This is a genomic window from Variovorax sp. GW821-FHT09B01, assembly GCF_059418345.1.
In genome coordinates this window covers 1-57,671 of the sequence record NZ_JBWKPQ010000032.1, presented here as the reverse complement: position 1 = coordinate 57,671, position 57,671 = coordinate 1, and the positions used below count along the sequence as shown (strand labels likewise).

Here is a 57,671-nt window from a genome sequence, read left to right as displayed (position 1 = left end):
TGGTGGACTACAACCGCAAGCGCACGGTGTTGAGCATCGGCCTGAGCCTGGTCGACTTCTGATGTCCGCGAACCCACGGAGACCTTGTCCATGAGCACCGAACTGTCCCCCGTCGACGCCACCCAGCGCGAGATCATCGCGGCGCTGTCCGTCGCGCCCGTGTTCGACGCCGCCGCCGAGCTCGAGCGCCGCGTCGAGTTCCTCGCCGCCTACCTGCGCCGCACCGGCCTGTCGACCTACGTGCTGGGCATCAGCGGCGGCGTGGATTCGCTGACCGCCGGCTGCCTCGCGCAGCGTGCGGTCGAGCGGCTGCGCGCCGAGGGCCGCGAGGCCACCTTCATCGCGATGCGGCTGCCCTACGGCGTGCAGAAGGACGAGGCCGAGGCGCAGGCCTCGCTGGCCGTGATCCGGCCCGACCGCCTGCTGACGGTGGACGTGCGGCCCGCGGCCGACGCGATGCTCGCGGCGCTCAAGGCCGGCGACCTGGCCTTCCGCGACGCGGCGCACGAGGACTTCGTGCTCGGCAACATCAAGGCGCGCCAGCGCATGATCGCGCAGTTCGCGGTGGCGGGCGCGCACAACGGCATCGTGATCGGCACCGACCACGCGGCCGAGGCGCTGATGGGCTTCTTCACCAAGTTCGGCGACGGCGCGGCCGACATCACGCCGCTGACCGGCCTCAACAAACGCCGCGTGCGCGCGGTGGCGCAGCTGCTCGGCGCGCCCGATGCGCTGGTCTACAAGGTGCCCACGGCCGACCTCGAGTCGCTGGTGCCGGGCAAGCCCGACGAGGATGCGTTCGGCGTGACCTACGAGCAGATCGACGACTTCCTCGAGGGCAAGCCGGTGTCGGCCGCGGCGCGCGAGGTCATCCTGTCGACGCACCGCAAGAGCGCGCACAAGCGCGCGCTGCCGGTCGAGCCGCCGGCGGCCTGAGCTACGGCCCGGGCCGCGCCGGCGACTGCGCGCGGAACTCGCGCGGCGTCAGGCCCATGTGCTGCCGGAAGCGCCGGCTGAAATAGACCGCGTCGGCGAAGCCGCATTGCCGCGCGATGTCGGCGATGCGGCCGTCCGAGCCCAGCAGCAGTTCGCGCGCGCGTTCCAGCCGCCTTTCGGTCACGAGCTCGGTGAAGGTGCGCTGGGTCTGCTTCTTCAGCAGGTGCGCGAGGTAGTTCGGCGACAGCATCGCGGCCGCGGCCGCGTCGTTGAGCGACATCTCCTCGCCCAGGTGCTCGCGCACGTAGTGCAGCACGCGCTGCAGCGCATCGCGCCGCGAGCTGTGGCCGCGGTGGCGCGCCGCCTGCTCGTGCAGCGCCGCCTCGTGCCTTCGGCAGGCCAGCGCGACCAGCTGCAGCAGGATGCCGCGGATCGCGCCGCCGGCCGCGAAGCGCCGCTCGCGGTTGAGCGCCGACAGCTCCTCGAGCCAGCCGAGGATGCGCGCGAAGTCCGCGGCCTCGAAATGGAAGTCCACGTACTCCTGGAACAGGAAGGGCGCGAGCTCGGGATGGCGTGCGATCGGCACCTCCTCGAGATCGAGCGGCTCGACCGCCAGCTCGGGCCAGAGGAAGGACTGGTCGAAGTTGACGATGGCGTAGCGCGCGCCCGGCGGATGCGGCACCACGTGCAGCCGGTACGGCAGCACGAAGCTCAGGCAGCCCGCGCCGAAGGGCCGCGCGGCGCCGCCGATCAATTGCTGCGACTCGCCCTCGATGCCGACCTGGATCTGGAAGTACTCGTGGCGGTGCGGGCGCGCGAGCACGTCGCGCGCGCCCTCGAAGCGGATGTCGAAATCGAGGTGGTCGGCGCGCTCCTGCATGCCGTAGAGGCGATGGCTCGTGGTCGAAGCGGGCGGCATCGCGCGATGGTACGCCCGGGCCCCGGGTGTTGCCTGCGTCCTGCTTTTGCGTAGATGCGTGCGCAAGCGCGCGCACCCGGGCTCCCAGAATCGTCCGGCTACCACCGAAGGAGACCGACATGAGCAATTCCTCCCGCCGCGGCCTGCTGGCCGGCGCCGCCATGGCCACCGGCGCCATCGCCGGCTGCGCGCTGCCCGCGGGCGCCGCGCGCAATGCGAAGACGCCGTTCGACGTGCCCGCCGCGACCATCCCGATCGCCGGCAGCGACCAGGTGTTCCCGGTGCGCCGCATCTACTGCATCGGCCGCAACTACGCCGCGCATGCGCGCGAGATGGGCTCCGACCCGACGCGCGAACCGCCGTTCTTCTTCCAGAAGCCGGCCGACGCGGTGCAGGTGGTGCTGCCCGGCACCGTGGCCGACCATCCCTATCCCACGCTGACGAAGAACTACCACTACGAGGCCGAGCTCGTGGTGGCGCTCGGCAAGGGCGGGCGCGACGTGCCGATCGACGATGCGCTGGGCCTGGTCTACGGCTACTCGCTGGGCCTGGACATGACGCGGCGCGACCTGCAGCGCGGCATGGGCGACCAGAAGAAGCCCTGGGAGATCGGCAAGAGCTTCGACCATTCGGCGCCCGTGGGCCCGATCCATCCGGTGTCGCAGGTCGGCCATTTCAGCGACGGCGCGATCTGGCTCAAGGTCAATGGCGAGACGAAGCAGAGCGCCACGCTCAAGCACATGATCTGGTCGGTGGCCGAGCAGATCAGCCGGCTGTCGCAGGCCTTCGAGCTGCAGCCCGGCGACATCATCTACGCCGGCACGCCCGAGAACGTGGGCCCGGTGGTGCGCGGCGACCTGATCGAGATCCACATCGACGGGCTGCCGAACCTGTCGGTGAAGGTGGTCTGAAGCCATGAGGAACACGACACACACGACACGCCTCCTCGGCGCGGCCCTGCTGGCCGGCCTCGCGCTCGGTGCCCAGGCCGCGGGCATGAAGGTCACCTCGAGCGCCTTCGCCGACGGCGCGACCATGCCGAAGATCCATGCGGGCGATGCGCCGGGCTGCGGCGGCCAGGGCGTGTCGCCGCCCGTGGCCTGGAGCGACCTGCCCGCGGGCACGCGCTCGGTCGCGGTGCTGATGAGCGATCCCGATGGCGGCAAGGGCCTCGGCGTCTCGCACTGGGTGGCCTACAACATCCCGGCCGCCAGGGGCCAGCTGCGGCAGGGCGAGGGCCAGGCCGCGAACGCCGGCTTCAGCGTCGGCAAGAACGTGGCCGGCGCCATCGCCTACCGCGGCATGTGCCCGCCGGCCGGCGACCTGCCGCACCACTACGTGCTGACGGTGATCGCCACCGAGGCCGAGCCGGGCTCGCTGCCCGAGGGCCTGACGCGCGACGAACTGCTGGCGGCGCTCAAGGGCCGCGCGCTGATGGGCCAGAGCGTTGTGGGCCTCTACGGGCAGTGAACGAAGCGGCGCGGCGGCTCAGCTGCTCTGCCGCACCACCAGTTCGAAGCCCAGGTCCACGGTGCGATGCGCTTCCGCCACGGGCTCGTCGCGCATCAGCGCGAGCAACATGCCGGCCGCGCGCTCGCCGATCTCGCGGCGCGGCGTGCGCACGGTGGTCAGCGGCGGCAGCATCTGGTCGCTGCCGCCGAGGTCGTTGAAGCCCGCGATCGCCACGCGCTGCGGCACCGGCACGCCGGTGCGCAGCGCGGCCAGCAGCCCGCCCTGGGCCAGGTCGTCGTTGCAATAGAAGATCGCGTCGAGGTCGGGATGACGCGCGCGCAGTTCCTCGAACTGGCGCCCGCCGAGCGCGAGCGAGGTGGGCCCGGGCGTCAGCAGCTCGAGCGCCGGGTCGTGGCAGCCGGCCGCGCGCAGCGCCTCGCGGTAGCCCGCCAGGCGCTGCAGCACGCGCGGATCGAGCTGGCCCGCGGCATAGGCGATGCGGCGGCGGCCGCGCGCGAGCAGGTGCTCGACGATGGCGCGGCCCGCGTCCTGCTGCGAGAAGCCCACGCTGTGGATGCCGGGCGCGTCCGAGGTCTCCATCAGGTGCACGCAGGGCGCGTCGCTGGCCTCGAGCAGGCGCGTGGCGCCCGCGCTGCGGTCGAAGCCGGTCAGCAAGAGGCCCGCGGGTCGCTGCGAGAGATAGCTGCGCAGCAGCGCCTCCTCCTGCGCGGGGTCGTAGTGGGTCACGCCGATCAGCGACTGGAAGCCGTGCGGCGCCAGCGTGTCCTGCACCGCCTCGAGCAGCTCCACGAACAGCTGGTTGGTCAGCGACGGGATCAGCACCGCCACGTGCGAACTGCGCGCCGAGGCCAGCGCGCGCGCCGCCACGTTGGGCACGTAGCCGAGCTCGTCGACCGCGGCCTGCACGCGCGCCCTCAGGTCGGGCGCCACGTTGCGCGCGCCGCGCAGCGCGCGCGAGACGGTGATCGGGCTCACGCCCGAGACGCGCGCCACGTCGTCGAGGGTCACGCGGCTGGAAGAACGGGAGCGCGGGCGCTCGGGAACATCGGCCATGGCGAAATCTAGGGTTACTACCGATCCAGGATTGGACAGCGCTGTCCTAGGATAGCGCTGTCCCGGCCCTTGCCGCCTCGGAAAAACCCGAGGATGCTTCAGAGGCTGGTTTTTTTGGGTTGTGCAGGATAGCGCTATCCCAACCCCGCCGGCCGCCCTTGCAGCGCCCGGCTTCAGGAGACAGACATGTTCGGAATGAGCAAAGAGGTGTTCCTGCTCGTCGACGCCCTGGTGGCGATCCTCGGGCTCATCCTTCTGATCACGCGCTGGCGCGTGCACCCCTTCATCGCGCTGACCCTGGCCGCGGGCTTCCTCGGCCTGACCTCGGGCATGCCGGTGGACCTGGTGATGAAGTCCTTCCAGGACGGCTTCGGCGGCGTGCTGGGCTTCGTGGGCATCGTGCTCGGCCTGGGCACCATGCTCGGCAAGATGATGGCCGAGTCGGGCGGCGCCGACCGCATCGCGCGCACGCTGATCGACGCCTTCGGCAAGGAGCGCGTGCACTGGGCGATGATGTTCGCGGCCTTCCTGGTCGGCATCCCGCTTTTCTTCGAGATCGGCTTCGTGCTGCTGATCCCGCTGGTGTTCATCGTGGCGCGGCGCACCGGCGTGTCGCTGATCCGCATCGGCATTCCGCTCTTGGCGGGCCTGTCGGTGGTGCACGGCCTGGTGCCGCCGCATCCGGGGCCGCTGCTGGCCATCGGCGTGTTCGGCGCCGACATCGGAAAGACCATCTTCTACGGCCTGCTCGTCGGCCTGCCCACCGCGATGATCGCGGGCCCGATCTTCGGCAAGTTCATCTCGAAGTACGTGCCCGGCGAGGCCTCGCCCGAGCTGCTCGAGCAGTTGGCGCGCGAGCCCGAGGCGCGCGAGCTGCCGGGCTTCGGCATCACGCTGCTGACGGTGCTGCTGCCCGTGGGCCTGATGCTGCTGAAGACCTTCGCCGACGTGGCGCTCGACGAGAAGAACATCGTGCGCCAGTGGATGGACTTCATCGGCCATCCGATCACCGCGCTGCTGGCGGCGCTCCTGCTGTCGCTCTACACCTTCGGCTTCGCGCGCGGCTTCACCAGCAAGCAGATCATGAAGTTCGTCGACGACAGCCTGGCGCCCACGGCGGCCATCGTGCTGATCATCGGCGCGGGCGGCGGCTTCAAGCAGATGCTGGTGGCCAGCGGCGTGGGCAACGCGATCGGCCACATGGCGCTGAACGCGCAGGTCTCGCCGATCCTGCTGGCCTGGCTGGTCGCGGGCCTGATCCGCATCGCCACCGGCTCGGCCACGGTCGCCACCATCACGGGCGCGGGCATCGTCGCGCCGCTGGCCACCATGGTGCCGGGCGTGAACCGCGAGCTGCTGGTGCTGGCCACGGGCGCGGGTTCGCTGATCCTGTCGCACGTCAACGACGCGGGCTTCTGGCTGGTCAAGCAGTACTTCAACATGACGGTGGCCGAGACCTTCAAGACCTGGACCGTGATGGAAACGCTGATCTCGGTCGTGGCCATCGTCTTCATCATGCTGCTGAGCATGGTGGTCTGAGGAGGGAGCACCCATGGGCCGCACCGTCATCGGCGTCGACATCGGAACCACCAGCACCAAGGCCGTGGCCTTCACGCCCGCGGGGCGCGTGCTGGCCCATCACGCGGTCGGCTACCCGCTGCTGCAGCCCGAGGCCGGCGCCGCCGAGCAGGATCCCGAACAGATCTTCCAGGCCGTGCTCGCGGCCATCGCGGGCTGCGTGCAGGAGAGCAAGGCCGCGCCCGGCGACGTGCTCGCCGTGTCCTTCAGCGCGGCCATGCACAGCCTGATCCTGGTCGACGGCGCGGGCGCGCCGCTCACGCCCAGCATCACCTGGGCCGACCAGCGCGCCGCGCCCTGGGCCGAGCGCATCCGCGACGAATGGGACGGCCTGGCGATCTACCGCCGCACCGGCACGCCGATCCATCCGATGTCGCCGCTGGCCAAGCTGGTGTGGCTGCGCCACGAGCGCGCCGAGCTGTTCGCGCGCGCCGAGCGCTTCGTCGGCATCAAGGAGTACGTGTTCTTCCGGCTGTTCGGCCAGTGGCAGGTCGACCACTCGATCGCCTCGGCCACGGGTCTCTTCAACATCGAGCGGCTGGCCTGGGACGAAGGCGCGCTCGCGCTGGCCGGCGTGCGCGCCGAGCAGCTCTCGCGCCCGGTGCCCACCACCTGGCACATCGAGGGCCTGGCGGCCGACGTGGCGGCCAAGCTCGGCCTGGCCGAGCACACGCCCTTCGTGATCGGCGCCAACGACGGCGTGCTGTCGAACCTCGGCGTCAACGCGGTCTCGCCCGGCGAGGTGGCCGTGACCATCGGCACCAGCGGCGCGATGCGCACCGTGGTTGACCATCCGATGACCGACCCCGAGGGCCGCACCTTCTGCTATGCGCTGGCCGAGCGGCGCTGGGTGGTGGGCGGCCCGGTGAACAACGGCGGCATCATCCTGCGCTGGGTGCGCGACGAGTTCGCCGCGGCCGAGGCCGAGACCGCCAAGCGCCTGGGCATCGACACCTACGAGGTGCTCACGCGCATCGCCGAGCGCGTGTCGGCCGGCAGCGAGGGGCTGGTGTTCCATCCCTTCCTCACCGGCGAGCGCGCGCCCTACTGGAACGCCAACCTGCGCGGCTCCTTCTTCGGCCTGGGCATCCACCACCGCAAGGAGCACATGATCCGCGCGGTGCTCGAGGGCGTGATCTTCAACCTGCACAGCATCCTGCCGGCGGTCGAGGCGATCGCGGGCCGCAGCGCCCACATCAAGGCCACGGGCGGCTTCGCGCGCTCGGGCATGTGGCGCCAGATGATGGCCGACGTGTTCGACCGCGAGGTGGTCGTGCCCGAGAGCTTCGAGAGCTCCTGCCTCGGCGCCGCGGTGCTGGGCCTGTATGCGCTGGGCCATGTCGATTCGCTCGACGTGGTGGCGGGCATGGTGGGCGCCACGCACCGCCACACGCCCAATGCGAAGAACGCCGCGCTCTACCGGCAACTGCTGCCGGTGTACCTCTCGCTGCCGCGCAAGCTCGGCGAGGAATACCGGCTGCTGGCCGCGTTCCAGCAGCAGACGGCCGCGCCGCCGCCGCCGCGCCGCGGTTGACGCGGCCCCACCCTCGAACGTCCGTTGGAGATTCGGTCTTGCTGAACACGATCCCCCCGGCCTCCGCCTCCCGCGCCCACACGCCCAGCGCGCCGCGCCCCAAGCTGCCGCTGCCCGCGGTGGCACCGCGCCCGCGCGGCGGCGCGCGCGCCCGCGCACTCGATGCGCGGCGCAACGCCGCCGCCGCCGCGCCCGAGCCGGCCGACACGCGCGTCACCCTCCACTGCGAGAGCTCGCCCACCTCGTCGGCCCGCAGCCAGGAAACGAACTGCCTGCACGAGCACGAGCTGCACCTGATCGGCGCCGCGCCCGCGCGCCTGCGCGTGGGCCAGGGCCTCGACGAGGAAACCCATCGCTTCGCGCCCGGCAGCCTGGTGCTGCTGGGACCGCGGCTGCCGCACAGCCTCGCGTTCGAGCACCACCCGCTGCACGGCGGCGGCAATGCCGGCGGCCTGGTGCTGCGCTTCGGCGACGAGCCGCTGCGCCGCGGCATGGAGCTGTTTCCCGAACTGCGCGACGCCGCGCCGCTGCTGGCGCGCGCGCGGCAGGGCGTGCATTTCGTGGGCCTGGGCGAAGGCATCGTCTCGCGGCTGCGGCGCATCGAGATGCTGCAGGGCCTGGCGCGCTTCGCCGAGTTCACGGTGCTGCTCAACGAGCTCTCGCAGTGGTCCGAGTACCGGCTGCTGGCCGACGCCGCCTTCACCGACGATTCGCTCGGCGAGCACGGCGCCGCGCTGCGCATCCACAAGGCGCTCGACCACATCCGCGACAACTATGCCGAGGGGCTGTCGCTGGCCGAGGTGGGCGCCATCGTCGGCATGCGCGAGAACGCCTTCTCGCGCAGCTTCCGCCGCGCCACCGGCCAGACCTTCACCGACTTCGTGATCGGCCTGCGCGTGGCGCGCGCCTGCCGCCTGCTGGCCTCCACGCGCCAGCACGTGAGCAGCATCTGCTACGAGGTGGGCTTCAACAACATCTCGAACTTCAACCGGCATTTCCGGCGCATCAAGGGCATGACGCCCGGCGAGTTCCGCGCCGCGGCGCGCAGCTGAGGAAGATTCGTCGCCCACGGCCTACAGACAGGGCCCGCCGATCGGATCAAGGTCGGGCCATGACACATCCGATCGAACTCATCGTGGACGAGCCGGCACCCGGATCCTTTGTCTGGCGCCTGCTCGAGACCGACGACAGCGGGGGTCATCCCCGCGTGCTGCGCAGCGCCTTCGACCCTGCCGACAGCTACGAAGTGGCGCTCGCGACCGGCGAGCGCGCGCTGCACAGCGAAATACGCCAGCGCGCGGCCGCCGCGGCCTGAGCGCGCTGCGTCTTCTCTCTTCCTGGATCGGCGGGCTCGCGCGGCCCGCGGCGCAGGGCTGCGCCGCACCGGCTCGCGATCGCACCCCGCCCGCTGTCGGCATCGGATGACATGGCCGTGCGCCGTGTGACCGCGCGACAGCCCGGGCTCCCACCGTACGGTGGTCCCCAGACATCGGCACTTCGCCGGTCGATCCCCCCGCTTTTTTATTCCACCCCTGAAGGAGACCCCATGACCGCCACCACCACCGACCAAAGCAAGCTCTGGGACCTGATCAAGGACACGCGCTACGGCATGCTCACGCACCGCCACAGCGACGGCCAGCTGCACAGCCATCCGCTGACCACGCAGAACAAGGACGGCGACGAGGCCGGCACGCTCTACTTCTTCGTGCCGAAGAACGGCGACATCGCGCGCCACGTCGCGAGCGACCCGGTCGTGAACATCGCCTATGCCAACACCGACAGCGACAGCTACGTGTCGATCTCGGGCCGCGCCGAGGTGCGCGAGGACGCCGCCAAGAAGCGCGCGCTGTTCAGCAAGATGGTCGAGGCCTGGTTCCCGAAGGGCGTGGACGATCCCAACCTCGGCCTGCTGGCCGTGAGCGTGGTCGAGGCCGAGTACTGGGACGTGGACGACAGCAAGATGGTCCAGCTCTACAAGATGGCCAAGGCCGCCCTCACCGGCGAACCGCCGAAGAACCTCGGCGAGCACAAGAAGGTCGCGGTCTGAGGGCAGCCGGAGCGATGACAGAGGCAACGACCGCACAAGCCGCCGGTACGCCCGGCGCCACGGCCCCCTCGCCGGCACCGCACCGCTGGCAGTTCATGCGCGCCGGCGGCGTCGACCAGGTGGTGTTCCGCAGCGGCGAGGACATCGCGCGCATCGCCGAGCTCGACCAGAAGCTCTGGGTCGCGCTGGCCTGCCCCACGCGCGGCATCGACTTCGATCCGCGCACGCTGGATTTGATCGACACCGACCATGATGGCCGCGTGCGCCCGCCCGAAGTGATCGCGGCCTGCCAGTGGGCCTGCGAGCGGCTGCGCAGCGCCGACGTGCTGCTCTCGGGCGGCGGCACGCTGTCGCTCGACGACCTCGACGGCGCGAAGGCGCCCGGCGCCGAACTCGCGAAGGAGGGCCGGCGCATCCTCGACCTGCTCGGCCGGGAAGACACGAACACGCTCACGCTGGCCGACATCTCCGACCGCGGCGAATGGCTGGCCGCGATGCGCTTCAACGGTGACGGCGTGGTGACGTCCGAGACCGCCGAGGACGAGGCGCTGCGCGCGACCATCGCCGAGGCGATGCGCAGCCACGGCAGCACGCCCGACCGCCACAAGCAGACCGCCGGCATCGACCGCGCGCGCGCCGAAGCCTTCATGGCCGACGCGGCCGCGATGCGCGACTGGTACGCCAAGGGCGCCGATGCCGCGCTGCTGGCGCTCGGCGACCGCACGCTGGCCGCGGCCGAGGCGATGCGCAAGGTGGCGGCCAAGATCGACGATTTCTTCGCGCGCTGCCGCGTGGCCGCCTACGACGTGCAGGCCGTGACGGCGCTCAACCCTTCCGCCGAGGCCTACGACGCGCTCGCGGGCCACACGCTCGATGCCAACGCGCATCCGATCGCCGAGCTGCCGCTGGCGCCGATCACGCCGCACCGTTCGCTGCCGCTGCGCGGCACCAGCCTCAACCCCGCCTGGGCCGAGGCCATCGCGGTCTTCGCGCGCGACGCGGTGACGCCGCTGCTCGGCGCGCGCGACACGCTCGAGGACGACGAATGGCAGGCACTGCGCCAGCAGCTCGGCGCCTGCGATGACTGGATCGCGTCGCGGCCGGCCAATGCGCTCGCGGGCCTGTCGCACGAACGCATCGAGGCGCTGCTCGCCACGCGCGAAGCCCTGCTCGCGCTGATCGCCGAGGACGAGGCGGCCGAGAGCCACAACAAGCTGCTGGTCGATCTCGAGAAGCTGCTGCGGCTGCAGCGCGACCTCAAGCTGCTGCTCGACAACTTCGTCTCGTTCAAGGCCTTCTACCGGCGCGAGGGCGCGATCTTCCAGGCCGGCACGCTCTACCTCGACGGGCGCAGCTGCGAGCTCACGGTGCAGGTGCAGGACACGGCCAAGCACGCGGTGCTCGCGGGCCTGGCGAAGACCTGCCTGGCCTATTGCGACTGCACGCGGCAGGGGCAGAAGATGAGCATCGTCGCGGCCTTCACCGCGGGCGACGTGGACTTCCTGTTCGTCGGCCGCAACGGCGTGTTCTACGACCGCCAGGGCCGCGACTGGGACGCCACCATCACCAAGCTGATCGAGAACCCGACCAGCGTGGCGCAGGCCTTCTTCGCGCCCTACAAGAAGTTCGTCCGCATGATCGAGGAACAGGTGGCCAAGCGCGCGGCCGCGAGCGAGGCCGGTTCGCAGACGGCGCTGCAGTCGCTGGCCGGCAAGGTCGCGACCGCCGACCAGGCCGCGGGCGCCGATCCCGCGAAGGCGCCGGCCAAGCCGCCGCTGCCCGCCACCAGCCGCGTCGACGTCGGCACGGTGGCCGCGATCGGCGTGGCGCTCGGCAGCATCAGCGCGGTGCTGGTCGGCATCTTCGGCAAGTTCATCGACCTGGGGCAATGGATCCCGGTGGCGCTGATCGGCATCGTGATCGCGATCTCGGGCCCGAGCATGCTGATCGCCTGGCTCAAGCTGCGCCAGCGCAGCCTGGGGCCGATCCTCGATGCCAGCGGCTGGGCCATCAACGGCCGCATGAAGGTCAACGTGCGGCTCGGCGGCATGCTGTCCCAGACCGCGCACGTGCCGCCGGGCGCGCGGCGGATCGCGCCCGATCCCTACCGCGAGCGGCACGGGCTCACGGGCGCGGTGGCGGCCGTCTGCATCGTCGGCGCGGTGGCGGTGCTGGCCTGGCGCATGGACTGGCTCGACGAGCGGCTGCCGCCGCAACTGCAGCACGACCCGGCCGCGGCGAGCGCGCCGGGCGCCTGAGCGCGCCAATAATCGGGCCATGACCCGGCCCGATGCCGCCCCGCCCTGCTGGCACTACGCGCCGGCGCCGCACGACGGCGTCGAGCTCGCCCACTGGCAGGGCACGCAGGTGCCGCTGCTGCAGCCGCATTTCCATCGCCAGACGCAACTGAGCTTCGTGCTGCGCGGCAGCCGCGTCGTCGAGGCCGGCGGCCAGCGCTTCGAACTGCGGGCCGGCGACTGCCTCGCGATCCCGGCGGGCGTGGCGCACCGCGGCCTCGCGCACACGCACGCGGGCACGGTCTGCCTCAACGTCTACGCGCCGGCCGAACGCACGGGCGCGGCCTGCGTGCTCGATGGCCAGGCGCTCGATGCGCTCGAATGGCACGAACCGGTGTCGAGGATCGCGCGGCGGCTCGGCCTGGGCCGCGAGGCCTTCACGCGCCGCTTCGCCGCGCAGACCGGGCTGCCGCCGCATGCCTGGCGACTGGTCGACCGGCTCAACGTCGCGCGCGAACGGCTGCGCGGCGATGCCGAGCTGGCGGATCTCGCGCTCGAGCTGGGCTTCACCGACCAGAGCCACCTGGGTCGCCACTTCCGCCGCGTGTTCGGCGTGTCGCCCGGCCGCTACCGGCGCGGCATGCGGCCTCCCTCACAAACGTCCTAGATCGAAGCCGCGCGCGTTCCTAGCATCCCGTCTTTTGCACGGGAGATGGGCGATGGAACCGATGGTCATGGCGCTGCTGTTCGCGGCCGGCGTGGTGGGCGGGGTGGTCAATGCGATCGCGGGCGGCGCCACGCTGATCACCTTCCCGGCCATGCTCGCGGCCGGCCTGCCGCCGGTGGTGGCCAATGCATCGAACGCGGTCGCGATCTCGCCGGGCCATCTGCTCGCCGCAGTGGCCGATCGCGAGAAGCTGCCCGCGGCCGACCGCCGGCTCGCGCTCTCGCTGGCCGCCGCCACGCTGGGCGGCATCGCGGGCGCGCTGCTGCTGCTCGCACTGCCCGAGGCCGCGTTCCTGCAGCCGGTGCCGCTGCTGATCGGCCTCGCGACCGCGCTGTTCGCGTTCGCGCCGCGGATCCAGGCCTGGGCCGCGCGGCGGCGCGAGGGCGCAGCGCCGAACGCGCTCGCGGGCACGGCCGCGCTCACGGCCGTCTCGGTCTATGGCGGCTTCTTCGGTGCGGGACTCGGCGTGATGCTCAGCGCGCTGCTGGCGATCGAGGACCCCGACGACATCCGACGCGTGAAGGTGCTGAAGAACCTGCTGGCCACGGCCGTCAGCCTGGCGGCGATCGTGATCTTCATCGCGCGCGGCACCGTGCACTGGCAGGCCACGCTCGCGATGCTCGCGGGCGCGCTGCCCGGCGGCTGGGCCGGCGGTCAGCTGGTGCGGGTGCTGCCCGCGCAGGCGGTGCGGCGCGTGGTGATCGCGGCCGGCCTCTTCATGAGCGCGTACTACGCGGCGCGCATCTGGTTCTGAAGCCGCGGCTTCAGTCGATCAGCTGCGCCTTCATCGCGTAGTAGGTCAGGTCGCTGTTGGTGTTGAGGTGCAGCTTCTCGAGCAGCCGGGTGCGGTAGGTGCTCACGGTCTTGACCGACAGCGACAGCGCATCGCCGATGCTGCCCACCGATTCGCCCTTGGCGAGCTTGAGGAACACCTGGAACTCGCGCTCCGACAGGTGCTTGTGCGGCGGCGCGTCGTCCTTGCGGTCGAGCTGGTTGGCGAGGATCTCGGCCACCGAGGGCGTGATGTAGCGCCGGCCCAGCGCCACGGTGCGGATCGCGTTGGCGATCTCCTCGGGCTCGCAGTCCTTGTTGAGGTAGCCCGAGGCACCCTGGCGGATCAGGTTCACCGCGTAGTGCTCCTCGGGGTAGGCGCTCAGCACGAGGATGCCGAGGTCGGGGGCTTTCGCGCGGATCATGCCGAGCGCGTCGATGCCGCTCTGGCCGGGCATCGAGAGGTCCATCAGCAGCACGTCGAGCTCGGTGGTGCGCACGAGGTCGATCGCCTCGCGGCCCGACGAGGCCTCGCCGGCGACGCGGAATTCCACGAAACCCGAGAACAGCGCCTTGAGGCCCTCGCGAACCACGGCATGGTCATCCACTATTCCGATCTTGATCATGATGCGTTTCTCCTGGTCCATTCACATGAGGCGCCCGGAATTCGGGCAGGGCGCAACGATGCCATAGCGAAGGCCCGTGCGGCAGGCCTCGCACCCAACACGGGCCCTTGTCCTGCACGGGAATGGAACGGCGTCTTGCGCGATCGCCGGACTGCGCCGACACGGCGCTGCCTCCGGGTGCGAAAAGGGTAGGAAGCGAGGAATTCCTTGGCGTTCGCCGCGGCCTCGCGCCCGGGCCCGGCCTTCGAGTGCGCGGCGCATTCCCCGCGCCCGCACGCGGTGCCGTCCGACAGACGCATCCTCTTACGCTGGTTAGCTTGGAATGCAATCCCTTCATCCACCACACACATTCATTCGGCATCGCCCTGCCGCCTGTCGCGTCGACGTCTTGCGCCGAAGCCCCGGGTGCACGGCATTTCCGTCATCCCGACATGAACGCCACCGCCAGCACGCCCTCCGCACCTTCGGCACCCTCCGCGAACGCACCGAGCTTCGTCGACCGCCCTTCCTCCTTGTCCTCCGATTCACCACCGTCCGCCGACCCGAACCGATTGCGCATCCTCGTGGTCGAGGACGACGCGGACGCGATGGCCACCTCGCTCGAGGCCCTGCGCGCGATCGGGCACTGGGCCACCGGCGTGCGCAGCGCCGAGTCGGCGATCACGCGCTACATGCGCGGCGCCTTCGACCTGCTGATGCTCGACGTGGGCCTGCCGGGCCTGTCGGGCAAGGACCTCGCGGCCAAGCTGATGGCGATCGAACGCATCCCGGTGATCTTCGCCTCGGGCGAACCCGAGCCCGCGCAGCCGCCGGCCGGCAGCGTGTGGCTGCGCAAGGCCTACGCGCTCGAGGATCTGAACCGCGCACTCACGCGCGCCTGCTCGGGCCCGGTGCGCGACGCGGCCTGATCGATTGAAAGGGGCCGCGCGGCCCCTTCTTTTTTTCTCTCTTCCCGCTCGCCAGCCCGCGCGAGCGCACCGTCCTTCGCATCGCCCGCGCGTTGCATCGGTGTTCCATTTTTCCGGACGGCTTCTTCTCCGACAGATCGAAGCGGTGAACGCTTCGACGCAAGCACGCGCGCTTCGGGGGAAATGGATTTCTCCCCGCCTTACCGGTCTTCGGCGATGGACCCGCGAAGAGGTCCGCGCCCGGGACACCGTTCCAAGGAATCACCGTGCTTGCTGTCCACCCCCCCGCTGTCTTCGATGACACCGACGCCTATCTTTTTCGCGAAGGAACCCACGCGCGCCTGTTCGACAAGCTCGGCTGCCATCCGCACGAGGACGGCGGCGCCGACTTCGCCGTGTGGGCGCCCAATGCCGAGTCGGTCTCGGTGGTGGGCGACTGGAACGGCTGGAACGGCGACGCCGATCCGCTGAGCCCCGTGCCCGGCGACAGCGGCGTGTGGCGCGGCCATGTCGACGAAGTGCGGCCGGGCCAGACCTACAAGTACCGCATCCGCTCGCGCCAGCGCGGCCACGTCGAGGACAAGGCCGATCCCTTCGCCTTCTCGTCGGAACTCGCGCCGGCCACCGCCTCGCGCGTGCACCGCCTCGGCGAAGGCCACGACTGGGCGGACGGCGACTGGATGGCCACGCGCCATGCGCGCAACGCGCTCGATGCGCCGATGGCGATGTACGAGGTGCACCTGGGCTCGTGGCGGCGCGAGGACGGCCAGTTCATGGGCTACCGCGCGCTGGCCCATGCGCTGGCCGACTACGTGAACGACATGGGCTTCACGCACGTGGAGCTGATGCCCGTGACCGAGCATCCGTTCTACGGTTCCTGGGGCTACCAGACCACGGGCTACTTCGCGCCGACCGCGCGCTACGGCACGCCCGAGGACTTCATGTACTTCGTCGACCACCTGCACCAGCGCGGCATCGGCGTGCTGCTGGACTGGGTGCCCTCGCACTTCCCGACCGACGCGCACGGCCTCGCCTTCTTCGACGGCACGCACCTGTTCGAGCATGCCGATCCGCGCCAGGGCTTCCATCCCGAATGGAACTCGGCGATCTTCAACTACGGCCGGCCCGAGGTGCGCAGCTTCCTGGTGTCGTCGGCGCTGTTCTGGCTCGACAAGTACCACATCGACGGCCTGCGCGTGGACGCGGTGGCCTCGATGCTCTACCTCGACTACGCGCGCGGCCCGGGCGGCTGGGTGCCCAACCGCCATGGCGGGCGCGAGAACCTCGAGGCCATCGAGTTCCTGCAGACACTCAACCGCGCGGTCTACCGCGACCATCCCGACACCTTCACCGTGGCCGAGGAATCGACCGCCTGGCCGCGCGTGTCGCGCCCGATCGAAATGGACGGGCTGGGCTTCGGCCTCAAGTGGAACATGGGCTGGATGCACGACACGCTGGACTACATGCGCCACGACCCGGTGCATCGCCGCCACCACCACCATGCGCTGACCTTCTCGCTGGTCTATGCGTTTCACGAGAACTTCGTGCTGCCGCTCTCGCACGACGAGGTGGTGCACGGCAAGGGCTCGCTGATCAACAAGATGCCGGGCGACGACTGGCAGCAGTTCGCCAACCTGCGCGCGCTGCTGGCCTTCATGTGGGCGCATCCGGGCAAGAAGCTGCTGTTCATGGGCGCCGAGTTCGGCCAGCGCCGCGAATGGACGCACGACGGCGAGCTCGAATGGTGGCTCTGCGGCCTGCCGGCCCATGCCGGGCTGCAGCGCATGGTGCGCCAGCTCAACCGCGTCTACCGCGAGCAGCCGGCGCTGCACAGCCAGGACTTCACGCCCGCGGGCTTCGAATGGATCGAGGCCGACGATGCCGAGCGCAGCGTGTTCGTGTTCCTGCGCAAGCCCGCGCACGACGGTCCGCCGGTGCTGGTAGCCGTGAACATGACGCCGGTGCCGCGCACCGACCTGCTGGTCGGCGTGCCGTGCGGCGGCATCTGGCGCGAGGTGCTCAACACCGACGCCACCGAGTTCGGCGGCGCGGGCTGGGGCAACTTCGGCGAGGTCGAGGCATCGCCCGTGCGCGCGCACGGCCGGCGCCACTCGCTGAGCCTCACGCTGCCGCCGCTGTCCACCGTGATCCTGCTATCCGAGGGCCAACGATGAAGCGTGAAACCACCCCGATCGGCGCCAAGGCGCCCAAGGGCAAGACCCAGACCCAGACCGCGAGCGAAAGCACCCCCATCCCCCGCACCGAGACCAAGGCCCCCGCGCGCAAGCGTTCACTGCCGCCGCCAGAGCCGCCGCTGAGCTTCGCGCCGGCAACCGTCGCGCCCGATGCACCCGCCCCCGCCGATGGATCCGACGGCCGCATCCGCGCGGTGATCGGCGCGGTGCTGCCCTCGGTCGACGAGGGCCGCTTCCCGGTCAAGGCCATCGTGGGCCAGCGCACGACGATCACGGCGCACTGCTTCACCGACGGCCACGACGTGCTGCGCGTGATGCTGCGCTGGCGCCCCGAAGCGAGCAACGGGGCACGCGACGCGGTGCGCGAACTGCCAATGCGCGCACTCGGCAACGATGTCTGGGAGGCTGCGTTCGCGCCGCCCGCGATCGGGCGCTACCTCTACAGCGTGAGCGCCTGGGTCGATTCCTTCGAGTCGTGGCGCCACGAGATGGCGCGCCGCGTGGGCGAGGACATCCGCATCGCGGCGCTGGCCGCGGCCAAGGACATCGTGGCGGCCGCGGGCCGCGCCGACGGCGCCGACCGCGAAGCGCTCGCGCGCTGGGGCGAGGAACTCGCGCGCGCCGCGGCCGATGGCGCGACCGAACTCCGCGCGGTGCAGGCACTCGCGCTCGACGCCACGCTGGCCGAGGTGGCACGCCGCCATCCCGACCGCAGCCTCGCCGTGACCTCGGCCGAGCTGCCGCTGTGGGCGCAGCGCACGCGCGCGGGCTTCAGCACCTGGTACGAGCTCTTTCCGCGCTCGGCCTCGCCCGAGCCCGGCCGCCACGGCACCTTCCGCGACGTCGAGACACGGCTGTCAGCGATCGCCGCGATGGGCTTCGACGTGCTCTACATGCCGCCGATCCATCCGATCGGCCGCGAGCAGCGCAAGGGCCCGAACAACACGCTGGTGGCCGGTCCCGACGACGTCGGCAGCCCCTGGGCCATCGGCGCCAAGGAAGGCGGGCACAAGGCCATCCTGCCCGCGCTCGGCACGCCCGAGGACTTCCGCCACCTGGTGCAGGCCGCGAACGCGCAGGGCATCGAGATCGCGCTCGACATCGCCTTCCAGTGCGCGCCCGACCATCCCTACGTGAAGGAACACCCCGAGTGGTTCCGCCGCCGGCCCGACGGCAGCGTGCAGTACGCGGAGAACCCGCCGAAGAAGTACCAGGACATCTATCCCTTCCACTTCGAGAGCGAGGACTGGCGCGCGCTGTGGGCCGAGCTCAAGAGCGTGCTCGACCACTGGATCGGCGAGGGCGTGCGCATCTTCCGCGTCGACAACCCGCACACCAAGTCCTTCGCGTTCTGGCAGTGGGCGATCGGCGAAGTGAATCGCGAGCATCCCGAGGTGATCTTCCTGGCCGAGGCCTTCACGCGGCCGAAGGTGATGCACCGGCTCGCGAAGCTGGGCTTCACCCAGTCCTACACCTACTTCACCTGGCGCACCGGCAAGGCCGAGCTGGTCGAGTACTTCACCGAGCTGTCGAGCGGCCCGGGCGCCGACTACTTCCGCCCCAACGCCTGGCCCAACACGCCCGACATCCTGCACGAGCAGCTGCAGGCCGGCGACGCTCCGACCTACATGGCGCGGCTGGTGCTCGCGGCCACGCTCGCGGGCAGCTACGGCATCTACGGGCCGGCCTACGAGCTGCGCGAGCACCGCCCGCGCGAGCACGGCAGCGAGGAGTACCTCGACTCCGAGAAGTACCAGCTGCGGCACTGGAACCACGACGATCCCGAGAGCCTCGCGCCCTTCATCGCGCGCGTGAACCGCATCCGCCACGACAACCCCGCGCTGCAGACGCACCGCGGCGTGCGCTTCCTGCCGGTCGAGAACGACATGCTGCTGGCCTATGCGCGCGAGTCCGTGCCCGACAACGACGAAGCCGAGGCCAACGTGGTGATCGTCGCGGTCAACCTCGATCCGCACCAGGTGCAGTCGGGCTGGATCCACCTCGACCCGGCCAGCATCGGCGTCGACCCCGACGAGGAGTTCCAGGTGCACGACCTGCTGACGAACCAGCGCTACACCTGGCGCGGCCACCACCACTACGTGAAGCTCGATCCGCACAGCGTGCCCGCCCACATCCTCGTGGTGCGCCGGCGCGTGCGCAGCGAGCGCGATTTCGATTACTTCCTCTGAGGGAGAGAGCTATGAATGCACCCGTCTCGCGCATCGCGCTGGAAACCGTCGAGATCGACAACAGCGACGATCCGCTGTGGTACCGCGATGCGGTGATCTACCAGCTCAACGTCAAGGCCTTCTTCGACACCAACAACGACGGCGTCGGCGACTTCAAGGGCGTGACCGCGAAGCTCGACTACGTGAAGGAGCTGGGCGTCAACACGATCTGGCTGATGCCCTTCTATCCCTCGCCGCTGCGCGACGACGGCTACGACATCTCGGCCTACGAGGACGTGAACCCGCAGTTCGGCACGCTCGATGACTTCCGCGAGATGCTCGACGAGGCGCACAAGCGCGGGCTGCGCGTGATCACCGAGCTGGTCATCAACCACACCTCGAGCGAGCACCCATGGTTCCAGGCCGCGCGCAAGGCGCCGCCGGGCTCGCCCGAGCGCGACTTCTACGTCTGGAGCGACACCGACCAGCTCTACCAGGGCACGCGGATCATCTTCACCGACACCGAAACCTCGAACTGGTCGTGGGACCCGGTGGCCAAGGCCTACTACTGGCATCGCTTCTTCAGCCACCAGCCGGACCTGAACTTCGACAACCCGGCGGTGCTGGAGGCGGTGCTCAAGGTCATGCGCTTCTGGCTCGACATGGGCGTGGACGGCTTCCGGCTCGACGCCATCCCCTACCTGGTGGAGCGCGACGGCACCAGCAACGAGAACCTGCCCGAGACGCACGCGGTGATCAAGAAGCTGCGCGCGGCGATCGACGCCGAGTACAAGAACCGCTTCCTGCTGGCCGAGGCCAACATGTGGCCCGAGGACGTGCGCGAGTACTTCGGCGATGGCGATGAATGCCACATGGCCTACCACTTCCCGCTGATGCCGCGCATGTACATGGCGATCGCGCAGGAGGACCGGCACCCGGTGGTCGAGATCCTGCAGCAGACGCCCGACATCCCCGAGGGCTGCCAGTGGGCGATCTTCCTGCGCAACCACGACGAGCTCACGCTCGAGATGGTGACCAGCAAGGAGCGCGACTACATGTACAACATGTACGCGGCCGATCAGCGCGCGCGCATCAACCTCGGCATCCGCCGGCGGCTGGCGCCGCTGATGGAGAACGACCTCGACCGCGTGAAGCTCATGAACGGCATGCTGCTGTCGATGCCGGGCTCGCCGATCATCTACTACGGCGACGAGATCGGCATGGGCGACAACGTGTTCGTCGGCGACCGCAACGGCGTGCGCACGCCGATGCAGTGGAGCCCCGACCGCAACGCCGGCTTCTCGCGCGCCGATCCGCAGCGCCTGTACCTGCAGCCGATCATGGACGCCATGTTCGGCTACGAGGCGCTCAACGTGGAGGCGCAGGCGCGCGACGCGAGCTCGCTGCTGAACTGGACCCGCCGCATGCTCGCGGTGCGCAAGACCAGCCATGCCTTCGGGCGCGGCCGGCGCCGCTTCCTCAAGCCCGGCAACCGCAAGATCCTGGCCTACGTCAGCGAGTACGACGACGACATCATCCTGACGGTGTTCAACCTGTCGCGCGCGGCGCAGCCGGTCGAGCTCGACCTCGCGGCCTTCAAGGGCCGCGTGCCGGTGGAGATGCTCGGGCGCGCGCCGTTCCCGCCGATCGGCGAGCTGCCCTACCTGCTCACGCTGGCCTCGTACGGCTTCTACTGGTTCAAGCTCACGCTCGATGCCGAGATGCCGGTGTGGCACCAGGAGGGCGTGGCGCTGCAGGAGCAGCCGACGCTGGTGCTGTTCGACGGCTGGGACAGCTTCTTCCGCGAGCGCGTGATGCCGTGGCGCATCGGCATGGCCGAGCGCATGCGCACGCAGTTCGAGACCGACACGCTGCCGCGCCACATCGAGATCCAGCGCTGGTATGCCTCCAAGGGCGAGACCATCGAGCGCGCGCGGCTGGCCGACCACGCGGTGTGGGAGGACGGCACCGACCGCTACCTGCTGCCGCTGTTCGACCTCGAGGGCCCGCGCGAGAGCGCCACCTACTTCATGCCGCTGACCCTGGCCTGGGAGGAACGCGAGGAAGAACGCATGAACCGCCTGGCGCAGGCCGGCCTCGCGAAGGTACGCCAGCAGGCCCAGGTGGGACTGATGGGCGACGCCTTCTACGACGAGCCCTTCTGCCGCGCGCTGGTGCGCACCATCGCGCAGGGACTGGAGCTGCCGACGGCCGCGGGCCGGCTGCACTTCCGTCCCACGGCGGCGTTCGCGAAGCTCGGGCTGGACATCGATGCGCTGCCGGTGGGCCGGCCGAGCGCGCAGAGCAGCAACACGGTGGTGACGCTCAACGACACGCTGTTCCTCAAGGGCTACCGCCGGGTGCGCTGGGGCATCAACCCCGAGCTCGAGATGGGCCGCTTCCTGACCGACGTGGTGCAGTACGCCAACTGCGTGCCGGTGCTCGGCGCGCTCGAGTACGTGGGCAACGACGGCCGGGTGATGGCGCTCGCGATGGTGCAGTCGTACATGGCGAACCAGGGCGACGGCTGGACCTTCACGCGCGACTACGTCGAGCGCTACCTCGAGGAGCTGCGCACCGCGCCGGCCGACGCGCTGGCGCCGGCCGATGCGCACGGCGGCTTCGTGGCGCTGGCCGCGACGCTGGGCCAGCGCACCGCCGAGCTGCACCTCGCGCTGGCGCGCCGCACCGGCGACCCGGCCTTCGATCCCGAGCCCACCAGCGCGGCCGATGCCACGGCGCTGCAGACGCATGCGCAGGCCGAGGTCGACACCACGCTGGCGCTGCTTCAGCAGCGGCTGGGCCAGTTGAGCGACCCGGTGCGCGAGCAGGCGCAGCAGCTGCTGGGCCTGCGCGAGGCGCTGCACGCGGCGGTGGCCGCCAGCGTGCCCGCGCAGGGCGGCGGCCTCAAGACCCGCTACCACGGCGACTACCACCTGGGCCAGGTGCTGGTGAGCGGCAACGACTTCGTGATCATCGATTTCGAGGGCGAGCCCGCGCGCGACTTCGAGGAGCGCCGCGCCAAGGCCTCGCCGCTGCGCGACGTGGCGGGCATGCTGCGCTCGTTCAACTACGCGCGCTGGACCGCGCTGCGGCGCGTGGCGCAGAACGCCGAGGAGGCGGCGCGCCTCGATGCCGCGGTGCGCGACTGGGAGCGCGTGACGCGCGACGCTTTTCTCTCGGCCTACACCGGCACGCTGGCCGGCGCGGCCGAGGCGGTGCCGGCCGATGCCGGGCTGCTGCGCCTGTTCGAGATCGAGAAGGCGCTCTACGAGCTGCGCTACGAGCTCAACAACCGCAACGACTGGGTCGAGGTGCCGCTGCACGGCCTGCTCGCCCTGGTCTCGCCCAACCATCGGGCCGCGCGCTGACGCGGACCACAGAAGGAGGAACTCATCATGGACAACTTCGGTTTCCACCTGGAACCCCTGCGCGCGATCCTCTACCAGATCGGCGCCTACCTGCCGCGGCTGCTGGTCGCGCTGGTGGTCGTGTTCGCGGGCTGGCTGATCGCCAAGGTGGTGCGCTTCGCGGTCATCAAGGCGCTGCGCGCGTTCAACTTCAACGTGCTGACCGAGCGCTCGGGGCTGGACAACTTCTGGCGCCAGGGCGGGCTCACGAGCGACACCTCGGCCATCATCGGCGTGCTGTTCTACTGGCTCGTGATCCTGGCCGCGCTGCTGATCGCCTTCAACGGGCTGGGGCTGAGCTACATCGCCGACCTGCTGGGGCGCGCAGTCTGGTTCGTGCCCAACATCTTCATCGCGCTGCTGGTGCTGGCCTTCGGCGCCTACTTCGCGCGCTTCGTCGGCGGCGCCGTGCAGACCTACTGCCGCAATGCCGGCATGCAGGACGGCCAGCTGCTGGGCAAGGCCGCGCAGTATGCGGTGATGGTGTTCGTGGTGCTGATCGCGCTCGACCAGGTGAAGGTGGGCGGCGACATCGTGCGCGAGACCTTCCTCGTGATGCTCGCCGGCATCGTTCTTGCTCTTGCACTGGCCTTCGGCCTCGCGGGCAAGGACTGGGCGGCCGAGCGCATCGAGCACTGGTGGCCGCGCGAACGCCCGCGCGCACCCGGGGTGCCGGCGCGCACACCGGTGACGCCGACCACGCCGGTCACGCCCGTCACACCGACAACGCCTGCCGCCACCGGCACCGAAAGCGCACCGGCACCCGCCGTGCGCCAGCCCGTGGCACCGCGCAGCGACCACGCGCCGGGCCCGTACGACAGCGGCGAGCGCTGGCCGCCACCGCGCTGAACGCGGCCATCGGCACTTCGACCTTTTTCGTGTTTCCCGACCCCGACCGATTCCTCGCATTGACCCATTCATGAAGAAGGCCACCTACAGCCCCATTTCCGCCGTCTGGCCCGGCGAGCCCTATCCGCGCGGCGCAACCTGGGACGGCCAGGGCGTGAACTTCGCGCTGTTCACGCAGCATGCGCACAAGGTCGAGCTGTGCCTGTTCGACGAGAGCGGCCGGCGCGAGCTGCAGCGCATCGAGCTGCGCGACCGCACCGACGACGTGTGGCACTGCTACCTGCCCGAGGCGCGCCCCGGCCTGGCCTACGGCTACCGCGTGCACGGCCCCTACAAGCCCGAGGAGGGCCACCGCTTCAACCCGAACAAGCTGCTGGTCGACCCCTATGCGAAGGACCTCGTGGGTTCGCTGCGCTGGGGCGACGCGCTCTACGGCTACACCGTGGGCGGCCGGCGCGAGGACCTGTCCTTCGACCGCCGCGACAGCGCGCCGCTGATGCCCAAGAGCCGCGTGCTCGAGACCGCCTTCACCTGGGGCGAGGACCGCCGGCCGTCGATCCCCTGGCAGGACATGGTGATCTACGAGCTGCACGTGCGCGGCTTCACGATGCAGCATCCCGAGGTGCCGCCGCAGCTGCGCGGCACCTACGCGGGCCTGGGCTGCGCGCCGGTGATCGACCACCTGCGGCGCCTGGGCGTGACCACGGTCGAGCTGCTGCCGGTGCACGGCTTCCTCAACGACCGCCACCTGGCCGAGCGCGGCCTGCAGAACTACTGGGGCTACAACACGCTGACCTACTTCGCGCCCGAGATGCGCTACAGCGCCTCGGGCAAGGTCAAGGAATTCAAGACCCTGGTGAAGACGCTGCACTCGGCCGGCATCGAGGTGATCCTCGACGTGGTCTACAACCACAGCTGCGAGGGCAACCAGCTCGGGCCCACGCTGTCGATGCGCGGCGTGGACAACGCCTCCTACTACATCCTCAACGGCGACCAGCGCCGCTACTACGACGACTTCACGGGCTGCGGCAACACCGTCAACCTCGAGCATCCGCGCGCGCTGCAGCTGGTGATGGACTCGCTGCGCTACTGGGTCGAGGAGATGCATGTCGACGGCTTCCGCTTCGACCTGGCCTCGGCGCTGGCGCGCGAGTCGGGCCGGGTCGAGAACCTCGGCGGCTTCTTCGACGCGATCCGGCAGGACCCGACCCTGAGCCGCGTGAAGCTGATCGCGGAGCCCTGGGACCTGGGCCACGGCGGCTACCAGGTCGGCAACTTCCCGCTAGGCTGGGCCGAGTGGAACGACCGCTACCGCGACGGCATGCGCGGCTTCTGGAAGGGCGACGCAGGCGTCACCGGCGAGATGGCGCAGCGCCTCACGGGCTCGCAGGACCTCTACGGCTGGTCGGGCAAGCGGCCGTTCGCGAGCATCAACTTCGTGACCGCGCACGACGGCTTCAACCTCGAAGACCTGGTCTCCTACAACGACAAGCACAACGAGGCCAACGGCGAAGAGAACCGCGACGGCAGCAACCACAACGTGTCGTGGAACTGCGGCGCCGAGGGCCCGACCGACGATGCCGAAGTGAACGCGCTGCGCGCGCGGCAGAAGCGCAACCTGCTGGCCACCCTGCTGCTGTCGCAAGGCGTGCCGATGCTGCTGGCGGGCGACGAGCGCGGCCACAGCCAGAACGGCAACAACAACGCCTACTGCCAGGACAACGCGCTGAGCTGGATCGACTGGAGCGACACGCCCGAACGCACCGCGCTCACGCGCTTCGTGCAGCGCGCCATCGCGCTGCGGCGCCGGCATCCGGCGTTCCGCCGCCGCAGCTTCTTCGAGGGCCGCGTGCCCGAGGGGCAGTCGGCCAAGGACATCTGCTGGCTGCGCCCCGACGGCGACGAGATGAGCTCCGAGGACTGGAACACCGACCATGTGCGCTGCCTCGCGGCGCTGGTCTCGGGCAGCGCCCTGCCCGACCGCGGGCCGCGCGGCGAGACGCTGCGCGACGACGACTTCCTGCTGCTGCTCAACGCGCACCACGACGCGATCCCGTTCCAGCTGCCGCCGAGCGCGGCGCCCTGGCGCGTGCTGCTCGACACCACGACGGACGATGGCGCCGGCGAGGCAGGCAAGCTGGAGGGCGCCACCTATGCGCTGCCGAGCCGCTCGCTGGTGCTGCTGGGCCGAGAGAACACGGGAGCTTCCGAATGAACGATGCCATCCTCACGCAGCCGCGCACGCACGCGATGCCCTTCGGCGCCTTGCCGAATCCCGCCGGCGGCGTCGACTTCCGCTTCTGGGCGCCCGATGCGCCGCAGGTGCAGCTCGAGCTCGGCACCGAGGCGCACGCCATGGCGCGCGATGCCGAGGGCTGGCACCGGCTGCGGCTCGCGCAGGCGCGCGCCGGCGACCGCTACCGCTTCCGCATGCCCGACGGGCAGCAGGTGCCCGACCCGGCCTCGCGCTTCAACCCCGACGACGTGCACGGCCCGAGCGAGGTGATCGACCCCGCCGCCTACGCCTGGCGCGACGGCGGCTGGCGCGGCCGGCCCTGGTCCGAGGCCGTGATCTACGAACTGCACGTGGGCAGCTTCACGCCCGAGGGCACCTTCGACGCCACGCGCGCGCGGCTGCCCGAGCTCGCGGCGCTGGGCATCACGGCCATCGAGCTGATGCCGCTGGCGGACTTCCCGGGCCGGCGCGGCTGGGGCTACGACGGCGTGCTGCCCTTCGCGCCCGATGCCATCTACGGCCGGCCCGAGGCGCTCAAGGCTCTGATCGACGAGGCCCACGCGCTCGGCATGATGGTGCTGGTCGACGTGGTCTACAACCACTTCGGCCCCGAAGGCAACTACCTGCATGCCTGCTGCCCGCAGTTCTTCAACGACGCGCACCGCACGCCCTGGGGCGCCGCGATCAACTACGACGGGCCCGGCAGCGCGACCGTGCGCGACTTCTTCATCCACAACGCGCTCTACTGGGTCGAGGAGTTCCATGCCGACGGCCTGCGCATGGACGCGGTGCATGCGATCCGCGACGACTCGCCGGTGGGCATCGTGCAGGCCATCTGCGATGCGCTGCGCGAAGGCCCGGGCCGCACGCGCGAAGTGCACGTGGTGCTCGAGGAAGACCGCAACCTTGCGCATCTGCTCGAGCGCGACGCGCAGGGCCGGCCACGCATCGCCACCGCGCAATGGAACGACGACCTGCACCATGCGGCGCACGTGCTCTTGACCGGCGAGCGCGACGGCTACTACGCCGACTATGCGCAGCAGCCGCTCGAACTGTTCGCGCGCGCGCTGGCCGAGGGCTTCGTCTACCAGGGCCAGGCCTCGGTGTTCCGCGAGGGCGAGACGCGCGGCGAGCCGAGCGCCAACCTGCCCTCGGGCGCCTTCGTGTCCTACCTGCAGACGCACGACCAGGTCGGCAACCGCGCCTTCGGCGAACGCATCGATGCGCTGGCCGACCCGGTGCTGGTGCGCGCCGCGCGCGCCTGCCTGCTGCTGTCGCCGCACACGCCGATGCTGTTCATGGGCGAGGAGTACGCGGCCGCCACGCCCTTCCCCTACTTCTGCGACTTCGGGCCCGAGCTCGCGGCTGCGGTGTCGCAGGGCCGGCGCGACGAGTTCGGCCGCTTCGCCGCCTTCGCCGACGAGGCCGCGCGCGCGGCGATCCCCGACTGCAACGCGCCCGAGAGCTTCGCGCTCGCCAAGCTCGACTGGAGCGAACGCGAGCGCTCGCCGCATCGCGAGAACCTCGAGGGCGTGCGGCAGCTGCTGCAGCTGCGCCGCGAGCGGCTGGTGCCGCACTTCGGCGGCCGCCAGCACGGCGGCGACTACGACGTCGAGGACGACCTGCTGCGCGTGCGCTGGACGCTGTCGGACGGCACGGTGCTGCACCTGCTGGCCTGCTTCGGCGAGCACCAGCATGCGGTCGACGCGCCACCGGGCGAGACGCTGCATTCGGTCGGCGCGCTCGGCGAGGCGGTGGATGCCGCGAGCGCACCCGACGAACATCCGCAACGGCTGCGCCTCGCGCGCGGCGCGGTGCATCTGAGCCTGCAGGTGTCCGATGTCGAGTGAATCCCGCGAGCCCCCCACGATCGAGGCGCTGTGCGCGCGCTTCGGCATCGACACCCGCTACCACGACGTCTTCGGCACCGAGCACCAGGCGCCGCGCGCCACGCTGCGCGCGCTGTTGTCGACCTTCGGCGTGGCCTGGCGCGGCGACGACGACGACACGCCGGCCGCGGTGCCGCCCGAGGCCGGCGCCGTGCTGCCCGCGGTGCACGTGGTGCGCGCCGAGCAGGCGCCGTGGTCGCTGACGCTCGATCCTGCCGTCCTGCCACCTTCGGCCGATGGCCGTCACCTTTGGCACCTGCGCGACGAATACGGCGAGCCCAGCACGGGCGATGCGCGGATCGAGGCCGATGGCACGCTGAGCTTCGACGTCGAGCTGCAGCCCGGCTACCACCGCCTGTCGATCGAAGGCGCCGAAGGCGAGACGCTGCTGATCGCGACACCGGGGCGCTGCTACCGGCCGCCCTCGCTCGCGCCGGAAGGCGGCGGCCGCGCCTGGGGTCTCGCGGTGCAGCTGCCCGCGCTGCGCTCGCGGCGCAACTGGGGCATCGGCGACTTCGGCGATCTCTCGGAGCTGGCCGCGCGCATGGCGCCGCTGGGCGTGGATGCGATCGGCCTCAATCCGCTGCATGCGCTGTTCGCCCACAACCCGCTGCATGCGAGCCCCTACAGCCCCTCGACGCGGCAACAGATCGACGCGCTCTACATCGCGGTGGAAGCAGTGCCCGACTTCGCCGAATGCGAGGAGGCGCGGCGCATGGTCGCCGAGCCCGCGTTCCAGACCCGGCTGAAGGCGCTGCGCGCCGCGCCGCTGGTCGACCGCGCGGGCGTGGCGCAGGCCAAGCACGAGGTGCTGCGCTGCCTGTTCGCGCACTTCGAACGCGCGCACCTGGGCCCCGACACCGAGCCCGGCAGCGACCGCGCGCGCATCTTCCGCTCCTTCGTGGCCGATCGCGGCGAGGCGCTGCACCGCCATGCGCTGTTCGAGGCGCTGCAGGCGCATTTCCATGCCGCCGATGCCTCGGTGCATGGCTGGACCGGCTGGCCCGAGGCCTACCGCGACCCGGCCTCGGAGGCGGTGACGCAGTTCGAGCGCACGCATGCGAGCGAGCTGCACTTCCACCAGTACCTGCAGTGGCTGGCCTCGATGCAGCTGGCGGAGGCCGGGGCGCGCTGCCGCGCGCTCGGCATGCGCGTGGGCCTGTACCTCGACCTCGCGATCTCGGTCGACCGCGCGGGCTCGGACGCCTGGGGCGGCCAGTCGGTGTTCGCGCTCGGCGCGAGCGTGGGCGCGCCGCCCGACGAGTTCAATCCCCAGGGCCAGGGCTGGGGCCTGCCGCCGCTGCGCGCCGACCGGCTGCGCACGAGCGGCTACCGGCTGTTCGCCGACACGCTGCGCGCCAACATGCGCCATGGCGGCGCGCTGCGCATCGACCATGTGATGGGACTGATGCGGCTGTTCTGGATTCCCGAGGGCAGCTCGCCGCGCGATGGCGCCTACGTGCAGTACCCGCTCGAGGAGATGCTCGCGATCCTCACGCTCGAGAGCCACCGCCACCGCTGCATGGTGATCGGCGAGGACCTGGGCACGGTGGCGCCGCGCGTGCGCGAGGCGCTGGCCCGGGCCGACGTGCTGTCGTACCGCGTGCTCGTCTTCGAGACGCGCGGCAGCGAGTTCCTGCCGCCCGCAGACTACCCGGGCGCGGCGCTCGCGACCTTCGGCACGCACGACCTCGCGACGCTGGCCGGCTGGTGGTCGGGCCATGACCTGCGGCTGCGCGCGCAGCTCGGGCTGTTCCCCTCGCAGGAACTGTTCGAACAGCAGCAGGCCGACCGCGCGGCACAGCGCGTGGGCCTCCTGCGCGCGCTGCATCGGCAGGGCCTGCTGTCGGCCGAGCAGATGGCCGCGGCCGCCACGGCCACGCAGCCCGATGCCGCGCTGACGGCCGCCGTGCATGCCTACATCGCTGCCACGCCCTGCACGCTGGCGATGGTGCAGCCCGAGGACCTGCTGGGCACGCTCGACCAGGCGAACCTGCCAGGCACCACCGACGAGCTGCAGCCCAACTGGCGGCGCAAGCTCGAGGCCGAGCTCGAGACCCTGGCCACGCGCGAGACGGTGCGCGCGGTGGCGGCGCGGCTGGCCGTCGAACGGCCGCGTGCGAGCCCCACGCAGGACACCGGGCAGCGCGTGCCCGCGGCGCGCATTCCGCGCGCCACCTACCGACTGCAGCTGCACCGCGACTTCGGCTTCGATGCCGCGGCGGCGATCGTGCCCTACCTCGCGCGGCTGGGCATCAGCCATGTCTACTGCTCGCCGATCCAGCGCGCGCGCGCCGGCAGCATGCACGGCTACGACGTGGTCGCGCACGACCAGATCAATCCCGAGCTCGGCGGGGCCGAGGGCTTCGAGCGCTTCACGCGCACCTTGCATGCGCAGGGCCTGGGGCTGCTGCTCGACATGGTGCCCAACCACATGGGCGTGTTCGGCGCCGACAACGGTTGGTGGATGGACGTGCTCGAGCACGGACCGGCCTCGGTCTATGCGCAGCACTTCGACATCGACTGGGAGCCGCTGAACCCGGAGCTGCGCGGCAAGGTTCTGCTGCCGGTGCTCGGCGTGCCCTACGGCGAGGCGCTCGCCGAGGGCGCGCTGGTGCTGCACTTCGAGCGCGGCGAAGGCACGGCACGCGGCGAGGCCGGCTTCGCGCTGCGCTACTACGAGCACCGCTTCCCGATCGCGCCGCGCAGCCATGCCACGGTGCTGGCGCGCGCCGCCGAACGGCTCGCGGAAGGACCGCGCGCGCGGCTGCTGGCGCTGGCCGAGGCCTGGGCGCAATGGCCGGTGCACGATGCCAGCGCCGACGATGCGCCCGCGGCCGACTCGGCCGTGCGCGAGGCGCGCTCGCGCGAGCATGCGCTGCTGAAGGCGCGGCTGGGCGAACTCGCCGATGCGCATGCCGAGGTGGCGCAGGCGCTGGCGCAGGCCACGGCCGCCTTCAACGACGGCGCCGCGCGCGATGCGCTGCATGCGCTGATCGAGGCCCAGCACTGGCGCCTGACCTACTGGCGCGTGGCGGCCGACGAGATCAACTACCGGCGCTTCTTCGACATCAACGACCTCGCGGCACTGCGCATGGAGCGCGACGAGGTGTTCGAGGCCACGCAGTCGCTGGCGCTGGACCTCGCGGCGCAGGGCATCGTCGACGGGCTGCGCATCGACCATCCCGACGGCCTGCACGATCCGGCGCGCTACTTCCGCCAGCTGCAGGAAGGCTATGCGCGCCGCGCCGGCCTGCCGCTGGCCGGCGACGATGCACAGGGCCGCCCGGCGCGGCCGCTGTACGTGGTGGCCGAGAAGATCGTGGCGCGCGGCGAGGAGGTGCCCGAGGACTGGCACGTGCACGGCACCACCGGCTACCGCTTTGCGAACGTGGCCAACGGCGTGCTGATCGACACCGCCGCCGCCGGGCGCTTCGCGGTGCTGTGGCATCGCTTCACCGGATCGCCCGCGCACTTCGAGGCCCATGTGCGCGACGGCAAGGCGGCCGTGATGCGCCATGCGCTGGCCTCGGAACTCTCGGTGCTGTCGAACGCGCTGCTGCGCATCGCGCGCGCCGACCGCGACACGCGCGACCACACGCTCAACACGCTGCGCCGCGCGCTCGCGGCGGTGGTGGCCTGCCTGCCGGTCTACCGCAGCTACATCGTCGACGTGCCCTCGGCGCAGGACCGCCGCTTCATCGACGAAGCGGTGGCCGCGGCCGAGCGGCACTTCGGCGACGGCGACACCTCGGTCTACGAGTTCCTGCGCCAGACCCTGAGCGGCGAGGCCGTGCCCACGGCCGGCGCCGCGCTGCGCGACCGGGTGCGGCGCTTCGCGGTGCGCTTCCAGCAGTTCAGCGCGCCGGTGGCGGCCAAGGGCGTGGAAGACACGGCCTTCTACCGCTACTTTCCGCTCGCCGCGCTCAACGAGGTGGGCGGCGATCCCGACGTGTTCGGCGTCGACGTGGAGGACTTCCACGCGGCGAGCGCCGACCGCGCCGCGCGCTGGCCGCACACCATGCTCGCGACCTCGACGCACGACAACAAGCGCTCGGAGGACGTGCGCACGCGCATCGACGTGCTGTCGGAGATCCCGCGCGAATGGCGCGCCGCGCTGATGCGCTGGCGCCGGCTGCAGCAGCCGCTGCGCGAGCGCATGGCCGCCGAGGGCGCGCCGGCCGATGCGCCCTCGGGCGCCGACCTCTACCTGCTGTGCCAGACGCTGGTCGGCACGCTGCCCGCCGAAGGGCTCGAAGGCGAGGCGCTGGCCGACTACAGCGAACGCATCGTGCAGTACATGCACAAGGCCGCGCGCGAAGCCAAGCTGCGCACCGCGTGGACCCGGCCCGACGCGGGCTACGAAGATGCGCTGCGGCGCTTCGTGGAACTGACGCTCGATGCGGCGCAGCCGGCCGCGTGGTGGACGGACCTGCGGGCCTTCGCGTCGCGCATCGCGCTGTTCGGCGCCTGGAACAGCCTCTCGCTGACGCTGCTGAAGTTCGCCTCGCCGGGCGTGCCCGACGTCTACCAGGGCACCGAGCTGATGCCGCTGACACTGGTGGACCCCGACAACCGACGCGCCGTGGACTATGCGTGCCGCGAAGACCTGCTCGAGGACTTCGAGCAGCGCGCGGCGGGCGCGCGCTCCGCCGAGAGCGTGGAGGCGTTCGCGCGCGCGCCGCACGACGGCCGCGCCAAGCTCTGGTTTGCCTGGCGACTGCTGGCGCTGCGCCGCGCGCAGGATGCGTTCTTTCGCGATGCCGACTACCGCGGGCTGCGCGTCGAAGGACCGCTCGCGCGACACGTGGTCGCGTTCGAGCGGCGCCACGAGGGACGCACGCTGGTGGTGGTGGCCGCGCGCTTCTTCGCGGGGCTGTGCGGCGGCATGGCCGACGAGGCCGCGCCGGAGCTGCCGGTGGGCGAGGCCTGGCGCGGCACGCGGGTATGGCTGTCCGATGAAGGCACGACCGATGCGCGGGCGGGCTTCAGCGAGCTGCTGACCGATGCGCCGTTCGAATCGGGCAGCGAGGTCGATCTCGCGCTGCTGTTCGCACGCCTGCCATGGGCCGCGCTGTGGCGCGGCGCGCCGGGCGACTGAGCCGCGCGCGGCGGCGCGGTCCTACGCGCTGTCGCGACGAAGGGCGCCTCGTGGGGCGGCGGCGTGGCCCCACAGTGCCAGCACACCGCTCCACGCCCCTTTGCCATGCCCACCGCATCCGCCACGACCCGCCGCGCGCGCCCGCCGCGCGGCCCGCTCTCCATCTTCATGGTGGAGGACGAGCCGCTGGTGCAGGACAGCCTGCGCGTGGTGCTCGGCGGCTTCCTCGGTGCCGAGGTGGTGGGCTCGGCCCACAGCGAGACCGAGGCGATCTCGTGGCTGCAGGCGCACGACGATGCCTGGCGGCTCGCGGTGGTGGACCTGTTCCTGCAGCAGGGCACCGGCCTGGGCGTGCTGTCGTGGCTCGCGCCGATGAAGAACGGCCGCACGGTGATCGCGCTGACCAACGCGGCCACGCGCGCGAACCGCGCGCAGTGCCTGCAGCTCGGCGCCGACGCGGTGTTCGACAAGTCCGAAGAGATCAACGAGTTCCTGAGCTTCTGCGAGAGCAGGTCGACGGGTTTGCCGGCGGCGCAGCCCACGGCCACGTCGCGCGCGACCGGACGCGCCTGAGCGGCGCGCGCCACCGCCTACAGCGATGCAGGCGGCGCACCGACGATGCGCGGCCGGTGCGGTCCCAGGATGAAGTTTCTTTCCCCACTTCATCCACCGACCTTACTCACCGAAAGGAGTCAGACATGGCCAAGGAAAAGCATCTGCTCGACACGAACAACAACCTGCACCGCGACCCGATCACCGGCGAGCCCGGCTCGCACCCGGTGGGCACCGGCGTCGGCGCCACCGGTGGCGCGCTCGCGGGCGCGGCGGTCGGCGCGGTCGGCGGCCCCGCGGGCGCGGCGGCCGGCCTGATCGCGGGTGCCGTGCTCGGCGGCATGGGCGGCAAGGCCGTCGCCGAACGCGTGAACCCGAGCGTGGAACGCGAGCACTGGGCCTCGGCCTACGAACGCGAGCCTTACTACGAGGCCGGCCGCAGCTTCGACGACTACGCACCGGCCTACGAACTGGGCTGGAGCGGACGTGCCGCGGGCCATGACGAGTTCGCGTCCGTCGAGCCCTCGCTCGCGCGCGAATGGGAAGCGCGCCGCGGTGCTTCGACGCTCGACTGGACGCGCGCCCGGCCCGCGTCGCAGGCCGCGTGGGAGCGGGCCGACCGTCTCTACTACAGCGACGAGGACAGCGCGATTCCCGCGGTGGATGGAATTCCGCTGGCCAACGACGACGTGGTCGACGTGATCAACGACCTGCTCGAAACCAGCCGCGACGGCGAATACGGCTTCCGTGTCTGCGCCGAGGAGGTCGATGACGCGCAACTCAAGCGCGTGTTCGCGGCGCGCGCCGTCGAATGCGCCGATGCGGCGGCGCAGTTGGTGCGCGTCGTGGAGTCCTATGGCGGCCAGCCGGCCGCGGGCGGCACGGCCAGCGGCGCCATGCATCGCGGCTGGGTGCATGTGAAGGGCGCGGTCGGCGCCAACAGCAAGCTGTCGATCCTCGAGGAATGCGAGCGCGGCGAAGATACGGCCGTAGCGCGCTACCGGAAGGCGCTCAAGCAGATGCTGCCGGCGGGCGTGCGCGAGATCGTCGCGACGCAGGCACGCGGGGCGCAGCGCAACCATGACCAGATCCGCGACCTGCGCAACGCGGAGCGCGCGGCGCGTTGACCGCGGCGTCATGAACGAGAAAGAGCCCGGCATGCCGGGCTCTTTTTTTGGGGGCCGCGTGGCGATTACTTGCAGTTGAGCTTCATCGCCTCGATGCGCCCGCCGAAGCCGAGCCGGCTGATCAGCCCGCCTTCTCGGCTGTTGGCCGGGAAGCTCACGGTGCGGTCGCGGAACATCGCGTGCTGGTAGACCTCGAGCGTGGCGCGCGGGCCCACGGTCACGCTGTCGATGTCGCGCTGCAGTTGCCGCGCCGTGCCCTTGTCGAGGCTTTGCAGGGTGGCCGGACCGACCAGCGTCACGACGTCGCCCTGGAAGTCGCGCTTCGAATAGAACTGGGCCCAGCAGCCGGAGCCGTGCGCCGGGTCTTCGACGCGCAGCGGCACGAGCAGCACGGTGGGCTCGGCCTGGTTGTCGACGGCCGAGACCTTGGGCGTGCCGGTGGAACAGGCGCCGAGCGCGAGCGCGGCGGCGAGGCCCAGGGGCCAGAGGGTGCGAGAAGTCTTCATGATGGATGCAAAGGCTGGGATCGGGGAATGGCGCCGGCGGGCGGATCGAGGATCCGCCTGGCTCGAAGGAGGCCGAAGGCCTGCGCCGCGAAGCTTCAAGATAGCGGTCGAACGGCGCGAGGCCGTAGGAGAAAGGCGCGCGGCGCCGTCGCAGGCGGGCGTGCCTTTCTCCTACGGCATCGCACCTCGGCAATAAACCGCTTGCAATTGAATCGCATGCGATCTAATATTCGGCCCATGCCAGCCAAGAAAGCCGCCACCGCCCAGCCTGTCGCCCCCAGTGCCGACAAGCTCACGCTGGACGAGCAGCTGTGCTTCTCCGTCTACTCGACCATGTTGAGCCTCAACAAGGTCTACCGCGGCCTGCTGCGCGATCTCGATCTCACCTACCTGCAGTACCTCGTGATGCTGGTGCTGTGGGAGCGCGACGGCCTCAACGTGTCCGAGATCTGCACCCGCCTCTCGCTCGAGACCACCACGCTCACGCCCCTGCTCAAGCGGCTCGAGGCCCGCGGCCTCATCACGCGGGCACGCTCGGCACTCGACGAGCGCCAGGTCATCGTGTCGCTCACGGCCGAGGGGCGCGCGCTGCGCACCAAGGCCAAGGCCATCCCGGCCTGCGTCGCGCAGGCGATGGAGCTGTCGAGCGACGAGATCGACGGCCTGCGCCAACAACTGCAGACGCTGCGCGCCAGCCTCGACAGGAACGCATGACCACTCCACTCCCTCGCGAGGCAGTCCTTGCCGGCTGCCTTTTTTCAAGGCATTTATATCGCATGCGATATTCATTCATACGCTAGTTCTCCCGTCCACCCGTTCCCTCCCCTCCAGCCAAAAGGAAATCACCATGTCCTCGAACCAGACCACCTCTTCTTCCACCACGCGCCGCAGCCTGCTGACCGGCAGTGCCGCCACGCTCGCGACCGGTGCCCTCGTCGGCGCGGGCCTCGCGCGCAACGCCGAGGCCGCCCCCGCGCGCGCGGTCAAGGGCCAGCGCAGCTCGGGCAACACCATCGTCACCAAGGACGGCACGCAGCTCTACTTCAAGGACTGGGGCAGCGGGCAGCCCGTGGTCTTCAGCCATGGCTGGCCGCTGAATTCCGACAGCTGGGAATCGCAGATGCTGTTCCTCGCCTCGCAGGGCTTCCGCGCCGTGGCGCACGACCGCCGCGGCCATGGCCGCTCGAGCCAGCCGTGGAACGGCAACGACATGGACACCTACGCCGACGACCTCGCCACCGTCATCGAGACGCTGGACCTGAAGAACGTGGTGCTGGTCGGCTTCTCGACCGGCGGCGGCGAAGTCGCGCGCTACATCGGCCGCCATGGCACGAAGCGCGTGGCCAAGGCCGCGCTGATCTCGGCCGTACCGCCGCTGATGCTCAAGACGGCCGCCAACCCCGGTGGCCTGCCGATCGAGGTGTTCGACGGCCTGCGCGCGGCGCAGCTCGCGAACCGTTCGCAGTTCTACAAGGACGTGCCCTCGGGTCCCTTCTTCGGCTTCAACCGGCCCGGTGCCAAGCCCTCGCAGGGCCTGATCGATTCGTGGTGGGCGCAGGGCATGCAAGGGGGCCACAAGAACACCTACGACTCGATCAAGGCCTTCTCGGAAACCGACTTCACCGAGGACCTGAAGAAGTTCGACGTGCCCACGCTGATCGTGCACGGCGACGACGACCAGATCGTGCCGATCGGCGCCGCCGGCCTGGCCTCGGCCAAGCTCGTGAAGAACAACAAGCTGATCGTCTATCCCGGCGCGCCGCACGGCCTGACCGACACGCACAAGGACCGTTTCAACGCGGACCTGCTCGCGTTCATCAAGTCCTGAGCGGGACATCCGGCGCGCGGGCTTGACGCGCGCGCCGGGCTTGCGTCTGATGCGGGCATGCACATGCCGCATCCACCAAGGACCTCGAGATGACATCGACCCCCTGGGACCTCGAACGCTTCGTGAGCGCGCAGGACCCGGTGTACGCCGAGGTCTGCGCCGAACTCGCCGCGGGGCGCAAGCGCAGCCACTGGATCTGGTTCGTGTTCCCGCAGCTCGCGGCGCTGGGACGCAGCTCGACGGCGCGCTTCTTCGGGCTCGAGGGCATAGCTGAGGCGGCGGCCTATTGGGCGCATCCGGTGCTCTCGCAACGGTTGCGGCAGTGCACGCAGCTCGTGCTCGACGTGCAGGGCAAGAGCGCGCACCAGATCTTCGGCTCTCCCGACGATCTGAAGCTGTGTTCGTGCATGACGCTGTTCGAGGTCGCCGCGCGCGGCGAGCCGGTCTTCGGCGAGGTGCTCGCGCGCTACTACGGCGGGGTGCGCGACGAAGCGACGCTCGCGCTGCTCGGCGCCTGATTCAGAGCGCCATCAACCCGCCGGCGACAGCCGCCAGCGCGACCACCAGCACCGGCGACATGCGCGCCCAGACCAGCAACCCGAAGGCCGCGAGCGCCAACCCGAAATCGGCGCGCGTGTGGATGGCGCTGGTCCACACCGGGTCGTAGAGCGCCGCCACCAGCACGCCGACCACGGCCGCGTTGACGCCGGCCATCGCGCGCTGCACGCCATCGCGCTGGCGCAGCGTCTCCCAGAACGGCAGCGCACCCGCCACCAGCAGGAACGCGGGCAGGAAGATCGCGAGCAGCAAGGCCAGTCCACCGAGCCAGCCACCGAAGGGGCCGGGCATGACGGCGCCGAGGAATGCGGCGAAGGTGAACAAGGGGCCCGGCACCGCCTGCGCGGCGCCGTAGCCCGCGAGAAAGACATCGTTCGACACCAGCCCGCTCGGCACCACCCCGGCCTGCAGCAGAGGGAGCACGACGTGCCCGCCGCCGAACACCAGAGCACCGGCCCGGTAGAAGTCGGCAACGACGGCAAGCCCTGGCGAGTGCCATGCGGCGGCCACGAAGGGCAGCGCCACGAGCAGCACGACGAACAGCCCGAGCAGCACGGCGCCGGTCGTCTTGCCCACGCCGTAGTCCCGATGCCGGGCCGCGGGCAGAGGGACCAGCTGCAGTGCCCATCGGCCCACCACGCCACCCGCGGCGATGGCCGCGAGCTGCCCCCATGCCGAAGGCACCGCGAGCACCAGCAGCGCCGCGACGATGGCCACGCCCGCGCGCAAGCGATCGGGACACAAGGTCCTGGCCATGCCCCAGACCGCCTGCGCGACCACGGCCACCGCGACCACCTTCAGCCCATGCACGGCGCCCGACTGCGAGAGCGCGGACCACTGCGTGACGCCGGCCGCGAACAGCACGAGCGCCACGGCCGAAGGCAGCGTGAACCCGATCCACGCCGCGATCGCCCCACCCCAGCCCGCGCGCCCCAGCCCGAGCGCGATGCCCACCTGGCTGCTCGCGGGCCCGGGCAGGAACTGGCACAGCGCCACCAGGTCCGAGTAGCTCCTGTCGTCGAGCCAGCCGCGGCGTTCGACGAAGGCCGCGCGGAAGTAGCCCAGATGGGCCACCGGGCCGCCGAAGGAGCTGAGGCCGAGCTGGAGGAAGGCGAGAAAGACCTCGAGCACCGAGCCGCGTGCGCGGGCGGTGTCGTGGCCTTCATCGACGGAAGGGCCTGGGTCGGATTGCTGCTGCGGGTTCATGGGGCGGCGCGGCAGTATCGGTCACGCCCATGAAAGTTCGACCGGCCCCGCATCGACAAGATGTCTCCCAGATCGATCGCCAGAATCCATCCGCCCACCTCTCCTCCTCCCTCGGGTGGGCTTCCTCCCTGGTCCCATGCGAGTACGGACCATTCGGCCCGCCTCGTGCGGGCTTTTTTTCGGCCCGCGTTCCACCGCCCTTTTCAGACGTCAATGCGCGCGCGACAACGCCAACCGGATTCCGTAGGCAAAATCCAGGCATGCGAAACGTAGAGGGACTGTCGGACCGAGAACTCGAGGAGCAGGCACGCGTCTGGCGCAAGCGCGCGCTCGAGGGCGAGCTGCACGCCAGGGGCACGGCCCATCTGCTCGAGACCGAGGCCCGGCGCCGTGTTGGCCTCGCGCGCTTCGACCCCGATGCCCTCGACCTGCGCTCGCTGGCGGACCGGCAGTTTCTGCCGCACCAGGGGCTGGGCGGCAGGCTGCTCAAGGCCGGCATGCTCGCCGCGGGGATCACGCTGATTCTGCTGCTGCTCGTGGCCTATCGCTGAGCGGGCCCGCTCCCGCTGGCGCGCTCGAACCAACGCCCAAAGCAAAAGGCGCTGCAACTCGAAAAGTTGCAGCGCCTCGCAATTTGGTGGCCTGGGGCGGAATCGAACCACCGACACGCGGATTTTCAATCCGCTGCTCTACCAACTGAGCTACCGGGCCTGGTAGACACCTCACCGAATCACCGGGAGAACCGGCTTTGAGGCCTGTTCAACCACCGTGCTGCGGTGTGGAGCCTGCGATTATACAGCGCTTCTGCGGCCTCGCGAAAGATCCACACCAAGTTGTTTGAGCTTTCGGTACAGATGGGTGCGCTCGAGGCCGGTCTTTTCGGCCACGCGGGTCATCGAACCGTTCTCCATCGCGAGGTGGAACTCGAAGTAGGCCTTCTCGAAACCGTCTCGCGCATCGCGCAGCGGACGATCGAGATCGAAGCTCTGCGTGGATTGCGGGCCCTGGTCGGGCACGGGCACCGACGCGAGCGACGCCATCAGCAGGCTGTCGCCGGTGGTGGTGATGGCGCTCGGCTGGCCATGGCCGGTGGGCGTGGGCACGACACCGGCCGCGGCGCGGCGTGCGCTCTCGCGCGCGAGTCCCTGCTCGACGGCCTTCAGCAGCTTCTGCAGGGTGATGGGCTTTTCGAGGAACGCGAAGGCACCGATGCGCGTGGCATCGACGGCGGTGTCGATGGTGGCGTGGCCGCTCATCATGATGACGGGCATCGTGAGCAGGCCCGCGGTGGACCACTCCTTGAGCAAGGTCACGCCATCGGTGTCGGGCATCCAGATGTCGAGCAGCACGAGATCGGGACGCGCACGCTGACGCGCGGCACGTGCCTCGGCCGCGTTCTCCGCGAGTTCGACGTTGTGGCCTTCGTCATTGAGAATTTCGAAGAGCAGGTCCCTGATGCCCAGCTCGTCATCGACCACGAGAATGTTTGCCATGAGTGCTGCTTGTTGTATGCGCTGGTGTGTTGGTGCGACGGCCTCTTTCGGTCGCGCCGCGCGGCGGAAGACTTACTTCGAATCTTCGGTGTGAGCGGCCGCTGCCTGCGGCTCGCCTGCCAGCGCGAATGATAGCGAGACTTGCGCCCCGGCTATAGCCCCGTCGACGACGCGGTTGGACAGCTCGATGCGCGCGCCGTGCTCGTCGGCGATCTTCTTGACGACCGCGAGCCCCAAACCTGTACCTTTTGTTTTCGTCGTGACGTAGGGCTCGAACGCGCGCTTGAGAATGTTCTCGGCGAAGCCTGGTCCGCTGTCCTGCACGGTGAGCCGCACGCGCTGTCCCGAATCGCCGAGCCGCGTGCGGATGACGACCTCGCCGCGCCGTCCGGTGGCACCGGCCGCGGCCTCGGCGGCATCCTGCGCGTTCTGCAGCAGGTTGTGGATGACCTGGCGCAGTTGCTGCGCGTCGCCGCGGATCGGTCGGCAGCGCTCGTCGGGTTCGAAGCGCAGCGCGATCGGCATGGTCTCGACGTTGTAGAGATGGAGCACGTCGACCAGCAGCGCATTGAGGTCGACGGGCTTGAGGTCGGCGGCCGGCAGGCGCGCGTAGTCGCGGAATTCGTTGACCAGCCGCTTCATCGCATCGACCTGGTCGACGATGGTCTTCACCGACTTGACCAGCACCGCCTGCTCGGGCGCGGCGACCTTGCCCGAGAGCTTCATCTCGAGCCGTTCGGCCGAGAGCTGGATCGGCGTGAGCGGGTTCTTGATCTCGTGCGCGAGCCGCCGCGCGACCTCGCCCCAGGCCTGCGCGCGCTGCGCCGAGACGATCTCGGAGATGTCGTCGAACACCAGCAGCCGCGCGGCGCCCGGCAGCTCGGCACCGCGCGCCACGATGTTGATGGCGCCCTCCTGCTGCGGCAGGTCGGTGCCGGTGGCGTGCAGCTCGAAGGCATGCTGCCAGTGGTCGAGGCCATGTTGCATGCGCTCGACGAGGAAATCCTCGAACTGCTGCTGCACGGCGGCGCCGAAGTCGGCCAGGCCCGGCACCTCGGTGAGCAACTGGCCTTCGTAGGCCGCGAGCGGCGCGCGCAGCACGCGCGTGGCGCCGGGGTTGGTCGACAGCACGGTGCCGCCGGCATCGAGCACGATCACGCCCGAGGTCAGGTTGTCGAGGATGGTCTGCAGGTTGGCGCGCGCGGCATCGAGCTGGCCCATGGTCTTCTCGACCGCGGTGCGCGCCTCGGCCAGCTGCTGCGTCATGACGGCGAACGAGCGCGTGAGGCCGCCGAGTTCGTCCTTGCCCTGCGACACGGCCGTGGGCCGCAGGTCGCCGGCGGCCACCTGGCGCACGCCGTCGGCCAGCACCAGCAGCGGCCGCGCGAGCTGGTTGCCGAACAGCACCGCGAGCAGCACGGCACCGAACACGGCGAGGAACAGGCTCAGCGTGAGCGTGCCGATGTACATGCGGCGCAGGCCCACGCGCCCGAGCGCGCGCTCCTGGTATTCGCGGTTGGCCTTGTCGACCGCGAGCGCGTTGGCCACCACGTTGGGCGGCAGCGGCCGCGTGACCTGCAGGAAGCGCGGCGCGGCATCGAGGTCGAAGCCCGGGCGCTGCACCATCGCGAGCGCACGCACGGTGGCCGGCGGCAGCAGGATGCCCGGCGGCGGCTCGTCGAGTCCCTCGATGTGGGCGATCGCGCGGTCGGCGCGCACCTGGCGCAGCTGCTGCGGCGTGGGCCGCTCGGGATTGAGCTGGAAACGCGACGCACCCGCGGTGGCGATGAGCTGGCCCGCATTGGTCCACAGCACCACGTCGGTCGCCTCGAGCTGGTCGCGGATGCGTTCGAGCGCGAGGCCCGCGCTGGCATCGGAGACCTGCGCGAGCTGGCCGCCGGCCGCGCGCGTCTTGGCCGCGAGGTCGTCGGACAGCGCATCGAGCGTGGCGCGCCCGAGGTTCAGGCCCGAGTTCAGCGCGCCCTCGACCTTGACGTCGAACCAGCTCTCGATCGAGCGCTCGACGAACTGGTAGGACACGACGTAGACCAGCGCGCCCGGCACCACGCCCACCAGCGCGAAGATGGCGGCGAGCTTGATCAGCAGCCGGCTGCCGAACTTGCCCTGCCGCAACCGGCGCAGCAGCCGGAACGCGACCCAGCCGATCACCAGCACCAGCACCACCGCCACCACGACGTTGATGCCGAACAGGCGCACGTAGTAGCGCTCGTAGAGCTCGCGGTTGTTGGTGGCCTGGGCCAGCAGGAACATCAGCACCAGGCCGATGGCGGTGACCAGCGCGGCGCCGACGCCCACGGCCCAGCGCATCGCGCGCGAGCGGCGCGCGGCGGGCGTGGCCGCGGCACCGCTGCGCGGCTTGGAACTCACCGCTGCTTCTCCACCGCCAGGCGCGCGCTGCGCTCGGCGGAGATGTTCCAGTCGGCCTGGCCGGCCACGCCGATCTGGAACGGCCGCGGCAGCTGCGAGGTGTCGAGCCGGAAGCGGAAGGTGACCTGGTGCAGCGGGTCGTCGCCGATCTCGGCCGGATCGCCCATGCGCAGCCGGCCCACGCGGCGCACGGCCTCGAGCGCATCGGCCAGGCTGTCGAAGTTCTGGTTCAGCGACAGGCTGAAGCTGGCCGAGCCCGACAGCGGCAGCGGCGAGATGTTGAGCCGCCAGCGGCGGGTCAGCGGCTGGTAGGCCAGCCGCATGTGGCGCGTGGCCTGCGCGACCTTGCGGTCGGTCCAGTACCAGCGCTCCTGGAACATCTCGGCTTCGGCCACGAAGTAGATCGCGATGCCCTTGTCGAGCACGTCCTCGACCAGCGCGGGCAGCTCGAACTGCACGGCGGCATTGAGGTAGACGGCATCGTCGGATTGCTCGAGCCGCATCTGGGTGACGGCGGCGGCATTGCGCGTCTGGGCCAGCACGGGCGGCGCCAGCACCGTGACGAGCAGCACGACCACCAGCGCCAGCAGCACCAGCCACCGGGGCTTGCGCGGTTCAACCCGGGTGCTTTTCAAGCAGGGCGTAGAAAAAGCCGTCGTGGTCACCCAGGGGATTGTCCTGGACGGCACGGGCATTCGCCCCGCTTTGAGGCAGCAAATGCCCCGGCGATGGCCGCAATCGGGCGTCGGTGTTGTGTGCAAGAAACGCATCGATCTGTTGCGAACCCTCTTCCCGAAACACCGAACAGGTGCAGTAAAGCAGCCGTCCGCCGGGCCGGACCAGGGGCCAGAGCGCCGCCAGCAGCGCGGCCTGCTGCAGGGCGAGCTGGGCGGTATCGCTCTCGCGGCGCAGCCAGCGCACGTCCGGATGGCGGCGCACGATGCCCGAGGCGGTGCACGGGGCATCGAGCAGGATGGCGTCGAAAGGCTGGCCGTCCCACCAGTCGGCGGGCCGTCCCGCGTCGGCCACCACCACCTTGGCCTGCAGGTCCAGGCGGGCCAGGGTCTCGTCGATGCGGCGGCTGCGCACGGCATCGACCTCGAGCGCGGTCAGTTCGAGCGCATCGGGGCCCGCGAGTTCGAGCAGGTGGGCGGTCTTGCCGCCGGGCGCGGCGCAGGCATCGAGCACGCGCAGCCGCCGGCCGGTCGGCGCCGCGAGCCCGTCGAGCAACAGCGGCGCAGCGAGCTGGGCCGCGGCGTCCTGCACCGAGCAGGCGCCGTCGGCGAAACCGGGCAACTGCTGCACCGGCCGCGCGCGCGCGAGCTGCAATCCGCTGGCCGCGACCGGCGTGGCCGGCATGTCGAGTGCCGCAAGTTCGTTGCGGTAAGGGCCGGCGGCCGTCTTGCGCAGGTTCACGCGCAAGGTCATCGGCGCCTGGGCGTTGTCGGCCTGCAGCACGCGCTGCCAGTCGCGCGGATGGTCGCGCTTGAGCTTCTCGATCCACCAGCGCGGATGGTTCCAGTGCGCCACCGGTTCGGCATCGGTCGCGGCCACGAGTTCGTCGCGCTCGCGCAGGAAGCGCCGCAGGCAGGCATTGATGAAACTGGCCTGCGCGCGCGTGGCCGGGTTGCGCTTGGCGGCTTCCACGGTCTGGTCGACCAGCGTGAAGGGCTCGTAGGGCGACTGCCCCGCGTCCCAGGCCAGCGCGAGCGCGGTGCACAGCAGCGCATCGGGCAGCGGCGGCGGCGTGCGCTTGGCGAGGTGGCGGCGCAGGGCTTCGGCGCGGCCCAGCCAGCGCAGCACCTGGAAGCCCAGGGCCTGGACGCCGGGGCGCAGCGCCGGTTCGACGGCCTCGAAGGCGACCGAGCCCGAGGTGCCGGCGCGGATCGACGCCAGCGCCCCTGCGGTCAATTGCAGTTGGCGCCAGAGCGGCGGTTGCAGCGGCGAAGCGCCGCCGTGCGAGGGGTCAGAAGGAAGAGCAGGCAATGCGGGCGATGTTAAAGGGCCCGGATGTCCGCCACCCAGGCAATGTCATGAACGAAATCGGCGGCCGAAGTTCAGTGCAGCGGCGCCGCAGGCCTCAAACGCACGGCCCATGCCACCAGCAGCGCCGGGAACTGGGCGAGCGCCGCGTTGTAGCTGGCGACCGCGAGGTTGAACTGGGTGCGCGCGATCTCGGCGGCGGCCGAGGGTTCGGGCCAGGCCATCGGCTCGGCCGCGATCGCGCCGGTGGCCGTCACGGGCACCAGCGCGTTCGCCGTCGAAGCCTGGCCCGCGGGACGCGACAGCGTGCCGTCGGGATGGAAGGAGGTCACCGCATCCGGATGCCGGCGCTGCCAGGCGGTCAGCAGCACCTGCAGCGCGGTCGCGAGCGCCGACATGCTGCCGGCCTCGAGCGGGCGCTGCCGGGTCGCGCCGAGCAGGGTGGCCATCTGCGTGGTCGCGGCCTGCAGCGAAGAGGCGCCCGCCGCGGGATCGGTCGACTCCTCGGCGGCCGACGGCGCGCTCAGGCTGGTCTGCACGAACTCGAGCTGGCGCGTCAGCGCGGCGTCCAGCGTGGCATAGGCCTGCAGCACCGCGGCCCGCAGGCGCACCAGCCGGTTGTAAGCGCCGACAAACCAGAACAGCAGCACGGCCACGACGATCCAGCCGGCCAGCGAATCGGGCAACACGCTCATCGATGGCACTCCAGGAAAAGCTCAGAAGGAAGACGCAAGGACGCGCGGAAAACCGCGGCCCCCCATGAAAAACGCCTCCCGACCGTCAAGCCGGGAGGCGTTCACGACCGGTCACGGCCGGGCGATGCTAACCAGTTATTCGGTCGCGGCGCCTTCGCTGGCGTCGACCGTGCTGGTGGCATCGCTGGACGAACCGGCGAGCTCGGCGGCTTCGGACTCGGCGATGGCGCGGCGCTCGGCCTCGTCCATCTCGTCCTTGGCCTTGCGTGCCAGGTGGTACGCCATGCCGGTGCCCGCGGGGATCAGGCGGCCGACGATGACGTTTTCCTTCAGGCCGCGCAGCTCGTCGCGCTTGCCCATGATCGCGGCTTCGGTCAGCACGCGCGTCGTTTCCTGGAACGAAGCGGCGGAGATGAACGAGTCGGTCGACAGCGACGCCTTCGTGATACCGAGCAGCAGGTTGGTGAACGTCGCGGGGATCTTGCCTTCGGCGCGCAGGGCGTCGTTGGTGTTGAGCATTTCGCTGCGTTCGACCTGTTCGCCCGAGATGTAGCTGGTGTCGCCGACGTTGTCGACCACGACGCGGCGCAGCATCTGGCGAACGATCACCTCGATGTGCTTGTCGTTGATCTTCACGCCCTGCAGGCGGTACACGTCCTGCACCTCGTCCACGATGTAGCGCGCGAGTTCTTCCGAACCCAGCAGGCGCAGGATGTCCTGCGGATCCGCCGGACCGTCGACCACGCTTTCGCCCTTGTTCACCACCTGGCCTTCGTGCACCAGGATGTTCTTTTCCTTCGGCACGAGTTCTTCCCAGACCTTGCCTTCCGGGTCGGTGATCTGCAGGCGGATCTTGCCCTTCGTTTCCTTGCCGAACGACACGGTGCCGGTCATCTCGGCCAGCATGCCCTTGTCCTTCGGCGAACGGGCTTCGAACAGCTCGGCCACGCGCGGCAGACCGCCGGTGATGTCGCGGGTCTTCTGGCCTTCGACCGGAATACGCGCCAGCACTTCGCCGGGGCCCACGTCCTGGCCGTCACGCACCTGGATCAGCGCGCCGATCGGGAAGCCGATCGTCACCGAGTGGTCGGTGCCGGGGATCTTCACCTCGGCGCCCGAGGCGTCGATCAGCTTGACCTGCGGACGCACGACCTTGGCAGCGCCGCGGCGCTTCGGGTCGATCACGACCAGGGTCGACAGACCGGTCACTTCGTCCACCTGCTTGGCGACCGTGAGGCCTTCCTCGACGTTCTCGAACTGGGTCTTGCCGGCGAATTCCGTGATGATCGGGCGCGTCAGCGGGTCCCAGTTGGCGAGCACGTGGCCGGCCTTGATCTGCTGGTCGGCCTTGACCGTCAGCGTCGCGCCGTACGGCACCTTGTGGCGTTCGCGCTCGCGGCCGTGCTCGTCATGGATGACGATCTCGCCCGAACGTGCGATCACCACCAGCTCGTTCTTGCTGTTGGTCACGTAGCGCATCGTGGCGTTGAAGCCGATCACGCCGTTGGACTTGGCCTCGACGCTCGAAGCGACAGCCGCGCGCGAAGCCGCACCACCGATGTGGAAGGTACGCATCGTGAGCTGCGTGCCCGGTTCGCCGATCGACTGCGCCGCGATCACGCCGACCGCTTCGCCGTTGTTCACCAGGCCGCCGCGGCCGAGGTCGCGGCCGTAGCACTTGGCGCAGATGCCGAAGCGCGTGGCGCAGGTCAGCGCGGTGCGGACCTTGACTTCGTCCACGCCGTCGGCTTCGATGGCGTCGATCGTGTCTTCGTCGAGCATGTCGCCGGCCTTGACCAGCACGGCACGCGTCTCGGGGTGCAGCACGTCTTCGGCCACGCTGCGGCCAAGGATACGGTCGCGCAGCGATTCGATGACTTCACCGCCCTCCACGATCGCGCGCATCAGCGCGCCGTCGTGCGTACCGCAGTCCTGCTCGATCACCACCAGATCCTGCGTCACGTCGACCAGACGGCGGGTCAGGTAACCCGAGTTCGCCGTCTTCAGCGCCGTGTCGGCCAGACCCTTACGGGCACCGTGGGTGGAGATGAAGTACTCCAGCACGTTCAGGCCTTCGCGGAAGTTCGCGGTGATGGGCGTCTCGATGATCGAGCCGTCGGGCTTGGCCATCAGGCCACGCATGCCGGCCACCTGGCGAATCTGGGCCGCGGAACCGCGGGCACCCGAGTCGGCCATCATGTAGATCGAGTTGAAGGACTCCTGCTCGACTTCCTTGCCGTGGCGGTCGATGACCTTCTGCTTCGACAGCTTGGCCATCATGACCTTCGACACTTCGTCGCCGGCCTTGCCCCAGATGTCCACCACCTTGTTGTAGCGCTCGCCGGAGGTCACGAGACCGGAGACGTACTGCTGTTCGATCTCCTTCACTTCCTTGGCCGAGCGGTCGATGATGCCGTGCTTCTCGGCCGGCACCAGCATGTCGTCGATGGCGATCGAGATGCCGGCCTTGGTCGCGAGACGGAAACCGTTCTGCAGCAGCTTGTCGGCGAAGACCACGGTCTCCTTCAGGCCGCACTTGCGGAAGCTCACGTTGATGAGCTTGGAGATTTCCTTCTTCTTCAGCGCCTTGTTGATGTTCGAGAACGGCAGGCCCTTCGGCAGGATCTCGGACAGCAGGGCGCGGCCCACGGTGGTGTCCACGAGCGAGGTCGACGGCTCGAATTCGCCGCTTTCCTTGTTCTTGGTGTACTCCGTGATGCGCACGGCGACCTTGGCGGTCAGCTCGACCACGTTGGCGTCGAGCGCGCGCTGCACTTCACCGATGTCCGAGAAGATCAGGCCTTCGCCCTTGCCGTTGATGCGGTCGCGGGTCGTGTAGTACAGACCCAGCACCACGTCCTGCGAGGGAACGATCGACGGTTCGCCCGACGCCGGGAACAGCACGTTGTTGGAGGCCAGCATCAGCGTGCGGGCTTCCATCTGCGCTTCCACCGACAGCGGCACGTGGACGGCCATCTGGTCGCCGTCGAAGTCGGCGTTGAAGGCCGCGCACACCAGCGGGTGCAGCTGGATCGCCTTGCCTTCGATCAGGATAGGCTCGAAGGCCTGGATGCCCAGACGGTGCAGCGTAGGCGCACGGTTCAGCATCACCGGGTGTTCCTTGATGACCTCTTCCAGGATGTCCCAGACCACCGGCGTGCCCGATTCGACTTCCTTCTTGGCAGCCTTGATCGTGGTCGCGATGCCCATGGCTTCGAGGCGCGAGAAGATGAAGGGCTTGAACAGCTCGAGCGCCATCAGCTTCGGCAGGCCGCACTGGTGCAGCTTGAGCGTCGGACCCACCACGATGACCGAACGGCCCGAGTAGTCGACGCGCTTGCCCAGCAGGTTCTGGCGGAAGCGACCGCTCTTGCCCTTGATCATGTCGGCCAGCGACTTGAGCGCGCGCTTGTTGGCGCCCGTCATGGCCTTGCCACGGCGGCCGTTGTCCAGCAGCGAGTCGACGGCTTCCTGCAGCATCCGCTTTTCGTTGCGCGCGATGATTTCCGGGGCCTTGAGCTCCAGCAGGCGACGCAGACGCGAGTTGCGGTTGATGACGCGGCGGTACAGGTCATTCAGGTCGGAGGTCGCGAAGCGGCCGCCGTCCAGCGGCACCAGCGGACGCAGGTCCGGCGGCAGCACGGGCAGCACGTCGAGCACCATCCAGTTGGGCTTGATGCCCGACTTGCGGAAGGCCTCGAGCACCTTCAGGCGCTTGGAGTTCTTCTTGACCTTGACTTCGGAACCGGTCAGGTCGCCGCGCAGCTTCTCGATCTCGCTGTCGAGCTCGATGCCTTCCAGCAGGTCCTTGATGCCTTCGGCGCCCATCTTGGCGATGAACTCGTCACCGTATTCCTTGCGCTTCGTGTCGTAGTCGTCCTCGGACATGATGCTGAACTTCTTCAGCGGGGTCATGCCGGGGTCGGTCACCACGTAGGCTTCGAAGTACAGCACGCGTTCGATGTCGCGCAGCGTCATGTCGAGCACGAGGCCCAGGCGCGACGGCAGCGACTTTAGGAACCAGATGTGCGCGCAGGGAGCGGCCAGGTCGATGTGACCCATGCGCTCGCGGCGGACCTTGGTCTGCGTGACTTCGACGCCGCACTTCTCGCAGATCACACCGCGATGCTTGAGGCGCTTGTACTTGCCGCACAGGCACTCGTAGTCCTTGATCGGGCCGAAGATCTTGGCGCAGAACAGGCCGTCGCGTTCGGGCTTGAACGTGCGGTAGTTGATCGTCTCGGGCTTCTTCACCTCGCCGAAAGACCACGAGCGGATCTTTTCGGGCGAAGCCATGCCGATCTTGATGGCATCGAAATGCTCATCCGGGGTGAACTGCTTGAACAGGTCGAGTAGCGATTTCATAAGACTCTATCCCCTTCGTTTACGAACGCTCGAGCTCGATGTCGAGACCCAGCGAACGGATTTCCTTGACCAGCACGTTGAACGATTCCGGCATGCCGGCTTCGATCGAATGCTCGCCCTTGACGATGCTTTCGTAGACCTTGGTACGGCCCTGCACGTCGTCGGACTTCACGGTCAGCATTTCCTGCAGGACGTAGGCAGCGCCGTACGCTTCGAGCGCCCACACTTCCATTTCCCCGAAACGCTGGCCGCCGAATTGCGCCTTGCCGCCCAGCGGCTGCTGCGTGACCAGCGAGTACGGGCCGGTCGAGCGGGCGTGCATCTTGTCGTCCACCAGGTGATGCAGCTTCAGGAAGTGCATGTAGCCGACGGTGACGGGACGCTCGAACTGGTCGCCGGTGCGGCCGTCGAACAGGTAGGCCTGCGTGCGCGTCTCGGTCAGGCCCTTGGCCTTCGCGATGTCGTCCGGGTAGGCCAGCTTCAGCATGCCGCGGATTTCCTCTTCCGAGGCGCCGTCGAACACGGGCGTCGCGAAGGTAGCGCCGTTTTGCAGGTTCGATGCCATCTCGAGCACTTCGCCGTCGCTCAGCGAGGCGATGTTCTCTTCGCGGCCCGAGCCGTTGTACAGCTGCTCCATGAACTTGCGCAGCTCGGCCGCCTTGGCCTCCTGCTGCAGCAGGTCGCCGATGCGCTGGCCGATGCCCTTGCCGGCCCAGCCCAGATGCACCTCGAGCACCTGCCCCACGTTCATCCGCGAGGGCACGCCCAGCGGGTTCAGGCAGATGTCGCACGGCGTGCCGTCGGCCATGTGCGGCATGTCTTCGATCGGAACGATCTTCGACACCACGCCCTTGTTGCCGTGGCGGCCGGCCATCTTGTCGCCGGGTTGCAGGCGGCGCTTGACGGCCAGGTAGACCTTGACCATCTTGAGCACGCCCGCGGGCAGCTCGTCGCCCTGCGTGAGCTTCTTGCGCTTTTCTTCGAACGCGAGGTCGAAGCTGTGGCGCGTCTGCTCGAGCGAGTTCTTGATCGATTCCAGCTGCGAGGCCACTTCCTCGTCGGCCGGACGGATGTCGAACCAGTGGAACTTCTCGACCGACGACAGGTAGGCCTTGTCGAGCTTGGTGCCCTTGGCGAGCTTGTTCGGGCCGCCGTTGGCGGCCTTGCCGATCAGCAGCTTCTCGATCCGGTCGAACGCGTCGGCCTCGACGATGCGAAGCTGGTCGTTCAGGTCGAGGCGGAAGCGCTTGAGCTCGTCGTCGATGATCTGCTGGGCGCGCTTGTCGCGCTGGATGCCTTCGCGGGTGAACACCTGCACGTCGATCACGGTGCCTTGCGAGCCCTGGTCCACGCGCAGCGAGGTGTCCTTCACGTCCGAAGCCTTCTCGCCGAAGATGGCGCGCAGCAGCTTCTCTTCCGGCGTCAGCGTGGTCTCGCCCTTCGGCGTGACCTTGCCCACCAGCGTGTCGCCGGGCATGACTTCGGCACCCACGTAGATGATGCCGGACTCGTCGAGGCGGTTGAGCTGCTGTTCGGCCAGGTTCGGGATGTCGCGCGTGATTTCCTCGGCACCGAGCTTGGTGTCGCGGGCCATCACCACCAGTTCCTCGATGTGGATCGAGGTGTAGCGGTCGTCGGCCACGATGCGTTCGGAGATCAGGATCGAGTCTTCGAAGTTGTAGCCGTTCCAGGGCATGAACGCGATCAGCATGTTCTGGCCCAGGGCCAGTTCGCCGAGGTCGGTCGATGCACCGTCGGCCACCACGTCGCCCTTGGCGATCTTGTCGCCGCGCTTGACGATCGGACGCTGGTGGATGTTGGTGTTCTGGTTCGAACGCTGATACTTGATCAGGTTGTAGATGTCCACGCCGACTTCGCCGGCCGCGGCCTCGTCGTCGTTCACGCGCACCACGACACGGGTCGCGTCGACGTAGTCGACGATACCGCCGCGGGTGGCCGTGACCACGGTGCCGGAGTCGACCGCGGAGACGCGCTCGATGCCGGTGCCGACCATCGGCTTCTCGGGACGCAGCACGGGCACGGCCTGACGCTGCATGTTGGCGCCCATCAGCGCGCGGTTCGCGTCGTCGTGCTCGAGGAACGGAACCAGCGAGGCGGCCACCGACACGATCTGTGCGGGCGACACGTCCATGTACTGGATGCGCTCGGCACCGACCAGGATCGATTCGCCGGCTTCACGCGCCGAGACCAGGTCGCCGGTCAGCACGCCGTCCTTGTCCAGGGCCGCGTTGGCCTGGGCGATGACGTACTTGCCTTCCTCGATGGCCGACAGGTAGTCGATCTCGTTCGTGACCTTGCTGTCGACCACGCGACGGTACGGCGTTTCGATGAAGCCGTATTCGTTCAGGCGGGCGTACAGGGCCAGCGAGTTGATCAGGCCGATGTTCGGGCCTTCGGGCGTTTCGATCGGGCACACGCGGCCGTAGTGGGTCACATGCACGTCGCGCACTTCGAAGCCGGCACGTTCGCGCGTCAGACCGCCCGGGCCAAGGGCCGACACGCGGCGCTTGTGGGTGATTTCGGACAGCGGGTTCGTCTGGTCCATGAACTGCGACAGCTGCGAGGCGCCGAAGAATTCCTTCAGCGCGGCCGAGATCGGCTTGCTGTTGATCAGGTCGTGCGGCATCAGCGGCTCTTGCTCCGCCTGACCCAGACGTTCCTTCACGGCCTTCTCGATACGGGCCAGGCCGGTGCGGTACTGGTTCTCGGCCAGTTCGCCGACGCAACGCACGCGGCGGTTGCCGAGGTGGTCGATGTCGTCGACTTCGCCGTTGCCGTTGCGCAGGTCGACGAGGATCTTGACGACGGCCAGGATGTCCTCGTTGGTCAGCACCATCGGGCCGGTCGACTCGTCGCGGCCGACCTTGGCGTTGAACTTCATGCGGCCGACGCGCGACAGGTCGTACGTGTCCGGGTTGTAGAACAGGCGCTGGAACAGGGCCTGCACCGCGTCTTCCGTCGGCGGCTCGCCGGGGCGCATCATGCGGTAGATCGCCACGCGCGCGGCGAACTCGTCCACCGTTTCGTCGATGCGCAGGGTCTGCGAGATGTACGCGCCCTGGTCGAGTTCGTTGGTGTAGATGACCTGGATGTCCTGCACGCCGGCGCCGCGCAGCTTCTTCAGCAGCGCTTCGGTCAGCTCGTCGTTGGCCTTGGACAGGATCTCGCCCGAATCGGCATCGACGATGTTGCGTGCGATCACGCGGCCGATCAGGAAGTCTTCCGGCACGCTGATGTGCGTGGTGCCGCCCTGCTCGAGTTCGCGCGTGTGGCGCGCGGTGACCCGCTTGTCCTTGGCGACCACGACCTTGCCCGACTTGTCGGTGATGTCGAAGCGCGCGACTTCGCCACGCAGGCGCTCGGAGACGAACTCCATCTGCGCGCCGCTGTCCATCAGGCGGAAGTTGTCGTTGACGAAGAAGTTCGCGAGGATCGATTCCGGGTTCAGGCCGATGGCCTTCAGCAGGATCGTGACCGGCATCTTGCGGCGACGGTCGACGCGGAAGTACAGCATGTCCTTCGGGTCGAACTCGAAGTCGAGCCACGAACCGCGGTAGGGAATCACGCGGGCCGAGAACAGCAGCTTGCCCGAGCTGTGCGTCTTGCCCTTGTCGTGTTCGAAGAACACGCCCGGCGAACGGTGCAGCTGCGAAACGATCACGCGTTCCGTGCCGTTGATGATGAACGAGCCCTTCTCGGTCATGAGCGGCACTTCGCCCATGTAGACCTCTTGCTCCTTCACTTCCTTGACCACCTTCGACTGCGAGGTCGACGATTCGCGGTCATAGATGATGAGCTGGACCTTGGCGCGCACCGCCGAGGCGAAGGTCAGACCGCGGGTCTGGCACTCGCGCACATCGAACGCCGGCTTCGCCAGGTTGTACTCGAGGAACTTCATCTCGACGAAACCGTTGTGCGAGACGATCGGGAAGGCGGCGTCGAACGCGGCCTGCAGGCCTTCGACGGTACGTTTTTGCGGAGCGATGCCCGCTTGCAGGAACGCCGTGTAGGCGTCCTTCTGCATCTGCAGCAGGTAGGGAATTTCGACGACGCTGTCGCGGCTGCCGAAACTTTTTCGGATGCGCTTGCGTTCGGTGTAACTGTACGCGGACGATTGGGCCATGAGAGCTCCGGTGCTTGAGATCTTCAGCGACTTGTCAGCAATGCCGGGACGAACGGCACCACTGCTTGGCGGCTGGCCACTACCAGCCGTTGGCGGACAGCGATGCGTTGCACATCGCCCGAACCAAGGGGTCTTCTGCAGTCGGGGTCAGAAGACACTCAAAAAACGTCTTGATTTGGCATTTCCCTCGACCTCTTGGTCTCCGGGAAAGCCTCGGTGAGGCTTTTCCGGAGTCCTTCGGGCCTCCGGGAAAGCCGGCATCAAGCCGACTTTTGAGTGCGCTCTGAAAGCGGCAAAGGCTGGAGGGCCTTTTTCAGGCACCTCCAGCCCTCGAGGGGGTCTGAATTACTTCAGTTCCACCTTGGCGCCGGCTTCTTCCAGCTTCTTCTTGGCAGCGTCGGCGTCAGCCTTCGACAGGCCTTCCTTGACGGCCTTGGGAGCGGCTTCCACCAGGTCCTTGGCTTCCTTGAGGCCCAGGCCGGTGATTTCGCGCACGGCCTTGATGACCGACACCTTGTTCGCGCCGACATCGGCCAGCACGACGTTGAATTCGGTCTTTTCTTCGACCACGGCAGCGGCTGCGCCACCACCTTGGGCCGGAGCCGACATTGCAGCGGCGCTCACGCCGAACTTCTCTTCGATGGCCTTGACCAGGTCGTTGAGCTCGAGGACCGTCATGCTGTCCAGCGCGGTCAGAAATGCGTCTTTATCGAATGCCATTTTGGTTTCCTAACAATTGGGTTGAATTTTTCAAACGCAAGGCTTGGGCTATCAAGCCGCCTGCGCTTCTGCCGGTGCATCGGCGGGTGCAGCTTCGCCACCACCGCGCTTCTCGGCCAGCGCCGCGAGCACGCGGGCGGTACGAGAGATCGGCGATTGCATCAAGCCCAGCAGTTGCGCCAGCAGCACTTCCTTGGAAGGGATGTTGGCCAGTTGCTTCACGCCGTCGACGTCCAGGGCCTTGCCACCGAATGCGCCACCGCGAATCACCAGCTTGTCGTTGGTTTTCGCGAAATCGGCCACCACCTTCGCGGCGGCCACAGCGTCTTCGGAGAAGCCATAGATCAGCGGACCGGTCATCTGGTCGCCGACGATCTCAAACGAGCTGCCAGCCACAGCACGGCGGGCCAGGGTGTTCTTCAGAACACTCAGGCTCACACCCTTGCTGCGAGCTTCGGCGCGCAGTTTGGTCATATCGGCCACCGTGATGCCACGGTATTCCGCCATCACGAGCGTTTGAGCTTTTGCGGCGAGGCTGGTCACTTCATTGATGACCGCTTCTTTCTCACTGCGATTCAGACTCAAGGTCTACTCCTTTTCAATGCGGTCTTCGGTTGTTTCATGAACCTCGGACCGCGCCTCATGCAGCGACCAACTGTTTCGGAACCCATTCGTCAGAAAACTCGAATTCCTTGCAGCGGGATCGCCATCTGCGCTGGCTGCCCGGCGGGGGCCGGGTGATTAAGTGCAGGCGACCTGCACACCAGCGGTCTTGGATGGCCCGCGGCAACCGAAGCCGCCGCGACCCACCACATTCGCCCTGTTCCGAATCCTTGCGGAGCCGGAGCCGGGCCAATCTACATTTGCCTTCGCTTCCGCCCGATCAGGCAGCGGCGATGGTCTGCGTGTCCACGCGGACACCCACGCCCATCGTCGACGACACGGCGACCTTGCGCAGGTAGATACCCTTGCTCGAGGCCGGCTTGGCCTTGACCAGGGCATCGATCAGCGCGGCGAGGTTGCCTTGCAGCTTGTCGGTGTCGAACGAACGACGGCCGATCGTGCCGTGCACGATGCCGGCCTTGTCGACGCGGAACTGAACCTGGCCAGCCTTGGCGTTCTTCACGGCGGTCGCGACGTCGGGCGTCACGGTGCCGACCTTCGGGTTCGGCATCAGGCCGCGCGGGCCGAGGATCTGGCCGAGCGTACCGACCACGCGCATGGCGTCGGGTGCGGCGATCACGATGTCGAAGGGCATGTCGCCCGCCTTGACCATGGCAGCCAGGTCGTCCATGCCGACGATGTCGGCGCCGGCGGCCTTGGCTTCTTCAGCCTTGGCGCCTTGGGCGAACACGGCCACGCGCTTGGTCTTGCCGGTGCCATTGGGCAGCACGACGGCGCCACGCACGACCTGGTCCGACTTCTTCGCGTCGATGCCGAGCTGCACGGCCACGTCGATCGATTCGTCGAACTTGGCGGTGGCGGCTTCCTTGACGATGGTGATCGCGTCAGTCAGCGGGTACAGCTTGGTGCTGTCGACCTTGCCTTCGAGCGACTTCTGCTTCTTGGTGATCTTGGCCATTTACACGCCCTCCACATTCACGCCCATGGAACGGGCCGTACCAGCGATGGTGCGAACTGCTGCGTCCATGTCGGCAGCGGTCAGGTCCTTCATCTTGGTCTTTGCGATCTCTTCGAGCTGGGCGCGCGTGATCTTGCCGACCTTGTCGGTGTGCGGGCGCGCGGAGCCCTTCTCGAGCTTGATGGCCTTCTTGATCAGGACGCCAGCGGGCGGCGACTTGATGATGAAGGTGAAGCTCTTGTCGGCGAAGGCGGTGATGACCACCGGCAGCGCCAGACCCGGCTCGTAGCTCTGCGTCTGGGCGTTGAACGCCTTGCAGAATTCCATGATGTTCAGACCGCGCTGACCGAGTGCGGGACCGATCGGCGGGGACGGGTTGGCCTTACCAGCTGGCACTTGCAGCTTGATGAAGCCGACGATTTTTTTCGCCATGCTTTACTCCTTGCGGGTGATATCGCCGAGGCCTGCGGCCTGGGCTCCCCGGGGTGAACGACTCTTCGATCAAGGCCGCGCGCCGAGTCGGATAGCGCGCTGCCGGAATGGGGCCCGATCCGAAGACCGGGCGGGCGTCAGGTCTTCTCGACCTGACTGAATTCGAGTTCCACCGGGGTGGCGCGGCCGAAAATCATGACCGAGACGCGCACCTTGCTCTTCTCGTAGTTGACTTCCTCGACCGAGCCGTTGAAGTCGGTGAACGGACCTTCCTTGACGCGCACGAGTTCGCCCACGGTGAACTCGACCTTGTGGCGCGGCTTCTCGGTGCCCTGCTGCATCTGGCTGACGATGTCCTCGACCTCTTTCTGCGAGATCGGAGCCGGACGGTTCTTGGCGCCGCCCACGAAGCCCGTCACCTTGTTGGTGTGCTTCACCAGGTGCCAGCTCTCGTCGTCCATGATCATTTCGACCAGCACGTAGCCCGGGAAGAAGCGGCGCTCGGTGGTGCGCTTCTGGCCGTTCTTGATCTCGACCACTTCCTCGGTCGGGACCAGGATGCGGCCGAACTTGTCCTGCATGCCGGCGCGGTTGATGCGCTCGGTGATGTTCCGCTCGACGGCCTTCTCCATGCCCGAATAGGCATGCACCACATACCAACGCAGATCGGGATTGGCAGCAGGCGCAAGGACGGAGGCGTTTTCCTCCGGCGGCGTGGTTTCAACAGCGTCGTCGGTCATTGGTTCTTACTTTTTCCAGCCCAGAATGAGGTCAAAAAACACCCATTCGAGCGTTTTGTCGGTGAGCCAGAGGAAGACGGACATGATCGCCACGAAGGCGAACACATAAGCCGTCATCTGCATCGCTTCCTTGCGGGTCGGCCAGACGACCTTCTTGACCTCGCGCCACGAATCGCGGCCGAAAGCCCAGAGCTGGCGGCCGTTCTCGGAACTGCCGAAGGTCGCCACGGCGGCGGCCAGGCCCACGAGCAGCGCGGCCCACTGAACCAGCGAGCCTTGGCGCGACAGCAGATAGAACGCCACGATGGCGCCCAATGCCAGCAGTGCTGCCACGGCCAGCTTGGCCTTGTCGGCACCGGTGCTCACGGTTTCGATTTGAGAAGTGGCCATGTTCGGCTGATTTCCTGCGGCCTTTCGGCCTCAATTCATGCCGCCGTTTTGAGACGGCGAAGCCCGTCGGGTCTCGACGGGCTTTTTTGCCTTCCCGCCGGAGTCCGGCGGGTCGTTTTCGGAGGCCACCCTAGGTGGCAGGGGCAGTAGGAATCGAACCTACAACCTTCGGTTTTGGAGACCGACGCTCTGCCAATTGAGCTATACCCCTCCGGTACTCTTGCCCGACTTAGATGTCGAGGATCTTGGCCACGACGCCCGAACCCACGGTACGGCCGCCTTCGCGGATGGCGAAGCGCAGGCCT

General features: G+C 69.2%; 45 protein-coding genes and 2 tRNA genes (1 of these 47 running past the window's edge). 26 read left to right on the top strand and 21 right to left on the bottom strand.

All coding sequences use genetic code 11. The features are described 5' to 3' along the window. Window positions 1-62 carry the final stretch of a phospholipase A gene (locus AC07RV_RS41970; RefSeq protein ID WP_296788918.1) on the top strand. Its footprint begins 1,096 nt before the window's first position, so only the last 62 of its 1,158 coding nucleotides appear in the window; its start codon lies off the left edge, out of view; its stop codon occupies window positions 60-62. A gap of 28 nt (window positions 63-90) precedes the next feature. Then, the gene (nadE, locus tag AC07RV_RS41965) at window positions 91-936 is read left to right on the top strand and encodes an NAD(+) synthase (protein WP_093353800.1); all 846 of its coding nucleotides are present in this window, start codon (window positions 91-93) and stop codon (window positions 934-936) included. Between the two features lies 1 nt (window position 937). Here nadE and AC07RV_RS41960 read toward each other — a convergent pair whose 3' ends face one another. Beyond that, entirely contained in the window at window positions 938-1,816 is an 879-nt protein-coding gene (locus tag AC07RV_RS41960; protein ID WP_444814464.1) for a helix-turn-helix transcriptional regulator, read from the bottom strand. A 158-nt stretch (window positions 1,817-1,974) separates the two neighbouring features. Here AC07RV_RS41960 and AC07RV_RS41955 point away from each other — a divergent pair, with 158 nt between their 5' ends. Together AC07RV_RS41955 and AC07RV_RS41950 are read left to right on the top strand one after the other, a co-directional pair. Continuing rightward, window positions 1,975-2,766, top strand: a complete 792-nt coding sequence (locus AC07RV_RS41955) for a fumarylacetoacetate hydrolase family protein (protein WP_296788869.1) — start codon at window positions 1,975-1,977, stop codon at window positions 2,764-2,766. Window positions 2,767-2,770: 4 nt separating this feature from the next. Then, window positions 2,771-3,325: a YbhB/YbcL family Raf kinase inhibitor-like protein gene (locus AC07RV_RS41950; RefSeq protein ID WP_296788871.1), complete on the top strand. Its 555-nt coding sequence runs from the start codon at window positions 2,771-2,773 to the stop codon at window positions 3,323-3,325. Window positions 3,326-3,343: 18 nt separating this feature from the next. Here the strand turns inward: AC07RV_RS41950 and gntR are convergent, their stop codons facing one another. Then, the gene (gene gntR, locus AC07RV_RS41945; protein ID WP_296788873.1) at window positions 3,344-4,381 is read right to left on the bottom strand and encodes an HTH-type transcriptional regulator GntR; all 1,038 of its coding nucleotides are present in this window, start codon (window positions 4,379-4,381) and stop codon (window positions 3,344-3,346) included. Between the two features lie 186 nt (window positions 4,382-4,567). Between gntR and AC07RV_RS41940 the strand changes: the two genes are divergently transcribed. The 8 genes from AC07RV_RS41940 (at window position 4,568) to AC07RV_RS41905 (ending at window position 13,258) form a co-directional block, all read left to right on the top strand. Continuing rightward, a complete protein-coding gene (locus tag AC07RV_RS41940) occupies window positions 4,568-5,920 on the top strand; it encodes a GntP family permease (RefSeq protein WP_206175261.1) in 1,353 nt (450 codons plus the stop codon). 13 nt (window positions 5,921-5,933) lie between these two features. Beyond that, complete coding sequence (gntK, locus tag AC07RV_RS41935; RefSeq protein ID WP_296788878.1) at window positions 5,934-7,493, top strand: gluconokinase; 1,560 nt, start codon at window positions 5,934-5,936, stop codon at window positions 7,491-7,493. A gap of 38 nt (window positions 7,494-7,531) precedes the next feature. Continuing rightward, entirely contained in the window at window positions 7,532-8,545 is a 1,014-nt protein-coding gene (locus AC07RV_RS41930; protein ID WP_296788880.1) for an AraC family transcriptional regulator, read from the top strand. A 59-nt stretch (window positions 8,546-8,604) separates the two neighbouring features. Next, window positions 8,605-8,808 carry a hypothetical protein gene (locus AC07RV_RS41925; RefSeq protein ID WP_296788882.1) on the top strand — a complete coding sequence of 68 codons (204 nt, stop codon included), beginning with the start codon at window positions 8,605-8,607 and terminating at the stop codon, window positions 8,806-8,808. A gap of 231 nt (window positions 8,809-9,039) precedes the next feature. After that, window positions 9,040-9,540 carry a pyridoxamine 5'-phosphate oxidase family protein gene (locus AC07RV_RS41920; protein WP_296788884.1) on the top strand — a complete coding sequence of 167 codons (501 nt, stop codon included), beginning with the start codon at window positions 9,040-9,042 and terminating at the stop codon, window positions 9,538-9,540. 14 nt (window positions 9,541-9,554) lie between these two features. Next, a complete protein-coding gene (locus AC07RV_RS41915) occupies window positions 9,555-11,798 on the top strand; it encodes a hypothetical protein (protein ID WP_296788885.1) in 2,244 nt (747 codons plus the stop codon). A gap of 19 nt (window positions 11,799-11,817) precedes the next feature. Continuing rightward, window positions 11,818-12,444 carry a helix-turn-helix domain-containing protein gene (locus AC07RV_RS41910; protein WP_296788886.1) on the top strand — a complete coding sequence of 209 codons (627 nt, stop codon included), beginning with the start codon at window positions 11,818-11,820 and terminating at the stop codon, window positions 12,442-12,444. Between the two features lie 52 nt (window positions 12,445-12,496). After that, the gene (locus AC07RV_RS41905; protein WP_296788888.1) at window positions 12,497-13,258 is read left to right on the top strand and encodes a sulfite exporter TauE/SafE family protein; all 762 of its coding nucleotides are present in this window, start codon (window positions 12,497-12,499) and stop codon (window positions 13,256-13,258) included. Between the two features lie 10 nt (window positions 13,259-13,268). On the opposite strand, the gene AC07RV_RS41900 is transcribed toward AC07RV_RS41905, so the two are convergent. Then, window positions 13,269-13,901 carry a response regulator gene (locus AC07RV_RS41900; RefSeq protein WP_057593235.1) on the bottom strand — a complete coding sequence of 211 codons (633 nt, stop codon included), beginning with the start codon at window positions 13,899-13,901 and terminating at the stop codon, window positions 13,269-13,271. Between the two features lie 431 nt (window positions 13,902-14,332). Here AC07RV_RS41900 and AC07RV_RS41895 point away from each other — a divergent pair, with 431 nt between their 5' ends. The 10 genes from AC07RV_RS41895 (at window position 14,333) to AC07RV_RS41850 (ending at window position 34,336) form a co-directional block, all read left to right on the top strand. Beyond that, the gene (locus AC07RV_RS41895) at window positions 14,333-14,809 is read left to right on the top strand and encodes a response regulator (RefSeq protein ID WP_296788889.1); all 477 of its coding nucleotides are present in this window, start codon (window positions 14,333-14,335) and stop codon (window positions 14,807-14,809) included. A gap of 266 nt (window positions 14,810-15,075) precedes the next feature. Then, on the top strand, window positions 15,076-16,983 hold the full coding sequence (glgB, locus tag AC07RV_RS41890; RefSeq protein WP_296788890.1) for a 1,4-alpha-glucan branching protein GlgB: 1,908 nt from the start codon (window positions 15,076-15,078) through the stop codon (window positions 16,981-16,983). Next, complete coding sequence (locus AC07RV_RS41885) at window positions 16,980-19,193, top strand: alpha-1,4-glucan--maltose-1-phosphate maltosyltransferase (RefSeq protein ID WP_296788891.1); 2,214 nt, start codon at window positions 16,980-16,982, stop codon at window positions 19,191-19,193. Before glgB ends, AC07RV_RS41885 begins: the two co-directional genes overlap by 4 nt. 11 nt (window positions 19,194-19,204) lie before the next feature. Further along, window positions 19,205-22,543, top strand: coding sequence for a maltose alpha-D-glucosyltransferase (treS, locus tag AC07RV_RS41880; RefSeq protein WP_296788893.1), 3,339 nt, complete (start codon window positions 19,205-19,207; stop codon window positions 22,541-22,543). Window positions 22,544-22,570: 27 nt separating this feature from the next. Then, window positions 22,571-23,431, top strand: coding sequence for a mechanosensitive ion channel family protein (locus tag AC07RV_RS41875; protein ID WP_366928601.1), 861 nt, complete (start codon window positions 22,571-22,573; stop codon window positions 23,429-23,431). Between the two features lie 70 nt (window positions 23,432-23,501). Continuing rightward, a complete protein-coding gene (gene glgX, locus AC07RV_RS41870; RefSeq protein WP_296788894.1) occupies window positions 23,502-25,646 on the top strand; it encodes a glycogen debranching protein GlgX in 2,145 nt (714 codons plus the stop codon). Next, window positions 25,643-27,517 carry a malto-oligosyltrehalose trehalohydrolase gene (gene treZ / locus AC07RV_RS41865; RefSeq protein WP_296788895.1) on the top strand — a complete coding sequence of 625 codons (1,875 nt, stop codon included), beginning with the start codon at window positions 25,643-25,645 and terminating at the stop codon, window positions 27,515-27,517. The genes glgX and treZ overlap by 4 nt, the downstream gene beginning before the upstream one ends. Beyond that, window positions 27,507-32,657: a malto-oligosyltrehalose synthase gene (locus tag AC07RV_RS41860; RefSeq protein ID WP_296788896.1), complete on the top strand. Its 5,151-nt coding sequence runs from the start codon at window positions 27,507-27,509 to the stop codon at window positions 32,655-32,657. The genes treZ and AC07RV_RS41860 overlap by 11 nt, the downstream gene beginning before the upstream one ends. A gap of 105 nt (window positions 32,658-32,762) precedes the next feature. Next, entirely contained in the window at window positions 32,763-33,230 is a 468-nt protein-coding gene (locus AC07RV_RS41855) for a response regulator (RefSeq protein ID WP_296788897.1), read from the top strand. Window positions 33,231-33,355: 125 nt separating this feature from the next. Next, on the top strand, window positions 33,356-34,336 hold the full coding sequence (locus AC07RV_RS41850; protein WP_296788899.1) for a ferritin-like domain-containing protein: 981 nt from the start codon (window positions 33,356-33,358) through the stop codon (window positions 34,334-34,336). Between the two features lie 65 nt (window positions 34,337-34,401). Here the strand turns inward: AC07RV_RS41850 and AC07RV_RS41845 are convergent, their stop codons facing one another. Next, complete coding sequence (locus AC07RV_RS41845; protein ID WP_057593223.1) at window positions 34,402-34,842, bottom strand: beta/gamma crystallin domain-containing protein; 441 nt, start codon at window positions 34,840-34,842, stop codon at window positions 34,402-34,404. Window positions 34,843-35,079: 237 nt separating this feature from the next. Here AC07RV_RS41845 and AC07RV_RS41840 point away from each other — a divergent pair, with 237 nt between their 5' ends. The 3 genes from AC07RV_RS41840 (at window position 35,080) to AC07RV_RS41830 (ending at window position 37,188) form a co-directional block, all read left to right on the top strand. Beyond that, window positions 35,080-35,556 carry a MarR family winged helix-turn-helix transcriptional regulator gene (locus AC07RV_RS41840; RefSeq protein WP_296788901.1) on the top strand — a complete coding sequence of 159 codons (477 nt, stop codon included), beginning with the start codon at window positions 35,080-35,082 and terminating at the stop codon, window positions 35,554-35,556. 133 nt (window positions 35,557-35,689) lie between these two features. Then, entirely contained in the window at window positions 35,690-36,670 is a 981-nt protein-coding gene (locus tag AC07RV_RS41835; protein WP_296788902.1) for an alpha/beta fold hydrolase, read from the top strand. 89 nt (window positions 36,671-36,759) lie between these two features. Next, the gene (locus tag AC07RV_RS41830) at window positions 36,760-37,188 is read left to right on the top strand and encodes a DUF1810 domain-containing protein (RefSeq protein ID WP_296788904.1); all 429 of its coding nucleotides are present in this window, start codon (window positions 36,760-36,762) and stop codon (window positions 37,186-37,188) included. A gap of 1 nt (window position 37,189) precedes the next feature. On the opposite strand, the gene chrA is transcribed toward AC07RV_RS41830, so the two are convergent. Then, entirely contained in the window at window positions 37,190-38,434 is a 1,245-nt protein-coding gene (gene chrA, locus AC07RV_RS41825) for a chromate efflux transporter (RefSeq protein WP_296788906.1), read from the bottom strand. 260 nt (window positions 38,435-38,694) lie between these two features. On the opposite strand from chrA, the gene AC07RV_RS41820 reads away from it, so the two are divergent. After that, a complete protein-coding gene (locus tag AC07RV_RS41820; protein ID WP_093353745.1) occupies window positions 38,695-38,985 on the top strand; it encodes a hypothetical protein in 291 nt (96 codons plus the stop codon). Window positions 38,986-39,069: 84 nt separating this feature from the next. Here AC07RV_RS41820 and AC07RV_RS41815 read toward each other — a convergent pair. From AC07RV_RS41815 to AC07RV_RS41740, 16 genes are all read right to left on the bottom strand, one after another. Further along, a tRNA-Phe gene (locus AC07RV_RS41815) sits at window positions 39,070-39,145 on the bottom strand. Between the two features lie 80 nt (window positions 39,146-39,225). Continuing rightward, the gene (locus tag AC07RV_RS41810; protein ID WP_057596622.1) at window positions 39,226-39,927 is read right to left on the bottom strand and encodes a response regulator; all 702 of its coding nucleotides are present in this window, start codon (window positions 39,925-39,927) and stop codon (window positions 39,226-39,228) included. Window positions 39,928-39,999: 72 nt separating this feature from the next. Beyond that, on the bottom strand, window positions 40,000-42,315 hold the full coding sequence (locus AC07RV_RS41805) for a sensor histidine kinase (RefSeq protein WP_093353743.1): 2,316 nt from the start codon (window positions 42,313-42,315) through the stop codon (window positions 40,000-40,002). After that, window positions 42,312-42,950: a DUF4390 domain-containing protein gene (locus tag AC07RV_RS41800; RefSeq protein ID WP_093353741.1), complete on the bottom strand. Its 639-nt coding sequence runs from the start codon at window positions 42,948-42,950 to the stop codon at window positions 42,312-42,314. Before AC07RV_RS41800 ends, AC07RV_RS41805 begins: the two co-directional genes overlap by 4 nt. After that, window positions 42,931-44,256 carry a 16S rRNA (cytosine(967)-C(5))-methyltransferase RsmB gene (rsmB, locus tag AC07RV_RS41795; protein ID WP_296788920.1) on the bottom strand — a complete coding sequence of 442 codons (1,326 nt, stop codon included), beginning with the start codon at window positions 44,254-44,256 and terminating at the stop codon, window positions 42,931-42,933. The genes AC07RV_RS41800 and rsmB overlap by 20 nt, the downstream gene beginning before the upstream one ends. A 116-nt stretch (window positions 44,257-44,372) precedes the next feature. After that, entirely contained in the window at window positions 44,373-44,993 is a 621-nt protein-coding gene (locus AC07RV_RS41790; RefSeq protein WP_296788910.1) for a LemA family protein, read from the bottom strand. 135 nt (window positions 44,994-45,128) lie between these two features. Further along, a complete protein-coding gene (gene rpoC, locus AC07RV_RS41785) occupies window positions 45,129-49,358 on the bottom strand; it encodes a DNA-directed RNA polymerase subunit beta' (RefSeq protein ID WP_093353736.1) in 4,230 nt (1,409 codons plus the stop codon). Between the two features lie 19 nt (window positions 49,359-49,377). Then, on the bottom strand, window positions 49,378-53,502 hold the full coding sequence (gene rpoB / locus AC07RV_RS41780; protein ID WP_093353734.1) for a DNA-directed RNA polymerase subunit beta: 4,125 nt from the start codon (window positions 53,500-53,502) through the stop codon (window positions 49,378-49,380). A 345-nt stretch (window positions 53,503-53,847) separates the two neighbouring features. Next, window positions 53,848-54,222 (bottom strand): 50S ribosomal protein L7/L12, encoded by a 375-nt coding sequence (gene rplL, locus AC07RV_RS41775; RefSeq protein WP_203204170.1) that lies wholly within the window; start codon window positions 54,220-54,222, stop codon window positions 53,848-53,850. A 51-nt stretch (window positions 54,223-54,273) separates the two neighbouring features. Beyond that, the gene (rplJ, locus tag AC07RV_RS41770; RefSeq protein WP_093353730.1) at window positions 54,274-54,807 is read right to left on the bottom strand and encodes a 50S ribosomal protein L10; all 534 of its coding nucleotides are present in this window, start codon (window positions 54,805-54,807) and stop codon (window positions 54,274-54,276) included. A 298-nt stretch (window positions 54,808-55,105) separates the two neighbouring features. Then, window positions 55,106-55,804: a 50S ribosomal protein L1 gene (gene rplA / locus AC07RV_RS41765; protein ID WP_093353727.1), complete on the bottom strand. Its 699-nt coding sequence runs from the start codon at window positions 55,802-55,804 to the stop codon at window positions 55,106-55,108. Continuing rightward, on the bottom strand, window positions 55,805-56,236 hold the full coding sequence (rplK, locus tag AC07RV_RS41760; RefSeq protein ID WP_093206996.1) for a 50S ribosomal protein L11: 432 nt from the start codon (window positions 56,234-56,236) through the stop codon (window positions 55,805-55,807). It lies immediately after the preceding gene. Window positions 56,237-56,373: 137 nt separating this feature from the next. Next, the gene (gene nusG, locus AC07RV_RS41755; RefSeq protein ID WP_064262260.1) at window positions 56,374-56,976 is read right to left on the bottom strand and encodes a transcription termination/antitermination protein NusG; all 603 of its coding nucleotides are present in this window, start codon (window positions 56,974-56,976) and stop codon (window positions 56,374-56,376) included. A 6-nt stretch (window positions 56,977-56,982) separates the two neighbouring features. Continuing rightward, window positions 56,983-57,366 carry a preprotein translocase subunit SecE gene (gene secE, locus AC07RV_RS41750; RefSeq protein WP_296788916.1) on the bottom strand — a complete coding sequence of 128 codons (384 nt, stop codon included), beginning with the start codon at window positions 57,364-57,366 and terminating at the stop codon, window positions 56,983-56,985. A 135-nt stretch (window positions 57,367-57,501) separates the two neighbouring features. Next, window positions 57,502-57,577: transfer RNA gene (locus AC07RV_RS41745), tRNA-Trp, on the bottom strand. Window positions 57,578-57,595: 18 nt separating this feature from the next. Then, window positions 57,596-57,671 (bottom strand): EF-Tu C-terminal domain-related protein (locus AC07RV_RS41740; RefSeq protein WP_492679784.1); only part of this gene is annotated, 76 nt, incomplete at its 5' end.

Excerpts from the sequence above, each read along its gene's own strand:
- nadE (WP_093353800.1), top strand. The coding sequence starts at position 91 with ATGAGCACCGAACTGTCCCCCGTCGACGCCACCCAGCGCGAGATCATC.
- AC07RV_RS41960 (WP_444814464.1), bottom strand. The coding sequence starts at position 1,816 with ATGCAGGAGCGCGCCGACCACCTCGATTTCGACATCCGCTTCGAGGGC.
- AC07RV_RS41955 (WP_296788869.1), top strand. The coding sequence starts at position 1,975 with ATGAGCAATTCCTCCCGCCGCGGCCTGCTGGCCGGCGCCGCCATGGCC.
- AC07RV_RS41950 (WP_296788871.1), top strand. The coding sequence starts at position 2,771 with ATGAGGAACACGACACACACGACACGCCTCCTCGGCGCGGCCCTGCTG.
- gntR (WP_296788873.1), bottom strand. The coding sequence starts at position 4,381 with ATGGCCGATGTTCCCGAGCGCCCGCGCTCCCGTTCTTCCAGCCGCGTG.
- AC07RV_RS41940 (WP_206175261.1), top strand. The coding sequence starts at position 4,568 with ATGTTCGGAATGAGCAAAGAGGTGTTCCTGCTCGTCGACGCCCTGGTG.
- gntK (WP_296788878.1), top strand. The coding sequence starts at position 5,934 with ATGGGCCGCACCGTCATCGGCGTCGACATCGGAACCACCAGCACCAAG.
- AC07RV_RS41925 (WP_296788882.1), top strand. The coding sequence starts at position 8,605 with ATGACACATCCGATCGAACTCATCGTGGACGAGCCGGCACCCGGATCC.
- AC07RV_RS41920 (WP_296788884.1), top strand. The coding sequence starts at position 9,040 with ATGACCGCCACCACCACCGACCAAAGCAAGCTCTGGGACCTGATCAAG.
- AC07RV_RS41915 (WP_296788885.1), top strand. The coding sequence starts at position 9,555 with ATGACAGAGGCAACGACCGCACAAGCCGCCGGTACGCCCGGCGCCACG.
- AC07RV_RS41910 (WP_296788886.1), top strand. The coding sequence starts at position 11,818 with ATGACCCGGCCCGATGCCGCCCCGCCCTGCTGGCACTACGCGCCGGCG.
- AC07RV_RS41905 (WP_296788888.1), top strand. The coding sequence starts at position 12,497 with ATGGAACCGATGGTCATGGCGCTGCTGTTCGCGGCCGGCGTGGTGGGC.
- AC07RV_RS41900 (WP_057593235.1), bottom strand. The coding sequence starts at position 13,901 with ATGATCAAGATCGGAATAGTGGATGACCATGCCGTGGTTCGCGAGGGC.
- AC07RV_RS41895 (WP_296788889.1), top strand. The coding sequence starts at position 14,333 with ATGAACGCCACCGCCAGCACGCCCTCCGCACCTTCGGCACCCTCCGCG.
- AC07RV_RS41885 (WP_296788891.1), top strand. The coding sequence starts at position 16,980 with ATGAAGCGTGAAACCACCCCGATCGGCGCCAAGGCGCCCAAGGGCAAG.
- treS (WP_296788893.1), top strand. The coding sequence starts at position 19,205 with ATGAATGCACCCGTCTCGCGCATCGCGCTGGAAACCGTCGAGATCGAC.
- AC07RV_RS41875 (WP_366928601.1), top strand. The coding sequence starts at position 22,571 with ATGGACAACTTCGGTTTCCACCTGGAACCCCTGCGCGCGATCCTCTAC.
- glgX (WP_296788894.1), top strand. The coding sequence starts at position 23,502 with ATGAAGAAGGCCACCTACAGCCCCATTTCCGCCGTCTGGCCCGGCGAG.
- treZ (WP_296788895.1), top strand. The coding sequence starts at position 25,643 with ATGAACGATGCCATCCTCACGCAGCCGCGCACGCACGCGATGCCCTTC.
- AC07RV_RS41860 (WP_296788896.1), top strand. The coding sequence starts at position 27,507 with ATGTCGAGTGAATCCCGCGAGCCCCCCACGATCGAGGCGCTGTGCGCG.
- AC07RV_RS41855 (WP_296788897.1), top strand. The coding sequence starts at position 32,763 with ATGCCCACCGCATCCGCCACGACCCGCCGCGCGCGCCCGCCGCGCGGC.
- AC07RV_RS41850 (WP_296788899.1), top strand. The coding sequence starts at position 33,356 with ATGGCCAAGGAAAAGCATCTGCTCGACACGAACAACAACCTGCACCGC.
- AC07RV_RS41845 (WP_057593223.1), bottom strand. The coding sequence starts at position 34,842 with ATGAAGACTTCTCGCACCCTCTGGCCCCTGGGCCTCGCCGCCGCGCTC.
- AC07RV_RS41840 (WP_296788901.1), top strand. The coding sequence starts at position 35,080 with ATGCCAGCCAAGAAAGCCGCCACCGCCCAGCCTGTCGCCCCCAGTGCC.
- AC07RV_RS41835 (WP_296788902.1), top strand. The coding sequence starts at position 35,690 with ATGTCCTCGAACCAGACCACCTCTTCTTCCACCACGCGCCGCAGCCTG.
- AC07RV_RS41830 (WP_296788904.1), top strand. The coding sequence starts at position 36,760 with ATGACATCGACCCCCTGGGACCTCGAACGCTTCGTGAGCGCGCAGGAC.
- chrA (WP_296788906.1), bottom strand. The coding sequence starts at position 38,434 with ATGAACCCGCAGCAGCAATCCGACCCAGGCCCTTCCGTCGATGAAGGC.
- AC07RV_RS41820 (WP_093353745.1), top strand. The coding sequence starts at position 38,695 with ATGCGAAACGTAGAGGGACTGTCGGACCGAGAACTCGAGGAGCAGGCA.
- AC07RV_RS41810 (WP_057596622.1), bottom strand. The coding sequence starts at position 39,927 with ATGGCAAACATTCTCGTGGTCGATGACGAGCTGGGCATCAGGGACCTG.
- AC07RV_RS41790 (WP_296788910.1), bottom strand. The coding sequence starts at position 44,993 with ATGAGCGTGTTGCCCGATTCGCTGGCCGGCTGGATCGTCGTGGCCGTG.
- rpoC (WP_093353736.1), bottom strand. The coding sequence starts at position 49,358 with ATGAAATCGCTACTCGACCTGTTCAAGCAGTTCACCCCGGATGAGCAT.
- rpoB (WP_093353734.1), bottom strand. The coding sequence starts at position 53,502 with ATGGCCCAATCGTCCGCGTACAGTTACACCGAACGCAAGCGCATCCGA.
- rplL (WP_203204170.1), bottom strand. The coding sequence starts at position 54,222 with ATGGCATTCGATAAAGACGCATTTCTGACCGCGCTGGACAGCATGACG.
- rplA (WP_093353727.1), bottom strand. The coding sequence starts at position 55,804 with ATGGCCAAGATCACCAAGAAGCAGAAGTCGCTCGAAGGCAAGGTCGAC.
- rplK (WP_093206996.1), bottom strand. The coding sequence starts at position 56,236 with ATGGCGAAAAAAATCGTCGGCTTCATCAAGCTGCAAGTGCCAGCTGGT.
- nusG (WP_064262260.1), bottom strand. The coding sequence starts at position 56,976 with ATGACCGACGACGCTGTTGAAACCACGCCGCCGGAGGAAAACGCCTCC.
- secE (WP_296788916.1), bottom strand. The coding sequence starts at position 57,366 with ATGGCCACTTCTCAAATCGAAACCGTGAGCACCGGTGCCGACAAGGCC.